Here is a 52,102-nt window from a genome sequence, read left to right on the forward strand (position 1 = left end):
GCAGGCTGCCGCGAAAATCCGACCTGGCAACCATCACCGACGAGCACCTGCAAACCATTGTCGCCCTCTACAACAACACCCCGCGAAAATGTCTCGACTTCCAAACCCCAAATGAGGTCTTCTCCAGTTTCTCTAACCGTGTTGCACTTCAAACGTGAGTCCACCTTCCCGCTTTTGCGGGAATGACGGCGTGGATGAATGGGGCGGGTCCTTCTCCCGTTTGGGGAGAAGGGAGAAGGTGGCGTGGGTTAGTGGTCCAGAGGACTTAGAATGACGCCTTGGCGCTGATGCTGAAGGCTAGCACGTTGCCGGTGTCCCAGGATTCGCCGCGGGCATTGCTGTCGGCGCTGATCAGGGAATAGGAGACACCGCCGGACAGTTCGAAATTGGCCGTGGGGCGGTAAGCCGCACCCAGTGACACGCCGTAGCGGTCGCTCTGGTTGCCCGCCATGAGGACGCCGTCGCTGTTGCGCTGCGAGGTGCCCTTGTCCCAGTTGAGCGACCCCAGCACGGTAAGCTCTTCGGTCAGGACGTGGGCGATCCCGGCCGATACCGACCAGCCATCCTCATAGGCGAGGGTGGTGCCGACCGGGCGTATCGAATTGTTGACGGTGAGCTCGTCGATGGCGGACCAATCGACCCATTTGACGCTGCCCAGTGCCAGCCAGCGCGGTGCAATGCCGGTTTGTGCCTTGACCTCGAAACTCTGTGGCATGGTCAGGTCGGCCGTTGCGCCAACCTTTGGCAGAACATTGCCGTACACCGTGCCTTCGAGTTCGTAGTCGATTGCCGCGTTGTAGATGGCGCTTACGCGCAGCGCGATTTCGGGAACTTCGTAGGCGGCGCCCAGCCGCCAGCCAAAGCCGGAACCATCCAGCGAGAGGTTTTCCATCCGGATGGGGCCGGGGAATGGCGGAGCCAGGCGCGCTTCGTAGTTAAGCTGCTGCGCCGATACGCCGCCGATGATGCTGGCAAGGCCCGGGCCGACATCGAAGCCAAAGGCGCAGGTCGCGCCGATGTCATTGGAGGTGAGGCGCTCGCGGACGACTTGTCCCGTGTCGCGCGCATAGGCAGGGTCGCGGTCAATCCCGGTGCCCCAGGGATTCTGCACCGAGATCAGGCACGAGGCGGTATCAAGGAAATCGGCCTTGAAGCCCATGTTGTAGTAGACGCGATTGGATGAGGTTGCCACGGTGCCGGGGCCGAAGCCGGAATTCTGGGTTTCGTGGTTGATGGTGACGTGGGTCAGCGTGCCCTTGCCGGCGTATGTTGCCGGATCGAAGAGAAGATCCCAATTGTAGCCGTTGGCCTCGAGGCCCCCGGCATGGGCTGAGCCGATTGCGGCGGGGACGGCCAAGGCCGCAAGCGCAAAAATATATAAGTGGCGGCGTGCCATGCATTTCTCCCCTGAAGCGGCGATCCTCCATCGCCGCTGCGAAACCGCCTGCATTCGCAGCACGGTTGACGTATGCGTCAACTTCAACCTAGTTCGCGCTGCCGGTCAATCGGACTTGATCGCATTTAGGCTAAATTGTGTCAGTGGGTGCAACGGCGCAACAGTCGCCTGTTGGCCTGGTAAATCAAACGACAAAGGCGGCACTGGGTGCCGCCTTTGCTTCAGAGTTGGATGTGGCGGATTATGCCATGGCCTTCTGCAGGTTCTGGTCGATAGCGTCGAGGAAGCCCAGGGTCGAGAGCCAAGGCTGATCGGGGCCGACGAGCAGGGACAGATCCTTGGTCATCTTGCCTTCTTCGATGGTGTCGACGGTGACCTTTTCGAGCGTCAGCGCGAACTTGGCCAGCGCCTCGTTGTCGTCGAGCTTGGCGCGGTGGGCGAGGCCACGGGTCCAGGCAAAGATCGAGGCGGTGGAGTTGGTCGAGGTTTCCTTGCCCTGCTGGTGCTGGCGGTAGTGACGGGTCACGGTGCCGTGGGCGGCTTCGGACTCGACGATCTTGCCATCGGGCGTGGCCAGAACCGAGGTCATCAGACCCAGCGAGCCGAAGCCCTGAGCCACGATGTCGGACTGCACGTCGCCGTCATAGTTCTTGCAGGCCCAGACGTAGCCGCCGGACCACTTGAGTGCCGAGGCGACCATGTCGTCGATCAGGCGGTGCTCGTACCAGATCTTCTTGGCTTCGAACTGTTCCTTGAACTCGGCGTCGTAGATTTCCTGGAAGATGTCCTTGAAGCGACCGTCATAGACCTTGAGGATGGTGTTCTTGGTCGACAGGTATACCGGCACGCCACGGGCGAGGCCGTAGTTGAAGCTCGAATAGGCAAAATCGCGGATCGAGTCGTCCTGGTTGTACATCGCCATGGCGACGCCTGCGCCGGGCGCCTGATAGACTTCGTGCTCGATGACCTGGCCGTCTTCGCCGGTGAACTTGATGGTCAACGTGCCCTTGCCGGGGAAGGTGAAGTCGGTGGCGCGGTACTGATCGCCGAAGGCGTGGCGGCCGACGATGATCGGCTGGGTCCAGCCCGGCACGAGGCGCGGCACGTTCTTGCAGATGATGGGCTCGCGGAAGATCACGCCGCCCAGGATGTTGCGGATGGTGCCGTTTGGCGACTTCCACATCTTCTTGAGCTTGAATTCTTCGACGCGCTGTTCATCGGGGGTGATGGTGGCGCATTTGATGCCGACGCCGTGCTTCTGGATGGCATGGGCAGCGTCGATGGTGATCTGGTCGTTGGTCGCGTCGCGGCTTTCAACGCTGAGGTCGTAATATTCGATCGGCAGATCGAGATAAGGATGGATGAGCTTGTCCTTGATCGCCTGCCAGATGATGCGGGTCATCTCATCGCCGTCGAGATCCACGACTGGATTGGCGACCTTGATTTTGCTCATCGGAAAATTCTCCCTGAAATCCGCGTATGGCCTTATGGCCGAGTTCGGCAGCCCCTATAGCATCGGCAGCCAAAAGCGCAAAGACCGCCTCGGCATGGGGGCTTGCCCAGCGGGCGCTACTTGGGCGGCAGGGTGCGCACGAAGGCGAGGGCGGCGCCGATCCAGTGCATGAGGATGTCCTCGTCTTCAAGCACATCGCCCGAAACTTCGAGAAAACCGGTCATGGTGCGGTCGCCCATCCGCATCAGGGTTGCGCCGGGTTCGGACAGGTATTGTTCCTGGTTCTCCTTGCCGACGCGAACCAGCAGGCTGCCTTCCTTCATCACGGCAACCAGCATGTTGCCGGCCAGCATGAAGGCGCGGCCGCCGAACATTTTCTGCTCGGTGATAGAAAGGCGAGGATCGAGCGTGTCGCGGATGCGGTCGGACAGTTCGTCGGAAGCAAAACTCATGGGCGGCTCGGTGGGGCGTGGCGGAGTTGAAGGCTTGCATGGCGTTTGTGCTGCCGCAAGAGCCGGTCTTGCGTTTGCGCCAGCCACTGCGCAAACTGCTTGAGGGGCAGGAGAATGCGATGGCGCTTTACCCGACATATCCGCTGCATACCGAGCGGCTGACCCTGCGCCCGTTCACTCGCGGTGACGTGGACGGTGTCTTTGCTTATCGCAGGCTGGATGAGGTAGCGCGCTATCTGTTCGACCATCCGCTCAGCCGGGAAGAGTGTGCGCTGGCGGTGCAACAGCGGATCACCCAGATCGGACTTGCGGAGGTGGACGACAAGATCATCCTTGCGGTGGAGCTGAGCGAAACCGGTGCGCTGATCGGTGAGGTTTCCCTGATCTGGCGCAGCGTAGAGGCGCGTCAGGGGGAGGTGGGCTGGATTTTCGATCCGGGATACCAAGGCAAGGGTTTTGCCACGGAAGCTGCCAATTTCATGCTGGACCTGGCGTTCGGCCCCGGAGACATGCACCGCGTGTCGGCACGATGCGATGTGCGCAATGAGGCATCCTGGCGGCTGATGGAGCGGCTCGGCATGCGGCGCGAAGCCCATTTTCGCGAACACGCCATATTCAAGAGCTCCTGGGACGAGGAATATATCTATGCAATCCTGTGGCAGGAGTGGCGCCGGCTGCGTCATCCGCAGGAAGAAATTTCTTGAGGAATGCCAGTAATTTGCATGAGGTAGTTTTTTCCTGCCCAGCGCAGGAACCTCCCCTTCCAGAGTGACGTTGAAGATGCTGGGTCACAACTATCGGCCAGGGAGCGGAAATTACCATGTCATCTTTGTCATTGCCTATTGAAACAGACCGTTTGGTGTTGCGGACTTTTGAGCGCAGCGACATTGATGATCTCTGCGCCTACCACATGCTCCCGACGATGCAGCGCTATGTTTTCAGCCGCACGCGGGACGAAGCGGAAGTGGCATGCGCCCTTGCCATCATGCGGAACCACGTGAGCCTGCAACGCCCGGGAGATACCCTGACGCTGGCAATGGTTCGCAAGGGCGACAAGATTCTGATCGGGCATGTGTCGCTCAACTGGTCGGATGCTACCGCCGGGCAGGGTGAAGTGCGGTTCTGCATTAACCCAAGTTATTCAGGGCAGGGCTTTGCGAAAGAGGCGCTCGGCGCTTTGCTCGATCTCGCCTTCGACCACTTCCGCATCCATCGGATTTTTGCGCGCTGCGACGGGCGCAGCCACCATTCGATCAAGCTGATGCAGCAGATGGGCATGCGGCTTGAGGCGCATTATCGTGAGCATGCCCTGTTCCAGGGCGAATGGGACGAAGAACTGCACTTTGCCATCCTCGATCGTGAGTGGCAGCGTTCTGCCAAGGTCAAGGAACTGCCCCTGCGCCATCGCGTCGCCTGATTTGATCTGGCACCCATAAATCGGCTATGTCGCCTGATCGTTTAGGTTGGGCAGCATGGCCGGTACGGATTCTTCCATTAAAATCGAGTTGCGGCCGACGCCGGCCGTTATCCTGTGCGAGCCACAGTTGGGCGAGAACATCGGCACGGCGGCCCGGGCCATGGCCAATTTCGGGCTGTGGGATTTGCGGCTGGTCCGCCCACGCGACGGCTGGCCCAATGAGCGCGCGGTAGCCGCAGCGTCCCGCGCCGATCACGTCATCAACAAGGTGCGCGTCTTCGAAACGCTGGAAGAGGCGATCGCCGATCTTAGCCTGGTTTATGCCACGACCGCCCGCTCGCGAGACCTGAAAAAACCGGTGCTCGGACCGGACGAGGCATCGGGCAATCTGCATGCTCACATCAGCAATGGCAGGGGAGCGGGCCTGCTGTTCGGCCGTGAGCGCTGGGGCCTGCTCAACGAGGAAGTTGCGCTCGCCGATGCAATCGTCACCTTGCCGGTCGAGGCGGCTTTCGCCTCGCTCAACATTGCCCAGGCCGTGCTGCTCATGGCCTATGAATATCGTCGGCACAGCGAACTCGGCACACAATTGCCGTTCAGCGAGACCATGGCCGAGGTTGCGCCGCGCGACGAACTGATCGGGCTATTCGGGCATCTGGAGTCCACGCTGGACGGCTCGGGCTTTTTCACCGCTCCCGACAAGCGGCCGACCGTGATCAACAATCTGCGCACCATGCTGGAGCGGGGCAAATTCACCAGCCAGGAGATCCGCACGCTGCGCGGCGTGATCTCTTCGATCGACCGGCGCCACCAGCGGCCAAACCCCAACCGGCAGAAGCCGCAACGGGACGAAAACGATTCTTGAGGCTTTTGGACGCTTCTTGTTCATTCCGGCTTTGACTGCGTCAAATCGCCGTGCGATTGGCTGAGGGATGAGCACGTCCCCAGCCGATGCGTCCCGTCGCGCCTTTAGTTATATCGGTTTCCGCTACTTCTGGATCACGACGCTCCTGGTGAGCTTTGCCGTCCAGATCATGTCGGTCTCCATTGCCTACCAGATCTATACGGTCACTCGTGAACCGTTGCTGGTTGGGATGGTCGGGCTCTGCCTGTTCCTGCCTGCCCTGGTGCTCATTCTGGTGACGGGGCTGGCCGCAGACCGCTTCAATCGCCGCAAGATCATGGCGATCTGTCTTGGGGTCGAATTGGCCTGTGCGCTCGGCTTCTTGCTGTTCGTCAATGCCGAAGCGCACGAAGTGGGGCCGCTGTTCGGTATTCTTGTGGTGCTCGGCACTGCGCGTGCATTCTGGGGACCGGCGGCGCAATCGCTGGCACCCAATCTGGTGCCGTCCGAGGCGCTGTCGAACGCCATTACCGTCAATGCGTCGGCCTGGCAGTTTGCCGCGATTGCAGGGCCTGCGTTGGGCGGCGTGCTTTATGCCTTTGGGCCTGTGGTGGCCTTCGGCACGGGCGCTGTGCTGCTGCTGTGCGCCATCGGCAGCGTTCTGATGATTCCCCAGCCGCCGCAGCGGGAATCGCATGCAGCCACCAGCATGGAAACGCTGCTCGGCGGTTTCCGCTATATCTTCAGCAACAAGGTGGTGCTCGGCGCCATTTCGCTCGACATGTTCGCGGTGCTGATGGGCGGGGCGGTGGCCATGCTGCCGATCTATGCCACCGATATCCTGCATGGCGGCTCGATTGCCAATGGGTTGCTGCGGGCCGCGCCGGGGCTGGGCGCAATCGTGATGGCGCTTTACCTGACGCGGTTTCCGATCCGCAATTTTGCGGGCCGGATCCTTTTCGTCTTCGTTGCGCTGTTCGGGGCGTTTACCGTGGTGTTCGGGTTTTCGACCTCGCTGTGGATTTCCATTCCGGCGCTGGCGCTGGTTGGCGCTTCCGACATGGTGAGCGTCACCATCCGCGAGACCATCATGCAGCTTTGGACGCCCGAGGAAGTGCGCGGGCGGGTCAATGCCGTCAATTCGGTGTTTATCGGCGCGTCCAATGAACTGGGCGAGTTCAGGGCCGGGACAGTGGCGCACTTTATCGGTCCGGTCGCGGCAGTGGTGATCGGCGGCTTTGGCGCCATCGCCGTGGCTGGTATTTGGAGCCAGATTTTCCCGGGCCTGCGCGAACAGAAAACGCTCGACCACAGAATGGTCGCCGACGGGATCGCCGAGCCCAGTGCTGCGCAGTAGGACAAACAAGGGCATGGCTTGACTTTGGGCCTTGCCGCTTATATCACGCGGCCACCTATACGGGCCACTGGCCTCTAGGCGCACCCGGGATCTCCTAAATTATTGGGGTCTGTCGGTCATCCCTCCGGGGGTGGCAGAGGAGGGCGCGATCCATTTTTTCGACTTTGAAAAGGATACGCGATGTCGAAGCGCATTTCTGCTAAGCACAAAATTGACCGCCGTCTTGGCGAAAACATCTGGGGCCGTCCCGGCTCCCCGCTCAACGCGCGCGCCTATGGCCCCGGCCAGCACGGCCAGCGCCGCAAGGGCAAGCTCTCGGACTACGGCCTGCAGCTCCGCGCCAAGCAGAAGCTCAAGGGCTATTACGGCTCGGTCACCGAGAAGGCCTTCAAGAAACTCTACACCGAAGCTGCCCGCGTCAAGGGCGACACCGGCGAGAACCTGATCGGCCTGCTCGAGTCGCGCCTGGACGCGATCATCTACCGCGCCAAGTTCGTGGCAACGCCGTTTGCCGCCCGCCAGTTCGTCAACCATGGCCACATCCTGGTCAATGGCAAGCGCGTGAACATCCCATCCTACCAGGTCAAGATCGGCGACAAGATCGAAGTGCGCGAGCGCTCCAAGCAGCTCGCCGTGCTGATCGAAGCCACCCAGCTGGCCGAACGCGACGTTCCGGATTACGTCGAAGTCGACCACAACAAGATGACCGCCACCTATGTGCGCGTGCCCGCCCTGTCGGACGTGCCATACCCGGTCCAGATGGAACCGAACCTGGTCGTCGAATTCTACTCGCGCTAAGCGCAGTCGAATTACTGAATTGGAAAGGGCCGCTCGCTGGAGCGGCCCTTTTTTGTTTTTGGGTGGTTGCCTCAGTAGACCTCATCCTGAGCTTGTCGAAGGACGAGGTCGTGGCACCGACGCTCCACTCGCTCGACCTCGTGGTTCGACAAGCTCACCATGAGGTCTTCCAACTTTCGTCACCTGAACCAGATCCGTGTGCCTTCAAAAAGGCCGCTCCGGAGAGCGGCCCAATAGCCTGGTTTATGGATTCCCCGGCCGGCTGGGGACGCCGACGTCGACGACCTCCTCGTGCGGGGGTGGATCATCGGGCAGGTCGGCATCCACTATCAAAGGAGCATCGGGCGGGAGGTGGCTCTCGAAGGCCCGAAGGCGCTTATGCACGGACAGCAATTCGACGATGGTCGGCCAGGACGTTACCAGGAACTGGAACGAGGCCGATACGCGGTTGAACGCCAGCACCACCTGCTGGTAGGTGCCCATGGTCATGGCGCCCGCCACGAGCGAGGGTGCCATCACCAGCATCGGCAGAATGCTGGCCACGTTGCCGTAGGAGAAGCGAGCAAGATTGAAGTAGGTGTAGTGCCAGTAGAGGCGGAAGTAGTTCTTTTGCACGCCGGCAAAGAGCTGGCGCACCGTCACCGGCTCGGCGCGTTCGCCGCTGTCTTCGCCATAGACCAGTTCCTTGCGGAAGGCCGCTTCGACGCGCTGGTTGTGGAACTCCAAGCCCGGAAGGCGATACCCCACGAGGGCCAGCAGCGCGGTACCGAATGCCGCCAGGATCAGCGCTACCCAGACCAGCGCACCATCGACTTCGCCGATAATCGGCACGGTGGTGATATTGGCCGAAAGCCCGTACAGCAGTGGCAGGAACACGACCAGCACCATCATGGAATCGAAGAAGGCGACCAGAAGTCCTTCAAGGATCTGCGCCAGGCGCATCGTATCTTCCTGCACGCGCTGGGACGCGCCTTCGATGTGCCGCAGCCGCTGCCACTGGCTCATGTAGTAGAACGTCATCGCTCGGCGCCAGCGGAACACGTAGTGCGAAGTGAAGAACGACAGGGCGACGATGAGGATGATATAAGGCGCCATTACCGCTGCATAGACATAGGTCTGCTCGGCGATCTGGTCGAAGGTCACGGTGCCGGGATTGGACGAGCCTCTCTGCAGGAGATCGAAGAAAATGCCATTCCAGCCATTCGACCAGGCGTCCCACTGCACTGTGAAATAGGTCGCTTCCAGGATGGTGACGGTGCCGACCACGGACCACCAGAACCAGTAGTGCCGCTTGTAGAAGTACCAGAACAGGCAAAAGGAATAGCCGATCATCAGCACGTATTGGTAGAGCCAGATCTTGTCGGGCGAGAGGAACGGATCAGGCACCGCTTCAGTGGGCGCCGTGCCCAGCCAGCGGCCAAGGCCGATGAAGCCGGCGAGTGCGTCTCCCGCCAGGAACCAGATGACCATAGCGGCTACGATCCAAAGGACAGCGGAGGGAAAGAAAATCTTGGGATCGGGAAAGAAGGAACGAAACACCGCAAAGCTCCGGGGCGTCATGAATGCGTCATCTAACGGCGCGACCTGGGTGAAAGCAAGAATGCCAAATTAAGCTTTGGTAAGGTTGCCTTGCGCCGGTTTTCCTTCCCCTCGGCGGCCGGGGGCGCTATCAGCAGGGCACGACATGAAAGAGAGTTTCGGCATGAGCCAGGTGATGGAAGCGGCGCCCGAAGGCACGCAGGAGGCAGAGGGCGGCGGACACCCCGTCTACGCCCATGCGCCGCGCACCGGCGAGTTCAACAAACTGCGCAAGCGGCTGATCCGAAACACCCGCGAGGCGCTGGAAAAATTCGGCATGGTGCGGCCGGGCGAGAAATGGCTGGTGGCGCTCTCGGGCGGCAAGGATAGCTATGGCATGCTGGCGCTGTTGCTCGATCTGCAATGGCGCGGGCTGCTGCCGGTCGAGCTGCTGGTGTGCAATCTCGATCAGGGGCAGCCCAATTTCCCCAAGCATATCCTGCCTAAATATCTGGGTGATCTGGGTGTGCCCCACCGCATCGAATACAAGGACACCTATTCCATCGTGACCGAAAAGCTGCCGGCGGGGGCGACCTATTGCTCGCTGTGCAGCCGGTTGCGCCGCGGCAATCTCTATCGCATCGCGCGCGAGGAGGGGTGCACGGCGCTGGTGCTGGGCCATCATCGCGACGACAGCCTCGAAACCTTTTTCATGAACCTCTTTCATGGCGGCAAGGTCGCTGCGATGCCGCCACGGCTGCTCAATGACGAGGGCGATGTCGAGGTGCTGCGGCCGCTGATCTATTGTGCCGAGGATGACCTGCAGCGCTTTTCCGATGCGATGGGTTTTCCCATAATTCCCTGCGATCTCTGCGGTTCGCAGGATGGGCTGGAGCGCAACGCCATGAAGGCCATGCTCGGCGATATCGAAAAGCGCATGCCCGGCCGCAAGGATGTGATGATCCGGGCGCTGGGGAACGTGAACGCCAGTCACATGCTTGACACCAAGCTGTTTGATTTCAATGCCTTGTTCAGCAAAAGGACTGCCTCGTGACCTTCGATGCCATGGCGCTTGCCAATATCCTGCGCGACGCTGCACGTGCCGAAGCCCTGCCGCGCTTTCGCCGGCTCGACGCCAGCATGGTGACCACCAAGACCGAAGCGATCGACCTAGTCACGGAGGCCGACGTTGCGACCGAGGAGGTGATCAAGGCGCGCCTTGCGCAATGGATGCCGCAGGCGCTGTTTGTCGGTGAGGAATCGGTGGCGGCGGACCCTGCATTGCTCGGGCGGCTCGCGGAGGCCGATCTGGCGGTGGTGGTGGACCCAATCGATGGGACGGCGAACTATGCCGCCGGGCTGCCGCTGTTCGCCTGCATGGCGGCGGTAGTGTCGGGCGGGGAAACCGTGGCCGGCATCATCTACGATCCGATGGGCGATGACTGGATCATGGCCGAGAAGGGCGCTGGCGCCTGGTTGCGGCGGCCCAATGGCGAGGCGGCGCGCCTGCAGGTTGCCGATCCGCTGCCGATCGAACAGATGGTGGGCACCGCGTCGGTTGCCTACATGCCGGCCGAGACGCGGCCGCAAATCCTGCAGAACACGGCCAAGGTGCGGCTGCTGTCGAACTTCCGCTGCGCTGGGCACGAGTATCGCATCTTCGCTTCGGGCCACACACAGTTTCTCAGCTACAACAAGCTCATGCCCTGGGATCACCTGGCGGGCGTGCTGATCAGCCAGGAGGCCGGCGGATACGCTGCGCGCATGGATGGCTCGCCCTATCAGCCGCATCACATCGGTGGCGGGCTGCTGCTCGCGGCGAACCGCGAGAGCTGGGAAGCGTTGCGGCGCGAAGTCTTTACCTTCTAGCGCAGAATGGCTGCGGCGGCGGCTTCAAGTGCGCCGGGCCCATGTGGAATGCCGAGCGCCTGCATGCCGGCTTCCATGGTGGCGAGGACGCCGAGCGTCATGTGGGCGTTGACGTGACCCATATGGGCGACCCTGAGGAAATCGGCATAGGAAGGTTCGGTCGGCTGGGCCATACCCAGGCCGATGCCGAGCGTCACGCCGGCTTCGGTTTCCAGCCATTTGCGAAGGGCGCCGGCGCCGCCATTGGGGATGGTGGCGGCGGTGACGGACCAGCCGCGGGCGCTTGGGTCAGGAATGTTGAGCGCGATGCCGGTGCCCTTGCCCCAGGCGTCGAAGGCCGCCCAGATGGCATTGGCCAGCCGCCGGTGCCGGTCCCAGGTGTTCTCGAGGCCCTCCTCGTCCAGGATCATCGTCAGGGCTTCGCGCAGGCCATAGAGATGGTGCGTGGGTGCGGTGCCGCCGAAATATTGCCAGAACTCGGCGCCGACCGCGCGCGGCTTCCAATCCCAATAAGGCGTTACAAGGCCCGATTGCTGAGACACTGCCAGCGCCTTGTCGGAAAACCAGATGAAGCCCAATCCCGGCGGGATCATCAGGCCTTTCTGGCTTGCGCCGATGATGACGTCGATGCCCCACTCATCCATCCGCAACTCGTCGCAGCCAAGCGAGGCAATGGCGTCGACCGCGAGCAGGGCCGGGTGGCCGGCCGAGTCGATTGCCGCGCGGATGGCAGCGATATCGTTGCGGGCGCTGGAGGCGGTATCGACATGGGTGACGAGGACCGCACGGATTTCGTGATCAGTATCGGCGCGTAATGCCTCGGCAATGCGGGCGGGATCGGCCGGGCCGCTCTTGCCGAAATCGAGGATATCGACCTCGATGCCCATCTTGCGGGCTGTCTCCGCCCAGCCGAAACCAAACCGACCGGTTGCCGCTAGCAGCGCGCGGTCGCCGCGCGAGAACATGTTGCAGATTGCCGCTTCCCAGGCGCCGTGACCATTGGCGATGTAGATCGCGACGTTTTGCCCGGTCAGCGCCACACGCTTGAGATCGGCTACGACTGTTCGGGTAACGTCAATGATCTCGCCTTCATAGATATTGGGCGCCGTGCGGTGCATGGCGTTGAGCACGCGATCGGGTGACACGGAAGGGCCAGGGATGGCGAGGTAGGAGCGGCCGGTGGCGAGAGGCATGGGATGGTCCGGGTGGAATTTGGAGGGCCGGGGTATCAGTCATGACTCGGGAGCCGGGGGCAAGCGGTCTGTGTGCATGGGGGATTCGCTTCATGGGGCCGGGTGCCACGGCCTCGTGGTTCGTCCTTCGACAAGCTCAGGAGGCTCACCATGAGGGCAATTGAGTGTGCTCACCAATGCCCTTGCCACGACGCATAAGTCTGTGCTTATGTGTTGGCATGAGTGATGTCGATATCTTCAAGGTTCTGGCAGATCCGACCCGGCGGGCGGTGCTTGAGCGTCTGGCATCGGCCGAGATGACCGGAAGCGAGTTGCGGGAAGGTTTTGCCATTTCGCAGCCGGCTATGTCCCAGCATCTGGCAGTGTTGCGGGCAGCGGGGTTGATCAGCGAGCGGCGCACGGGTCGCTATGTCAATTATCGCGTCGAGCCGGAAGGCATGGCGCCACTGCATGAGTGGCTCGCACGATATCGGGCATTCTGGCCCGAGCGAATCGGTGCCCTCAAGGATTTGCTCAAGGAGATGGATCAGTGACCGGACAGGACAACGAAATCGTCTTTGAATGCGCGCTCGATGCTCCGCCCGAGAAGGTCTGGCGGGCGCTGACCATTCCCGAATATCTGGCGCGCTGGCTAAAGCCCGATCAGCACATCGATTTGGCTGTGGTGACCGCCGAGGAGAACAAGAGCCTGACCTATCGGTGGCGCGAATCGGGGCAGGGCGCAATCGTCGGCGCAGAGGATAGTGTCGTCACGTTCGAATTGACCCCGATGCACGATGGGGGCACCTGGTTCAAGCTGACCCATGCGCCGCTCGCACTGCCGGTGGCGGCAAACAGCAATCAACGCGGCCCCATGATGCTGGCCGCCTAGCACTTCTCGATACAGTTTCCCAAAAGGAGTTCGCCTATGCGCGACATGATGCAACTCGTCCCTATGGTCGTTGAACAATCCAGCCGAGGGGAGAGGTCCTTCGATATCTACTCGCGCCTGCTGCGCGAGCGGATCATCTTTGTGAACGGCGAGATCGAAGACAACATGGCTTCGCTTGTTTGCGCGCAGCTGCTGTTTCTTGAGGCGGAGAATCCGAAAAAGGAGATAAGCCTTTATATCAACTCGCCCGGCGGCGTGGTGACCTCGGCCATGGCGATGTACGACACCATGCAGTTCATCAAGGCGCCGGTGGGGACGCTGTGCATGGGCATGGCCATGTCCGCGGGTTCATTCCTGCTGATGGCCGGCGCGCCCGGCAGCCGCATCTGCCTGCCCAACGCGTCGATCATGCTGCACCAGCCCAGCGGCGGTTTTCAGGGTAAGGTGACCGACATCATGCTCCATGCCGAGGAAAGCCAGCGCCTGAAGCGGCGCATGCACATGCTTTATAGCAAGCACTGCGGACGAACCTATGAGGAGGTGGAAGCCGCGCTGGAGCGGGACAACTTCATGACACCCGACCAGGCCCGGGCCTGGGGCCTGGTCGATCATGTCTATGCTGATCGCGGCGCGATCGAGGGGGCCGGTGGTCGTGAGGGAACAGACAACTAAGCGTTGCTGCCCGGTTCTTTCGCGCCATCGCCCTTGAGGGGGGAGGGGCGTAGCCTCACGGCAAGCACACCAATGCTGAACCTCTCATCCGGCCTGCGGGCCACCTTCTCCCCTCAGGGGAGAAGGGAAAGAGGCGACACCGCGAAGGGTTCGTATAGCCTAGTGCGCTGCCTGGTGGCTGAGGTCGCCGTGGCTGTGTTCCTCGCCGACGCCGAACAGCTTGCCGCGTTCGGCGATGAGGATGCAGATCAGTGCCAGCACACCCATGCTGAAATAGCCTACCGCCGTTGGGATGGTGGTGCCGTTGAAGAGCTGGCCGGTGTAGCTGCCGATCAGCGCGCCGCCCACGGTCTGGATAAAGCCGAACACGGCAGCGGCGGTGCCGGCGACGGCGCCAAGCGGCTCCATCGACAGCGAATTCATGTTCGAGGCGGCCCAGCCGAAGCTGAACATGATGATCGCCAGGAGCGAGAAGAACAGCCAGAGCGGCAGGAAGCCGATCAGGGCGAAGACCAGCCAGACGCCGGCAAAGCCGGTGAACGCCAGCATGGCGCCGTGCGACAGCCGCCGCATGCCGACGCGACGGACAATGCGGGAATTGGTGAACGAGGACACCCCCATCAGCCCGGCCATTGCAGCGAAAGCCACGGGAAAGTAGACGCCCAGGCCATAGATATCGACATAGATCTGCTGGCTGGAACTGATGAAACCGAACAGGGCGCCAAACAGGAACGTGCCTGCCATGCCGTAGGAAATCGCCACGCGATTGGTGAAAACGATGACGAAACCGTCGACCACGGCCTTGAAGCTCAGTGGACGGCGGTGTTCGACCGGCAGGGTTTCGGGCAGGCGGATATAGGTCCAGACCCAGAAAATTGCCGCCAGCACACCCATGAAGATGAAGATGTTGTGCCAGTCACCCATCAGCAGGATCACCTGGCCGATACCGGGCGCGATGATCGGGATGGCCATGAACACCATGAAGGTCAGCGACATGACTTCAGCCATTTCGCGGCCCGAGTAGCGGTCCCGCACCACGGCGGTGGCGATGACACGCACGCTGGCGGCACCCATTCCCTGGATGAAGCGCAATACGAGCAGAATGGTAAAGCTGGGTGCAAAGACTGCGACGATGGCGGCCAGGATATAGAGCGCCATGCCCAAAAGGAGTGGCGCGCGCCGGCCAAACCGGTCGGTCAAAGGACCGAATGCCAGCACCGCGATGCCCATGCCCAGCATGTAGGAGGATATGACGAACTGACGCTCGTTCTCGCTCGACACGCCAAGCGCTTCGCCCATGTAGGGGAGGGCCGGCAGCATGACGTCGATAGCCAGGGCATTCAGCGCCATCAGGGCTGCCATCAAGGCAATGAATTCGGGGCGCGAAAGGATGCGCGTGAAATGATCGGACATTGATGATCTCTGAAGTGGTGTCGCCGCAGAAAGGGGCGCCAGGGTTCGTGGCGCGGACCATGAACTCCATGTAGCGCTTTGGCAAGCTTTGATCGGCAAAAAACGATGGTTCCTGCCGACCGGTTCCGTCAAGCCGGTTTCAACGCAAAGCTGGATGCACTGCGTTCGTTGATCGGCAGATGCAGTGCGGCAGAGCCGAGCCCCAGGAGAATACCCATGTACCAAACCAGGCTATAGGAGCCGGTCTGGTCATAGACATAGCCGCCCAGCCAGACGCCGACGAACGAGCCGATCTGGTGGCTAAGGAACGCCATGCCATAAAGCATGCCCATGTAGCGCGCTCCGAAGAACAGCGACACGAGGCCTGCGGTCAGCGGCACGGTGGAAAGCCAGAGAAGGCCCATAGCGGCCGCAAAGGCGTAGGCGGTGACTTCGCTGACGGGAATCAAAAGGAACAGTCCGATGGCCACCGAGCGCAGGAAATAGATAGTCGCAAGCAGCATCTGCTTGGGCAGACGGCCGCCGAGATAGCCGGCCAGCAGTGAGCCGACAATATTGAACAGGCCGATTACCGCGATCGTCCAGCTGCCGACTTCGGGCGAGAGGCCGCATTGCACGAGATAGGCCGGCATGTGGACGTTGATGAAGGCGAGGTGGAAGCCGCAGACGAAAAAGCCGATCACCAGCAGGCGATAGGAGCCGTGGCCCCAGGCCTTCGACAACGCCTCCATGAACGGCAAATCCGCATGTCCGGTGGTGTTCTCGGTGCGGCCGCGGAGCGCGTAGCTGAGCGGAATGATCAGCAGCAGCGCCATGGCGAGATAGAGCAGGGCCGACTGCCAGCCGAAGGCATTGATGAAGCCCTGGCTGATCGGGGCGAAGGCGAACTGGCCGAACGATGAGGCAGCGGTGGCGACGCCAAAGATCAGGGAACGTTTTTCATTCGGAACGGAACGGCCGAATGCTGCCATCACGACGCTGAACGAGCAGATGGCGATACCGACGCCCGTGACAATGCCGGCGGTGATCGTGAGCAGCCCGGCGGTGGGCGAAAAGGCCATGCCAAGCACGCCCAGCGCGTAGATCGCGGCGCCCACGGCGATTGTGCGGCCGGTACCCACCCGGTCGGCGAAGGCGCCGGCGAAGGGTTGGGCTATGCCCCAGGCCAGGTTCTGGATGGCCATGGCCATGCCCCAGCCCTCGCGCGTCAGGCCCAGATCGCCCGTCATTGGCAGGGTGAACAGACCGAAACTGGTGCGCACGCCATTGCCGATCGCGGCAATGATGCAGCCCGCAATGATCAAGACGAGCAGGGGCACGGCGGGGCGAAGGGCGGACGAAGACATGAAGCGTGCTCCAGGTGGCGCTGCCACCTTTTACGCCTGCGCTACGATGTCGCAAAGCAACAAAGCTGAATGGGGGCCATCAACGTCTGTGATGGCTGGACGCTTGTTTGGGGGATGTTCTTGGTTTGCCGCGGCTTCTCGCGGGCTTGAGCCGCGGGTCCGGCGCGCGCGCAGAGAGGCCCTCGGGTTAGGCCCGAGGGAAGCAATGTGGGTTGGCTGCTATTGGGGCAGCCCTTGGCCGGTGCCTTAGGCGGTCTGCTTGACTGCGATGCCGGCGGCTTCGAGCTGGCTTTGGAGTTCGCCAGCCTGGAACATCTCGCGCACGATGTCGGCACCGCCGACGAACTCGCCCTTGACGTAAAGCTGAGGAATGGTCGGCCAGTTGGTGTAGGCCTTGACCCCGTCGCGCAGCTCGGCGCTTTCAAGCACGTTGGCGCTGCCGTATTCCACGCCAAGATAGTTCAGGATCTGCACGACCTGCCCGGAAAATCCGCACTGAGGGAAATCTGGCGATCCCTTCATGAACAGGAAGATGTCGTTGTTCTTCACCTTGTCGTCGATGAAGGCGTTGATGTCGCTCATGGGAGAAACCTTTCGTCGGGCTGTCGGAGCCAAGATGTGTTGGCACATAAATAGGTCATCGCCAAGGCGATGTCGAGGTCACCATCGGCGCTTCACGATGATGCGAAGCGGCTCATCGTTTGGGTTTGGCCATTGCGCCAAGCCCCGCAAGGACTTCGCTGGGAATCTCGAGTTCCTGAATCACATCGGTGTGCTTGCGGAAGCCGATCAACTCGCGCTGCACGAAGTATTCCCAGACGACGAGGCGTGCGGTCGAGAGCGCTGAGGCACGGTCGGCGTCGGCACTGGCCAGGGCGGCGACGGCATTGACGACCTTGCGCTCGGCTGCGCCCAGCGAGGACGCGCGTTCGGCGAGGATCTCGTGATCGATCGCCGCCGTCCCCGCCTCGGGGCGGACAGTGCGGATCAGGTCCAGCGAGTCGCGCAGGGACATCGCGCTACTCGGGGACGCCGGTTTGCAGCGCGAGTGCGTGCAGCGCTCCGCCCATGTCGCCCTGCAGGGCCGCATAGACGATCTGGTGCTGCTGGACGCGCGACTTGCCGCGGAACTGCTCGGAAATCACCGTGGCAGCCCAGTGATCGCCATCACCGGCAAGGTCGCGGATTTCGATCGTGGCATCGGGCAGCGCAGCCTGAATGCGGCGTTCGATTTCGTTGGCTTCCATGGGCATGGCTTAACTCCTGACAAGAGCCGGCTTGTGTGCCGACTCCTCCAAGATATGGCAGTGCCATGGTGGCTTCAAGGAGCCAGTGTCAGGCGGCCGCACCATCCATGTAAGCGGGGAACCAGCCTTCATGCGAAGCCTTCAGGTCGCTGACGGGAAGAGGCCGTGCCGCGCCGAGCACAAGGTCTGCGCCGCCGGTGGTGCCGATCCAGGGCGCGAAGATGCCGAGACGCTCGGCTTCGTTCCACAGGGCCATGATCTCCTCGCCCTGCGGGTCGAGCTTCACCGTCACCAGGTAGCGGCCCTGGTCCTCGCCGAAATATTGCAGGATCGGGTCTTGGTCGTTGAGATCGACAATGGTCGCGCCGATGCCCGAGGCGACGGACATTTCGGCTAGCGCGACCCCGAGGCCGCCATCGGAAAGATCGTGAACGGCGGTTGCGACACCGTCGCGGATCAGCTTGCGCACGAAATCGCCGGTGCGGCGCTCATGGGCGAGGTCGACATGGGGCGCGGAGCCGTCGCGGCGGCCGAACAGGTCGCGCAGGTAGATGGACTGACCTAGATGCGTGCCGCGGGTGGCTGGGGCGCCGACGAGGAGAATCATCTCGTTTTCGGCGGCAAAGCCGATCCGGGCCATCTTGGTCCAGTCGGGCAGGAGGCCAACGCCGCCAATGGTTGGGGTGGGCAGGATGCCCTGGCCATTGGTCTCGTTGTAGAGCGAGACATTGCCCGAAACGATGGGGAAATCGAGTGCGCGACAGGCTTCGCCGATGCCCTTGATGGCATGGACCAGCTGGCTCATGATTTCAGGGCGCTCGGGGTTGCCGAAATTCAGGTTATCGGTGGCTGCGAGCGGCTCGGCGCCGGTTGCTGTCAGATTGCGCCAGGCCTCCGCGACGGCCTGCTTGCCACCCTCATAGGGGTCGGCTTCACAATAGCGTGGGTTGACGTCGGAGGTGAACGCCAGGCCCTTCGTGGCGTGGCCTTCGACGCGGATGACGCCGGCATCACCGCCGGGGCGCTGCATGGAATTGCCCTGGATCAGTGTGTCGTATTGCTCGTAGACCCAGCGGCGGGACGCGATCTGGTGGCTGCCCATGAGCTTGAGCAGGGCTTCAGCGACGTCCACCTGCGGTATGTCATCGGCGGCCAACGCTGCGGCAGGAACCGAAGGCGTCCAGGGGCGGTCATATTCGGGAGCCTCGTCGCCGAGATCCTTGATGGGGAGGTTGGCGACTTCCTGGCCCTGCCAGAGCACGCGGAAGCGCAGGTCATCCGTGGTCTTGCCAACAGTAGCGAAATCGAGTTCCCACTTGACGAACACGGCGCGGGCTTCGGCTTCTTTTTCGGGGTGCAGCACCATGAGCATGCGCTCCTGGCTTTCGCTCAGCATCATCTCGTAGGGCGTCATGTGGGTTTCGCGCACCGGAACCTTGTCGAGATCGAGTTCGATCCCGAGGTCGCCCTTGGCGCCCATTTCAACGGCCGAGCAGGTGAGGCCCGCTGCGCCCATGTCCTGAATGGCAATCACGGCGCCGGTTGCCATCAGCTCAAGGCATGCCTCGAGCAGGCGCTTTTCAGTGAAGGGGTCGCCAACCTGCACGGTGGGGCGTTTTTCCTCGATATCGTCGCCGAACTCGGCAGACGCCATGGTCGCGCCACCGACGCCGTCGCGGCCGGTCTTGGCGCCGAGATAAACAACGGGAAGGCCGACGCCTTCGGCCTTGGAATAGAAGATCTTGTCGGTGTCAGCGAGACCAGCGGCGAAGGCATTGACCAGGATATTGCCGTTGTAGCGTTCGTCGAACTCGACTTCGCCGCCCACGGTCGGCACGCCGAAGGCGTTGCCATAGCCACCCACGCCAGCGACTACGCCGGAGACGAGATGGCGGGTTTTTTCATGGTCCGGCGCGCCAAAGCGCAGCGCGTTCATGGCCGCGACGGGGCGGGCGCCCATGGTGAAGACGTCTCGCAGAATGCCGCCCACGCCGGTCGCCGCGCCCTGATAGGGCTCGATGAAGCTTGGGTGATTGTGCGATTCCATCTTGAAGACAACCGCCTGCCCATCGCCGATATCGACGACACCGGCGTTTTCGCCCGGGCCCTGAATGACGCGCGGGCCGGTGGTAGGGAGGGTCTTGAGCCACTTCTTGGACGACTTGTAGGAGCAGTGCTCGTTCCACATCGCCGAGAAGATGCCCAGCTCCGTATAAGTCGGCTGGCGCCCGATCAGCGCAACGATCTTTTCGAACTCGTCAGGCTTGAGGCCATGGTCGGCAACGAGTTGGGGCGTGATGGCGATGTCGTTCTGGTAAGTCATCAAGAGTCTTTTCCGTAGGGAGGCTCTGGAAAATATTCCATGTAGGTTTGGGTGGTGCGTGCCGTGTCTTCGCCGAACAAGTGTCCGACAAGCCAGAGCGACATGTCTATTCCGGCTGAGACGCCGGCACTGGTGACGACGCTGCCGTCATGCACGTAGCGTTCATCGAGAATGTAGGTGTGCGGGGCGTGCGTACGCAGGAAGTCCAGCGCATGGCGATTGGTCGTGGCGCGGCGCCCTTCAAGGAAGCCTGCGCGCGCCAGGAGAGCCGCGCCGGTGCAAACCGAAGTCTGCCACGTTGCGGCGGCCAGATAGGTTCGGATCGCCGCGTTGAACTCATCGTTCTCGGCCAGCGGGCGCGTGCCCTTGCCGCCTGGGATCAGCACGATATCGGCATGCGGCGCTTGGGACAGGGTGTGATCGGCCGTGACTTTTAGGCCCTTGGCGCAGGTGATTTCCGTCGCGGGCCAGCCGACAGTGAAGGCGTCAAGCGGCGCGCCGATCTGGCGGGCCATAGTGAACACCTCCCAGGGGCCAACGAAATCGAGCTCCTCGACGCCGGGGAAGATGAGAATGGCGACGCTCAGGCGCTTGCTCTCATTCATGAACGAGGTTCCAGTTGCGCGTCAGAAAATGATCGAGAGCGATGACCAGGGCCGAGAGAGCCGCAAGACCGGCGGCCATGAACAGAGCCCCCAGCAGCACGGCGCCGATGCCCAATTCATCGATGTTCATGAACGGGTAGGGATAGCGGTGGAGCCACGCGCCGCGCAACATGACCGCGACGAAGTAGATCAATGTCGGCAGGAGCATAACGGGAAGATTGCCCCAGCGGAGTTGACCATGCGGTTGGCCGATTACCCACCACAACAGGTAGAGCAGCGGGGCTACGTAGTGCAGGAGCCTATCCGAGAGTTCGAGCAAGCCCGTCGGGGCGTAGAGGTGGCGCAGCACGAAGAAGACGTAAAGGCTTACCAGAGTGATGCAGGCGACCATGGAGCCGCGGGTGACCGGATGGCGGAAGATGGCGAGGCGTTGGGTCGGCAGCACTTCCGAGAGGTAGATCAGCACCAGCACGATGTTGGTCAGGATCGTATAGAACGCAAAGAAGCTGCCGAGGGCGCCGGGAATATCGCGGCCAGTGGCCAGCGAGATCTGCATCGAGAAAACGAACTCAATCAGCAACCCGGCGGTACCAGCCGCAAGGCCGAGTCCGGTCAACAGCTTTCGCGGATTGACCGGCGCTCTTCCCATCAGGCAGCCTGGCCGAGAAGCCCGGAGAACAATGCCCTGCCGTCGTCTCCGCCGTGTGCGGATTCGATCAGGTTTTCGGGATGCGGCATGAGGCCGAGCACGTTCTTGCGCTCGTTCAAGATGCCGGCGATGTTGTTGATCGAGCCGTTGGGATTGGTGCCATCGGCATAGCGGAAGGCCACGCGACCTTCGCCTTCGATGCGAGCGAGGGTGTCGCTGTCGGCGAAGTAGTTGCCGTCATGGTGCGCCACGGGGCAGCGGATGACCTGCCCGTTGGTGTAGCCGCGCGTGAAGGCCGTGTCGGCGTTGGTGACCTCGAGTTTGACCTCGCGGCAAACGAATTTGAGCGACTGGTTGCGCATCAGGGCACCCGGCAACAGGCCCGCTTCGAGCAGGATCTGGAAGCCGTTGCAGACGCCCAGCACGTTGACGCCGGCCGCGGCACGGTCGCGGACCCTGTCCATGATCGGTGAGCGGGCGGCAATGGCGCCGCAACGCAGATAATCGCCGTAGGAGAACCCCCCCGGTATGACGATCAGGTCGACATCAGGCAGGTCGTCGTCCTGGTGCCAGACGATGGCAGGGGCGGTGCCGGAAATCTTGGTGAGCGCCGCGATCATGTCGCGGTCGCGATTGAGCCCGGGGAAGACGATGACGGCGGATTTCATCGGCTAGTCCTCGCTATGTCAGGAGTTGCGAGGCTCTTTTGGTGGGTCTTGGCCGAAAAGGCAAGGGCTTTGCAGGTGGTTTCCTTTTCCTGTGATTGGCGGAGAAGGAAACGGCTTTCACTCGGCGGGAACGGCCACACTTGCCGGGCGCGAACCTTTGGTGCCGGGCAGTTGTGCCCAGGCGGGACGCTCGAACAGGAACCGGCCCCAGCCGGTGCGCAACACGAGCCAATAGAGGATCAGCGGCGAGACGATGGCGACGCTCATGGTGAGCAATGTCAGAAGGGTTGGCTCGATCAGCCCGAGCTTGATCAGGACCGTACGGGCGATGCTCATGGGCAAGACGAAGGCTACGTAGACGATCAGCGATTTGGAGCCCAGCCAGCGCAGCCAGTTCATCCATGGCAGGCGGGTGAGGAGCGCCGCGATGACGCAGAGGGCGGCAGTGCCGGCCAGCGCCAGGACCAGGTGGAGGCCGGGCAGACCGGCAAGACCCATCGCCGGGTGGACCGGGTGCATGGCGAAGCCAGGCGAAAAGACCAGTGCTGCGTTGATGGCGGCCCAGGCGAGGAGAGCGGCTAGGGCGGTGCCTGCATGTTCCTGGGCCCATGCAGCAAGGCGGAACAGGCGGGGGGCGAGGACGAAGCCAGCGTAGAAGAAGACGAAATAGGCGCAGAACTGGTCAACCAGATAGCTGCCGGTGTGCACGCTGGCCATCTGCAGGATCGCGCCGGCGCCGAATACCGCCCATACGGGTGCCTTGAGATCATGCAGGAGCTTGGTGGCGGCGCCGACCACGGCGAGCATATAGATGAACCACAGGACGCCATAGGGCTGGACTACGGCCCAGGCGATTTGTTCAAGTGCGCCGACAGGATTGGTCGACAGCAGACCGACCTTGAAGATGATGTGGATCAGCGCCCAGAGCACGTAGAAATAAAAATAGTGCACGATGCGCCGGTCGGCGAAGGCGCGCCAGGGGCGGTCGATGACCTGGGAGAGGAACAGACCCGAGATCAGGAAAAACTCGGGCATGCGGAAGGGGGTGGCGAAGGCGATGCCCCAGTGGAATGCGCCGACCCCACCCGTATCTTCGCCGACGCTCGAGGCCGCATACATCATGACGACGAGAAAGATGGAGAGGCCCTTGGCCATATCCACCCATTCGAGCCGCTGCTTGCTTTCCGCCATTGTCCGCACTCCCGCAATTCGTCCGGGAGTAATAGCGGCAAGTGATGGCGGGGGAGATAACGAGTTGACGGCAAGCTTAAGGCGAATGCTTAACTGGTAAGCTTTTCGCTAAATTGCGCAATCAACCTGTTGATGGCTCTAGCCGTGTCGCACGTACCGGCTCAAGCTTTTGGCGTATTGTTCAGACGGGTACCGACGCATAGGCTGCGAACAGCAGGCCGAGGGTCGCGAAGAACATTACGGACAGAGAAACGGTTTTAAGCATGGCAATATGGTCCTGCGCCTCTTCTTGACGCGAATTTAGTTATCGTCGTCAGACGTTAATTTGTGATTTCGATCGCGAAATTCTCGATCACAGTATTTGCCAGCAGCTTTTCGCACATGCTGGTGAGTTGTGAACGAGCGGATTCCTCGTCGGTTCCATCAATCACGAGGTCGAAGACCTTGCCTTGGCGGACGCTGGCGACCCCGGGAAAACCGAGGCCCTTCAACGACCCTTCGATGGCCTGACCTTGGGGATCAAGCACGCCAGCCTTGAGGGTGACGGTTACACGCGCCTTCATATCGCCACTCCGATGAACGCTTACTGAACGAGGCGCGGACCGGTGGTCAGCGCGTTTTCGGTCTCGACGAGAATGCCAAGGCGCTGCGCGACCTCGCGATAGTTCTCGATCAGGCCGCCCAGGTTTTCGCGGAAGCGATCCTTGTCCATCTTGGTGCGGGTTTTGACGTCCCAGAGGCGGCAGCTGTCGGGAGAGATTTCGTCGGCGAGGACGATGCGCATGAGATCGCCCTCGTAGAGGCGGCCGCATTCGATCTTGAAATCGACGAGCTGGATGCCGACACCCATGAAGAGGCCGGTCAGGAAATCATTGACCCGGATGGCGAGGCTCATGATGTCGTCGAGCTCGGCGGGAGTGGCCCAGCCGAAAGCGGTGATGTGCTCTTCGCTGACCATCGGGTCATGAAGGGCGTCATCCTTGTAGCAGAACTCGATGATCGAGCGGGGCAGTTGCGTGCCGGGCTCGAGACCGAGGCGCTTGACCAGCGAGCCGGCCGCGAAATTGCGCACGATGATCTCGAGCGGAATGATTTCCACTTCCTTGATCAGCTGCTCGCGCATGTTGATGCGGCGGATGAAGTGAGTCGGAATGCCCAGGCCGTTGAGCTTGGTGAAGACGAACTCGGAAATGCGGTTGTTGAGCACGCCCTTGCCGTCGATGATTTCATGACGGGCGCCGTCGCCGGCGGTGGTGTCGTCCTTGAAATATTGAACCAGAGTGCCCGGCTCAGGACCCTCGAACAGGATCTTGGCCTTGCCCTCATAAATTTTACGTCGACGGTTCATTGGGAATCCGGACTGATGGAGGGAGAATTTCGCCGCTTCATGCGCCAGAACGGCCATTGAAGGCAAGCTCTTTCGTGGAAAGAGGTGTTGCGCATCCACGAAGTCGCACCTGCGGGGCGGCCGTTGATTTGGCTGGCCGAACCGCCTATGTCGGTTGGCAAGCGCCGGAAAGCGCAGGCATTGCCAAGCGGGAGAGTTGCATGAGCCAGTTCGAAGATCGTCAGAAGGGCCAGGAGGCGAAGTACGCCTTTGACGCGGAAAAGAAGTTCAAGGCCGAGGCGCGCCGCAACAAGCTGGTCGGCATCTGGGCTGCCGAACTGATGAGCTTGACCGGCGACGAAGCCAAAGCGTATGCCGCCGAAGTGGTTGCCGCCGACTTCGAGGAAGCCGGCGACGAAGACGTGTTCCGCAAGGTGTCCGGTGATCTCAAGGCCAAGGGATTGAGCATCGGGGACGATGTGATTCGCCAAAAGATGCTGCAATTGGTGTTGGTGGCGAACGAGCAGATTGCCGCTGAAGGCTAAGGGCTTTTGGGGCTATGAATTTGAAGGGGCTGGTCTGCGGACCGGCTCCTTTTTTGTTGGGGATGTTGTGCCACGAGGGCGTGGCACTACCGCTAAATCCGCTGCATCAGCCTTGTGAACATCAACAGGCCTTCGGGCCAAGGGCCGTGGCCTGATTGGACGTTGATGTGGCCGGCGTCGCCGGCTTGGTGGAAATCGGAGCCCCAGCAGGTGGCTAATTCGACGGCCCGGTCGACGCTGCAGAGCGGATCGTTGGATGATGCCACGAGCATGGAGGGGAAGGGCAGCGGGTCCCGCGAGATGGGGCGGAAATTGTGCGTCTCTTCGGGCGCTGCGGGGCTGAGTTCGATATCGGGTGGCGCGACGAGGAAGGCGCCGCGCACGTTCGAGGGCAGGTGGGCGCCGGCCTGGGCCACGGCGATGACGGCGAGGGAGTGAGCGACAAGCACGACAGGGCGCGTGGTAAGTCGAGCGGCCTGGTCGATGGTGTCGACCCAGTCGCTGAGATCAGGCTCGTTCCAATCCGCCTGCTCGACGATGGCGGCATTGTTCATGCGCGCGGCCCAGCGCAGTTGCCAGTGCCCGGGCATGGTGCCGCCGAGCCCAGGCAGGATCAGGATGTCACATTCGGCAAGCTTCATGTGCGATGGGTCCTGTCCCGATAGAAAGCCGCATTGGTCTGTGTCAGGCCGATCTTTTGATAGAAGCCTTCCGCGCCCGGCAGCGACAACAGGGTGATGGCGACGCCCGGGCCGAGAATTTCAGCCGCCTTGTCCATTAGTGCCTGACCGATGCCCTGTCCCTGCTGCGCTTCTACCACCGCCAAGTCCGCACAATAGCAGACCCAGTTCCAGTCGGTGGTGCCGCGAAACACGCCAAGAAGAACACCGCCCTCGTTGCGGGCGCTGACGGTAAGGTTGGAGTTGTCGAGATAGGCTTGCACGCGCTCGGTATTGCTGAGTGGCCGGGTCGGGCCTAGTGCCGACTGGCCGACACAGGCGATGTATTCTTCGGCCGTGAGACCGGTTTCCTGGGCGTAGACGATGCTCATCCAAAAACCCGCTGGAAGATCGTATCGACATGCTTGAGGTGGTAGGCGTCGTCGAACATGGCGTCGATTTGTTGATCTGACAGAGTCACTTCGGGGTCGGCCTTGAGATTGGCGGCGAACTGGCCGGCGCGGTCGCCGCGCATTTCCCAAACCTTCATGGCGTTGCGCTGGACGGCGGCGTAACTGTCTTCGCGGCTGTAGCCGGCCTGGGTGAGGGCGAGCAGCACGCGCTGGGAATTGTGCAGGCCGCCGAGCAGGTCGAGATTCCGGCGCATGTTTTCGGGGTAGACGACGAGCTTGTCGATAACACCGGTGAGCCGCGCCAGCGCGAAATCGAGGGTGACGGTGGCGTCGGGGCCGATCATGCGCTCGACGGAGGAGTGCGAGATATCGCGCTCGTGCCAGAGGGCGACGTTTTCGAGCGCGGGGACCACCATGCCGCGTACGAGGCGTGCAAGGCCGGTGAGGTTTTCGGTCAGCACCGGATTGCGCTTGTGGGGCATGGCCGAGCTCCCCTTCTGGCCGGGGGAGAAGAACTCCTCGGCTTCCAGCACTTCGGTGCGCTGCAGATGGCGGATTTCAACGGCAACGCGCTCGATGGACGAGGCAACGACGCCAAGGGTGGCAAAGAACATGGCGTGGCGGTCGCGTGGAATGACCTGGGTCGAGACCGGCTCGATGCTTAGCCCAAGCTTTTCGGCGACGTATTCTTCCACCTGCGGATCGATATTGGCGAAGGAGCCGATGGCGCCGGAAATGGCGGCGGTGGCGATTTCGGTGCGGGCGGCGAGGAGGCGGGCGCGGTTGCGGGTGAATTCCGCATAGGCTTCGGCCAGCTTGACGCCGAAGGTGGTCGGCTCGGCATGGATGCCGTGCGAGCGGCCGATGGTGATGGTGTCCTTGTGCTCATAGGCACGGCGCTTGAGGGCGGCGAGCAGGGCGTCGACATCGGCGATGAGCAGGTCAGCGGCGCGGGCCATCTGGACCGAGAGCGTGGTGTCGAGGATGTCCGAGGAGGTCATGCCCTGATGCACGAAGCGGGCGTCGGGGCCGACGATTTCGCTGAGGTGAGTGAGGAAGGCGATGACGTCATGCTTGGTGGTGCGCTCGATCTCATCGATCCGCGCGACGTCGAAAGCGTAGTCGCCGTGCTCGGCCTTGCGCGCGTTCATCACGTCCCAGATGTTCTGGGCCGATTCCTTTGGGACCACGCCCAGTTCGGCGAGTTTGGTGGTGGCGTGGGCCTCGATTTCGAACCAGATGGCAAAGCGGGTCTCGGCCGACCAGATGGAGACCATTTCGGGGCGAGAATAGCGCGGGATCATGGGCTTAGGCTTTCGGGTTCAGAAATCGAATCAGGCGAGGCGAGTGCTCGCGGCGGTACGAATGGCGGAGATGCGGGGCTGGTACGTGGCGGGATCGTTGCCACCATAAATGGAAGAGCCGGCGACGAAGACGTTGCAGCCGGCGTCGGCTACGGCGCGGGCGTTATCGGCGGTGATCCCGCCGTCCACTTCCAAATCGATCGGGCGATTGCCGATCAACGCGTGGGCCTGGCGCAGCTTGGTCAGCGCCGCGGGGATGAAGCTCTGCCCGCCGAAGCCGGGGTTGACCGACATGACGAGGAGCAGGTCGATATCGTCGATGACGTTTTCGAGGGCGGAAACGGGCGTGGCTGGATTGATCGCGACGCCGGCTTTCTTGCCTTCGGCGCGGATTGCCTGGAGCGTGCGGTGCAAGTGCGGGCCGGCCTCCGCGTGGACGGTGATGATATCGGCGCCAGCCTTTGCGAAGGCGGCAATGTAGGGATCGACGGGGGCGATCATCAGGTGCACGTCGAAGGGCTTGGTCGTGAACTTGCGCACGGAGGCCATGACCAGCGGACCGAAGCTGATATTGGGCACGAAATGGCCGTCCATCACATCGACATGGATATAGTCGGCACCGGCAGCGTCGATTGCGGCGATCTCCTCGCCCAGGCGGGAGAAATCGGCGGAGAGAATCGAGGGGGCGATGCGGATGGGTCGGGTGGTCATCAGAACCTCGGGAACGGCTGGTTCATGCCTTAACTCTGTGGGGGAGTGGAGACAAGGGCGGGGTGTGCTGCTGGACGCGAGAGATTGGCGAACTGGCACCCTCGCGAGAACGGGCACTCGTAGTTTGGGAGAGATGGTGAGTATGCGTAGACCGGTCACAAACGGCTGATGCGACAGGGTGCGCATTGCTTTGTTTGGGGCGCACGCTAGAACAGCGGGCAAAAGGAGCGTCGGCCTCTTGGAATTTTCGTTGCCATTGGTGTTCGGGGCAGGGGTGTTGAGCTTTCTCTCGCCCTGCGTGCTGCCGTTGGTGCCGCCCTATCTCACCTATATGAGCGGCGCGAGCTTCGATCAGCTGCGCGAGGAGGGGACGACGGCCGGCGCATTGCAGCGGCGGGTGGCGTTTACGTCGCTGTTCTTCATCCTGGGATTCGCCGTTGTTTTCGTGACGCTGGGCGCCACGGCGACGGCGTTCGGACAGGCATTCCGGCAGGCGCTGCCGATCCTGACGCCGGTTGCGGGCGTGCTGATCATTGCCATGGGGCTGCACTTTATTGGGGTTTACCGGATCGGGTTGCTGGACCGGCAGATTCGCCATCAAGGGCCGGGTGTGGCGAGTGGGCCGCTGGGCGGCTTCCTGCTGGGACTGGCGTTCGCGATTGGCTGGACGCCGTGTATCGGGCCGGTGCTGGCGGCTGTGTTGTCCGTGGCGGCGAGCAAGAATACCGCGCTTGAGGGTGCGTCGTTGCTGGGGCTCTATTCGCTGGGACTGGGCGTGCCGTTTTTCCTCGCGGGGATTGCTGTGGGGCCGTTTCTGGCGTTTTTTCAGGGATTCAAGCGGCATTTGCACACGGTGGAGCGCGTGATGGGCGTGCTGCTGGTGGTGACTGGCGTGCTGTTTTTGACCGGGAACTTTACGCGGTTGTCGTATTGGTTTCTGGAGACGTTTCCAGTTTTGGCGAATTTTGGCTAGGTGAGCCGCCTAGAACAGCTTCAGGCTGCGCAGGGAGGCGTGGCCGGATTTGCCGACGATCAGGTGATCGTGGAGGGTGATGCCGAGGGGCTTGGCCGTGTCGGCGATTTCGCGGGTCATGCGGACGTCGGCGGATGAGGGGGATGGGTCGCCGGAGGGATGGTTGTGCACCAGGATCAGCGCGGTGGCGCTCAGTTCCAGGGCCCGTTTGATGACCTCGCGCGGATAGACCGGCGTGTGATCGACGGTGCCGGTTTGTTGCACCTCGTCGGCTATCAGGCGGTTCTTCTTGTCAAGAAACAGGATGCGGAACTGCTCGATGGATTCGTAGGCCATCTGGGCGCGGCAGTAATCGATCAACTGGGTCCAGGACGAGAGAATCGGTTTGTCGTGGTCGATGCCGTCGCGAGCGAAACGGGCGGCGGTGGCCTGGATGATCTTGAGCGAGGTGACGGTTTTGGGGCCCAGGCCCTTGATGGATTCAAGGCGGGCCTGGCTGGCGGAAAATACGCCGGAGAATGAGCCGAACTCGCGCAGCAGGGCCTTGGCGAGGGGCTTAGTGTCCTTTTGCGGGATGACGATGTGCAGCAGCATTTCGAGGAGTTCGTAATCCTCGAAGGCTTCGCCGCCGACCTTGAGGAAGCGCTCGCGCACGCGTTCACGGTGGCCGGCGTGTTCGGGTTTCACCGCGGACGGTTTGTCCGGAGCTTCGTAGACGATCGGGGATTGCTCGATCGCGCTGGGAAGTGTTCCGAGCAGGAACGGGGCCTCGTCGAACTCCTTACCGCCGGCCATCAGGCGGCACGGGCCGCGAGCGGATTGAACAGATTGTCCGGCGATAGCGTGAAAATCTCGCAGCCGGTTTCGGTGATGCCAATGGAGTGCTCGCACTGGGAAGAGAGGGTGCGGTCGCGGGTAACGGCGGTCCAGCCATCGGAGAGGATTTTGACGTGCGGGCGGCCCAGATTGATCATCGGTTCGATGGTGAAGATCATGCCGGGCTTGAGCGGCACGCCGGTGCCCGGGGTGCCGAAATGGAGGATGTTGGGCTCGTCGTGGAAGAGCTTGCCGACGCCATGGCCAACGAAATCGCGCACTACGCTCATGCGTTCGGCTTCGGCATAGGCCTGGATGGCGGCGCCGATGTCGCCTGTCGTGTTGCCAGGCTTGGCGGCGGCGAGGCCCAGTTCAAGGCTCTGGTAGGTCACTTCGATCAGCCGCTCGGCTTTGCGGGAGATTTCGCCCACCGGATACATGCGGCTCGAATCGCCGTGCCAGCCATCGACCACCAGCGTCAGGTCGATATTGACGATGTCGCCTTCGCGCAGGGGGCGCGCGTCGGGGATGCCGTGGCAGACGACGTGGTTGATGGAGGTGCAGAGGGAGTGCCGGTAGCCCTTGTAGAAAATGGTGGCCGGGACGGCGCCGTTGTCGCGCGCGAACTCATAGGCGATCTTGTCCAGCGTTGCCGTGGGCACGCCGGGCTCGACGAATTCGGTGAGGATATCGAGCGCGCGGGCCGTCAGCGCGCCTGCCTTGCGCATGCCCTCGAAGCCTTCCTCGCCATGCAGCGGAATGACCCCGGCCGTGCGGCGGGGTTTTACGGGGGCATCGACAAAGGTGATCATCACGAACTCCAGATATTGCACTGAAAATAGTCGCTCGGCAGCGATATGGGAAGGCCAACACCGCCGCTTGACGGCAGTATCTCGCGGGGGCATTGCTGAGGCACAGCAAGCCCCACGGAACCTGCCCATGTCCAGCGCCGAAAGCGTAACCGCCGCCCTGATCGTCATTGGCGATGAAATCCTCTCCGGCCGCACCAAGGACGTCAATATCGGCGCGACGGCCGATTTCTGCACCGATCTGGGGATCGAGCTGCGGGAAGTGCGGGTGGTGAGCGACGAGACGGACGACATCGTGGCTGCCGTCAACGCGCTGCGCGAGCGCTATACCTATGTGTTCACCACCGGCGGCATTGGGCCGACGCATGACGATATTACCGCCGATGCAGTGGCCAAGGCGTTCGGCGTGGCGCTGCCGATCAATCCGCAGGCGCGGGCGATGCTCGAAGCGCGGTGGAAGGAAACGGGCACCGAGGTCAACGAAGCGCGATTGCGCATGGCGCGCATTCCCGAGGGGGCTGATCTGATCGTCAATTCGGTGAGCGCTGCGCCGGGGTTCCGGATCGGCAATGTGCATGTGATGGCGGGCGTGCCGATCATCATGCGGGCAATGCTGGAGGCGCTGACGCCGACGCTCAGGGGCGGCAAGAAGGTTCAGTCGGTGACGGTGAAGGCAGCCGTGGGCGAGGGGACGGTGGGCGGGCCGCTGGCGGAACTGCAGGCGCAGTACCCGGACGTCAAGATGGGCAGCTACCCGCAGATGGGCAAGGATCGGGTGATGACCGAACTGGTGCTGCGTTCGTCCGATCCGGCGCGGCTGGAGGAAGCGGCGGGCAAGGTGCGCGCGATGGTTGCGGCGGCCCATGCCAAGGCGGGTGTGCAAGCTCCACAAGAATGATTGGCGCGGGGGCCCGGCTTTGCTAAGCAGGCCCCTTGCGGTTTCAACCCGGCGTAGCGAGCCGCCGGTTCCAGGAGATATGATTTGAGCAACCCGAACGAGAAGTCGTTTCCCGTCAGCTGGGACCAATTCCACCGCGACAGCCGGGCGCTGGCCTGGCGGCTGGCGAGCCTTGGTCCGTTCGACGCGGTAGTGGCCATTGCCCGCGGCGGGCTGGTGCCGGCGGCAATCGTGGCGCGGGAGCTCAATATTCGTACCGTCGAAACGGTGTCGGTGAAAAGCTACGATCACCAGAACAAGGGCGGCATCAAGGTTCTCAAGGAAATCAGCCAGCCGATTCTGGATCTGGCGCGCAACGGCGCCAAGGTGCTGATCGTGGACGATCTGGTGGACACCGGCTCGACCGCTCGCGTAGTGCGCGAAATGCTGCCCGGCGCGCATTTCGCCACGGTTTACGCCAAGCCCAAGGGGCGCGAGATGGTGGATACGTTCATCACCGAAGTCAGCCAGGACACCTGGATTTTCTTTCCTTGGGATCTGGACGTGGCGTATGCGGCGCCGATCTCCGGCGGCACGGACTGATCAGTTTCGCGGGCGTGGTGGAATGGTAGACACACCGGACTTAAAATCCGGAGGGAGTATTCCCGTGCGGGTTCGAGTCCCGCCGCCCGCACCAAGACTTGGATAGGCAGATGATCGAGAAGATCGATGTTGGCATGGCGCCGTCCAATGCGCCGGTGAGTGATTGCGTTAAGGCGGGCCAGCAGGTGTGGCTTGTGGCGATCGCCGAGGACCCGGCGACGGGCGAGATCGTGCAGGGTGATATCGGGGTGCAGACGCGGCGGACGCTGGAGAACCTCAAGCGGGCGATCACGGCGGCTGGCGGCACCATGGCCGACATTACGCAGGTGCAGATTTTCCTGACCGACAAGGCCGATGCTGCCGGAATGAACGCGGTTTATCGCGAGTATTTCACGGAGCCATATCCGGTTCGCGCCACGGTAATCGCCGGGCTGTTGGCCGAGGGGCTGAAGGTGGAAATGCTGGCGACCGGAGTGATCGGCTGATGTTGCTGAAGCGGGATTTGCTGGAGCAGATCAAGGCTGGCGAGGTCGACCTGATCTTCCGGCGCTGGAGCAAGCCCACGGTGAAGGCCGGCGGGACGCTGAAGACCAAGGTGGGCATTCTCGCCATCAAGGCGATTGACAACATGAGCCCCGATGATGTGACCGAGGCGGAAGCGCGGCGGGCGGGGTTTGAGGATGTCGCGGCGTTCCGGCGCTGGCTGGATACGATGAAGCCTGGGCATTTGTTTCAACGTATCGAGGTTGGGTATCTGGGCGAGGGATAGGGTGGGAAACGGAGGTTCCCGCTTTCGCGGGAATGACGCGGTGGGTGGGGCCGTGATCCATGAGGTCTACTGGGAAAGCCCCAGTTGTAGGCCTAGAACGGCGTCGGCGCCACGAACACCTGGAACTCGCCAGTCGTGGGGTGGGTGAAGCCCAATTCAGCGGCGTGGAGTTGTAGCCGGTCGGCGGCGGCGAGGGCTTGGGGGTCGGCATAAAACACATCGCCTAGAATCACATGGCCGATTGCTTTCATGTGAACTCTTAGCTGATGCGTGCGGCCGGTGAGGGGATGCAGGCGCACCCGGGTGGCGTCGGCTTCGCGTTCCAGCACAGTCCATTCGGTTTGCGAGGGGCGGCCGTTTTCATGATCGACGCGCTGGCGCGGCTTGTTTTCCCAATCGGTGGCGAGGGGCAGGTCGACGAGGCCGGTATCCTGCTCCAAGATCCCAGCAACGCGTGCGATATAGGCTTTGGTGGTCTTGCGGTGCTCGAATTGTGAGCCGATACGGCCATGGGCGCGCTTGTTGAGCGCCATCACCAGAACGCCGGATGTATCCTTGTCGAGCCGATGGCACATGCCGGCGGTGGGCCATTGCTTGCGTGCGCGGTATTCGAGGCAATCCCAAAGCGACGGGTCCTTGCCGGGCACGCTGAGCAGGCCGCTGGGCTTGTCGAGAACGAGGATATCGTCATCGACATGGAGCACGGTCAGATAGGGGTCGAGCGGAGGGTAATAGTTGACGAGGGTGGGCATGGGGCCGGGCATGGCGCGGTCCTAGCAGAGAGCGGGCGGTTTGAACAACCTCCACGGCGGCGAAGTGACGGGGGCGTGATCCAGCGCCTTGGAACGCATGGTCTGCCCACCCGTTGTATTTCCAACGTCAACAAGGAGTTATCTGATGCATAAAGATGAAGCCGCAGGCTTGGGTAAACAGGCCAAGGGTGCCGTGAAGGATGCAGCAGGTGGCCTCACTGGCAACGAAAAGCTGCAGGCCGAAGGCAAGCTGGACAAGGCCGAAGGCAAGCTTCAGCAGAAGGTCGGCGAGGTCAAGGACGATGCGCGCGACGCGCTGAAGCGCTAAATTCACCGAGGAATTTGTGAGGGCCGTCCGCTAGGGCGGCCCTTTCGCATGTTCAGTCGAACCGATAGTGCAGACGCGCGCATGACGGATGCAGCATCTTGGCCGAGATCAATTTTGGCGACGCCTTGAGGCCGGTGGCCGGAAAAAGCGGGGTGCCGCTACCGATGATTTCGGAAATGACGAAGATTTCGATCTCGTCGAGTGCACCGCGTTCCATGAACGCCATCTGCAATCTGCCGCCGCCGAGCATCCACACATTGCCGTCCTCAAGGGCGCGAAGCTCGCCGATCAGGTTGTCGATGTCGCTGCGGGTTTCCAGCGGACCCTTGGGATTGTCGATGGGTCGGGAGGTGACGACGATGACGCGCTTGCCTTCATATTCCCAGGCGCCCGGATAGCGTTCGATCCAGTCGTAAGTGGCCCGTCCCATGACCACGGTGTCGATGGTCTTGAGGAAGTGGTGGTAGTCATGTTCGCCCAGATTGAGGTCAGGCTGCTTGGTGAGCCAATCCAGATTGTCATCGGGCGCGGCGATGAAGCCGTCGAGACTAGCTGCGATATATCCCAAAATCCTGGCCATGAGGTGCTCCATTGCTCGTTGCAGGAGGTGGGTGTGCGTTGGACTAGCGACAGGTTTTGTCAGCAGCCAAGGGCATGCTCTGGTTTGTGACAGAACAGCATTCTAAGGTCGGTCTCATGGAAACGATGACATTCGATACGGCGCTCGGGGAGTTCGGCATCGGCTGGACCGCCCAGGGGATTGCGCGACTGCAGCTGCCGGGGCTGGAGCATGATGCCCTAGCCGAGCGGATCAATCGCGATGGCGCTGGGGCGGGCGAGCCGACCCGGGCCGTCGCAGCGGTCATCGATAAGATCGAAGACTATGCCGAGGGAGAGCCGGTCGACTTCTCGGACGTAAAATTGGATATGGCTGATTTGCCGGAGTTTCACCGGCGTGCCTATGAGGCGCTTCTGAAGATCAAATGGGGCGCCACGACCACTTATGGCGCGCTGGCGCGGGAGCTTGGCGATGCCGGGCTGTCGCGGGCGGTGGGGCAGGCGATGGGAGCCAATCCCATTCCGCTGATTATCCCCTGTCATCGCGTGCTCGCGAGCAATGGGCGAGCCGGCGGCTTCTCGGCGCCGGGTGGAGCCAATGCCAAGGCACGCATGCTGGCGCTGGAAGGGGTGGTGATCGGGACGCCGCCGGGTCAGCTGGTCTTGGGATTTTAGCGCATGAGTTTCGCCTTCACGCATCGGAGGAATGTCGAAGCGCAAGTGCGCGCCATGGCACTGGAACAGATCGAGAAGGGCCTGGAGGAGGCATCGCAGCCGAACGACGAACCCAGCAAAATCGTGCATGGGCTGCGCCGGCGCTGCAAGAAATTGCGCGGGCTGGTGCGGCTGGTTGGCTCCAATTTCAAGCGTGCCGACAAGGAGAACAAGGCGTTTCGAGATGCGGCCTCGTCGCTGTCGCAATCGCGCGATGCCGTGGTCCTGGTCGAAACCTTTGCCGGTTTGCTGGAGTTCGATCGAGAGGGCGGGAGCCCGAAGATTGGCGAGATTGAAGCCAGCCGCATCAGGCAAGAATTGGAGAACGGGGCCGAGCCGGCTGAAGCCTGGAACAAGGACCGCTTTGCTGAATTCCGCACCATATTCAAGGCTGCAAAGAAGCGGGCCGCGAATTGGTCGGTGGATGGCCGTGGTTTCGATGCTCTGTCCGATGGTCTTATTGGGAATTACCGGCAGTTTCGCCAGCGCCTGGCGGCGGCCGAGGATGATCCGGTGGCGGAGCATCTGCATGAATGGCGCAAGTTCGCCAAATATCACGGTCACCATCTGGGCCTGTTACGGCGGAGTGCACCGGACCTGCTGAAGAATCGCCAAACCGCGATTGGCCAGCTGGGGGACCTGCTGGGCGATCATCATAATCTGGCGGTGCTTGAACAGAAATTGGCCCGGCTCGATGTTGCTGGTTCCGTGCCCGAGGTGATCGCAGCGCGGCAGCAGGAATTGGCGGGATCGGCGTTTTTCATGGGCCGGCAGCTTGGGGCCGAAAAGCCAGCAGCGCTGCGGCGGCGTCTCGAAAAATACTGGCTGCTGCTGCCGGAGAAGTCCTGACATGGCGATAGAGATCGAGCGGAAATTCCTGGTGACGGGTGAGGGCTGGCGGCGATTGGCGACCAAGAGCACGCAGATTCGGCAGGGCTACCTATCCTCCAACGCCAAGGCGACTGTGCGGGTGCGCAGCAAGGATGATCGGGAGGCGCTCATCACGCTCAAGGGCGCGGTGAGAGGCATGACGCGCGCGGAGTATGAGTACGAAATTCCGATCTCTGACGCGCGGGAATTGCTGGTCATGGCCGAACCGCATGTGATCGAGAAGGTGCGGCATCTGGTTCCGTTTGGCGGGCTGGTCTGGGAAGTTGACGAGTTCGCGGTGCGGCACGAAGGGCTGGTGATCGCGGAGGTCGAGCTTGAGAGCGAGGGGCAGGAGGTGGAGTTGCCGGAGTGGGTCGGTCGCGAAGTGACGGAGGATGATCGGTATTATAATGCGAGCCTGTCCCGGGCGGAGGGGCGGCCGGAGGAGTGAGCCTCCTGAGCTTGTCCAAGGGCGAACCAAAAGGTTGTGGCACAAACTTCACCCAGACCTTGCAGTCGTCTCCCTCCCACTTGCGGGGAGGGATCAAGGGTGGGGAGCGGTTGGCCCCGATAGTGATCGCAAAACCTCCCCACCTACGATGTCTCCCCGGTCTTGAGCCGGGATCCATCTCGAGGTTTCGGTATAGGCTCCTGGCCGGGAGGGAGTGCTCAGAGCTTCCACATCCGGGCCAAACATCCCCCACCCTTGATCCCTCCCCGCTAGGGGGAGGGAGACGAGAGAGCCGAGAAACTGGTGCTAGCGCCTTCATCGCCTCGATCGAGGTGGGAGCGAGCTTACTGCCAGCGCTTGAAGCTTTTCAGGTGATCGAGGGCTTTCACTGCCGTGACGGTGATCTTCTCGACGCTATCCGTGACCGGCACGATGAGCGCGTTCTCGCTAGCCGGGTCGGGAACCTCCAACGTCGCAAACTGGGAATCGAGCAGGCTTGCGGGCATGTATTCGTGCTTGCGGCGGGCGATGCGCTCGCCGATCACTTCGCGATTGCCTTGGAGATAGACGAAAAGGATGGGCTCGCCCGCTTTTTCGACAAGGTAGTCGCGATAGGCACGCCGCAGGGCAGAGCAGGCGCCGACGGCGGCGTTCTTGCGGTCGGCGGCCTCATGCAATGCGGTAGCGAGGCTTTCCAGCCAAGGCCACCGGTCTTCATCCACAAGTGGAATGCCGGAGCGCATTTTTTCCACATTGGCGGGCGGATGATAGCCATCGCCGTCGAGGAACGGCACATGCAGGCGCCGGGCGATGGATTGGCCGACGGTGGATTTGCCGGAGGAGCTGACGCCCATGACGATGATGATTCTTGCCGGTACCAGGGTCATGGTCAAACCACCGCAGTGAAGCCGCCGTCCACATATAGGACGTGGCCATTGATGAAGTTGGCGGCGGGCGATGCAAGGAAAACTGCTGCGCCGCCGAGTTCCTCGATTTCGCCCCAGCGGCGCTGCGGGGTGCGCTGCTCGACCCAGTCGTTGAACTTGGGGTCTGCCATCAGGGTCTTGTTAAGGTCGGTCTTGAAGTAGCCGGGTGCAATGGCGTTGATGTTGAGCCCCTTGGGCGCCCAATCAGCCGCCATGCCGCGGGTGAGATTGGCGACGGCTGCCTTGGCGGCGCCATAGGGGGCGGCGGTGGGGCGGGCAACGGAGGTCAGCACCGAGCAGATATTGATGATCTTGCCATGGCCGCGCGCGATCATGCCCTTGGCGACGGCCTTGCTGACGGCGAAGGTGGCGACGACGTGGGTGGAGAGCATCAGCTCGAACTTGTCGATGGCATAGTCTTCTAGGGGGCCGCGAATCTGGATGCCGGCATTGTTGACCAGGATGTCGATGGCGCCGATCTGGCTTTCGCAATGGGCGATTGCGTCGGTGACGCTGTCTTCGCTGGTGACGTCGAACGCCAGCGCATGCACTTCGGCGCCGGCGGCGGCGAGGTCGGCTGCCGTGGCGCCGAGCGCCACTTCATCGCGCGCGTTGAGCACGACGGAGGCACCGGCGCTGGCGAGTGCCGTGGCCATGGCGAGGCCAAGACCGCGACTCGAACCGGTAATCAAGGCCCGCTTGCCCGTGAGATCGAAACCAGACGCCATTTCCACTCCTTGCCGCAAAGTGCGCGGACGGTAGGGGGAGCCATGCACAAGGGCAATAGATTCTTCCATACCAGAGTGGATAATTGGACCGATTATGCGCGAATCCGCCTTCCGTGTTGCGGCTAATTGTGGTCAGTTCGCGCCGCGCCGCATGCGTTGCGCGCATGGATTGACGGAAGACCTTGGAAGGATTTTTGCGATGTCGAGTGCGGATATCGGGCTGATTGGCCTCGCGGTGATGGGATCGAACCTGGCCCTCAACATTGCGGAAAAGGGCTACACCATTGCAGTCCACAACCGCTCGTCGGGCCGCATCGACGAATTCGTCGCCGAAGCCAAGGCGCAGGGGCTCGATGGCAAGACGGTTCCCAAGTACGACCTGGCCGAGTTCGTACAGGCGGTGAAGCGCCCGCGTTCGATCATCATCATGGTCAAGGCCGGCGCGCCGGTGGACGACATGATCGAGCAATTGCTGCCACACCTGGAACAGGGCGACGCGATCATCGAATGCGGTAATTCGCTGTTCACCGATACGCAGCGCCGCTTTGATTACCTTACGCCCAAGGGCATCGGCTATCTTGGCGTTGGCGTTTCAGGCGGCGAAGAAGGTGCGCGCCATGGTCCATCGATCATGGTCGGCGGCTCCAAGGAGCAGTGGCACAATGCGGAAGCGGTGCTGACCGCCATTGCTGCCAAGTTCAACGGCGAAAGCTGCTGTGCGTATCTGGGCGAAGGTGGCGCGGGCCATTTCGTCAAGACCATCCACAACGGCATCGAGTATGGCGACATGCAGATGATCGCCGAGGTCTATGGCGTGATGCGTGACGGGCTGGGCATGAGCCCCGGCGAATGCGCGGACGTGTTCAAGGAATGGAATAAGGGTCCGCTCAATTCCTACCTGATCGAGATCACCGGCCACGTACTGGCGGCAACCGACGACCAGACCGGCAAGCCGCTGGTGGAACTGATCCTCGACAAGGCCGGACAAAAGGGCACCGGCGTTTGGTCTGCTATTGTCGCGCAGCAGATGGGTGTGCCGGCGACGGCCATCGAGGGTGCTGTGGCGGCCCGTTCGATCTCCTCACGCAAGGATGAGCGCGTTGCGGCCGAAGGCATCTACGGCAAGCCGAACCGCGCCAAGACTGATGTGACGCTGGCGGACCTCGAAAAGGCGCTGCTGGCGGGCAAGATCGTCTCCTATGCGCAGGGCTTTGCGGTGATCGCCAAGGCTTCGGAAGAAAATGGCTGGGCACTGCCGCTGGCGACCATCGCCAAGATCTGGCGCGCTGGCTGCATCATCCGCTCGCGGTTCCTCGACCAGATGTCGGCGGCTTACGAGAAGGGCGGCAACGTCAATCTGCTGGTCGTTCCGGACTTCGTCGAACTGATGAAGGACGCGCATCCGAGCCTGCGCAAGGTGGTTGCCGCAGCTGCAATCGGGGAATTCCCGATGATCTGCCTTTCGGCAGCGCTGAGCTATTTCGACAGCTATCGCCAGGCGCAGGGCACGGCCAATCTGATCCAGGGGCAGCGCGACTTCTTCGGTGCGCATGGCTTCGAGATCGTGGGCCGCGGCAGCGACCTGCACGGCACCTGGCCATCGACGCTGGGCAAATAAGCGCCAGCCTCCAATCAGAAAGCCCCGCGTTTGCGGGGCTTTTCTTATGGAGCGGTTTTCTCTCCGTCGTCCTCAGTGTGTTCCGCCTCGCCTGCTTCCGGTTTGGCGACATAGGGCACGCGGGCAACCACGACGCGGCCTTCATCCTCGATCTCGAATACGCCTTCGGTGGGCTCGTCGGCCAGCGCGGCAGCGGCCTGGGCGGCGAAGCTGGCTTCTTCTATGGCGTTGTTGAGCGAATGCAGCTTGAGGCCGTCAATGTCGATCTCGCGGTCGCCAGACTTGGTGGTGTGATTGAAGAAAAAGCGGGGCATGGTTCTGGCTCCTGATGGTAGTTGAACCAGCCAGGAGTCGGTTTGTTCCGTTGCCCCCGATCACAACAGCGAGGGCGCAAAGCGCTAGAGATCGCGGAACATCACATAGGCATCGACATAGCCCTGTGTGGGGTGGTTGAACGCTTGGGGCAGGGTGCCAACTATCGCGAAGCCGAGTTTCTGCCAGAGCGCCACTGCGCGTTCATTGGTGGACACGACGTGGTTGAACTGCATGGCCCGGAAGCCACGCTCGCGGGCGCGGGCCAGTGAATGCTCGCCCATGGCGCGGGCCACGCCCTTGCCCTGGGCCGCAGCGGCGGTGATGTAGCCGCAATTGGCGACGTGGGCGCCGCCGCCCTGCCGATTGGCCACAAGATAATAGGTGCCGAGGATGGCGCCGTCTTCTTCGGCAACAAAGACTTCGTGGCTCGGGCTGAACCAGTAGGCGAGCACGGCTTCGGCATCGAGATCGCGCGCCACGGCGTAGGTTTCGCCAGCGGCGAGGACGGGTGCGATGATGGCGAGAACCGCCTGCCAATCGGCTTTACCGGCGGCGCGGATCTGCATCGTCGTCTTCCTCGATGGGGGGTACGCGAACCTGCCCCGGTGGCGGCATGTCGGGCCGGTGCGGATGGTCGGCGACGCTGGGGCGATGGCTCAGCTCGAAGCGGAAGGCGGCCATGCCAAAGACGATCAGGGCAATCACCACGGCGATTCCGCAGGCGATGAACGGCGCGCCGGGGAAATAGTGTCCGGAGGTCGAGGAGCTGGTGTAATAGGAGAAAATCTGTGTTGCGGCGAGCGGTCCAACGATAGTGGCCAAGGAACTGGCGGCGTTCACCGCGCCCTGCAGTTCGCCCTGAGAGTTGTCAGGCACTTGCCGCGAGAGAACGCCGTTGATCGCTGGTGGCGCGAGGCCGCTGACAGTGCCCAGCGCAATAAATAGGTAGAGCTGATAAACATCGGCCGAAAAGGCAATGCCGGCAAAGGCCGTGGCTGCGGCGAGAAGACCGACAATCCCCACGGCCGGTTCCCCAATGCCCTTGGACAGGGGCGCCGCCAATACGGCCTGGCTGAAGGCGAAGCCGATGCCAAAGGCGCCCAGCGTGCGGCCGATTGAGGAGGAGGTGAAGTTGAACACCTCCACGGTGAAATAGGGAAAGACCTGCGGCAGGGCTTGCGTTGCCAATTGCAGGAAGAACAGCACGACAAGCAGCCAGAGCACCGCCGGATATTTGCGCAGGGCGAGGACGGCGCCGAAGGGATTGGCGCGTCTGATGTCGAACTTGCGGCGCATCGGTTTGGGCAGGCTTTCGGGCAGCACCAGCAAGCCAAACAGGAAATTGGCGAAGGCAAGAGCCGCGGCAGCATAGAAGGGCACCCGGGGGCCGAATTCGCCCAGCTCGCCCCCGATCACCGGGCCGATGATGAAGCCCAGACCGAACGCAGCCCCGATCAGGCCGAAACGATGGGTGCGCTTATGGGGCGGGGTGATGTCGGCCATATAGGCAGTAGCGGTGGCCAGCGCCGCGCCTGCAATGCCGGCAATGACGCGGCCGATGAAGAGATACCAGACCACCGGCGCGATCGACATCATCAGGTAGTCGAATGTGAGGCCCAGCAGCGAGCATAGCAGGATCGGGCGGCGGCCGAAGCGGTCGGAGAGATTGCCGAGCACCGGCGAGAACACGAACTGCATGAAGGCGTAGGTAAAAACCAGATAGCCGCCGATCACCGCCGCATTGGCGACGCTGCCGCCGGTCAGGTCCTCGAGCAATTCGGGCAGCACCGGCACGATGATGCCGACACCGATCATATCAAGCAGGATCGTCACCAGGATGCAGGTGAGAGTCAGGCGTGAGCGGGTCGCAGCTTGCATGCTTGGGCGCTAACCTTGGTGAGTCCGATGGCGTCTGGGATGTGCCGCGCAGTTGACACAGGCAGGACTGTCAAAGCAAGGCCGAACGGCGGCGCAAGGTTCCAGTCCTTGTGGCTCTGGTGGAAGATAACTGAGTCAATACGAGGGCTTAAGCGAGGCTTTGTTGATCTGGAATCAGGCCAGCGTCATGACTGTAGAGCCAGGCGAGCCGATTGACATGGCCGCGCGGTCCCTGCGCCGCGATGACAAGGTTCCGCGCGAGGTTGAACGGCCATCCCATGTGGAAGATTCGTCCATTGGTCTGCGAAATGCGAGCGACGCGGCTGACGCGCTCGCGCCTTATGGTTTCATATTGAATGAAGGCGGACTCCGCGTTGTCGTGACGCACCAGCAATGGCGCCAGCACCGCAGCATCCTCTATGCCCATGGCGGCGCCCTGCGCCTGGAAGGGCACCATGGCATGAGCCGCGTCGCCGGCCAGTCCGATATTGCCCTTGTGCCAAACCGGGGTTGAAACGGTGTACAGGGGCCAGAGTGTCCAGGTGTCTGCCGCAGCGGCAAGAAGCGCGCTGAGGCGTGCGCTGCGCTGAACCGATTTGGGAAGGGTCGGCCGGCGCGCGGCATCGTCCGGCATGCCCTTGGCGAACAATGCCACATTGACCTGCTGCCGGTGCGGCAGCGGGTAGCAGACTGCGTGAAAACCCGGAGCGAACAGCACCGAGACGCGATCAAGCGCAAGCTGGCCGGTCACCGCCTCAAAGGGCAGCAATGTGCGCCATGCGGTGCGGCCGCCTGAAACGGCATCGGCGCCGGCGAGCAAATTGCGGCGGGTAAAGGAATGCACGCCATCGGCGCCGATCAGGCCGTGGGCACGAACCTTGCGCGACTGCCCATTGGCGTCCTCCATCGATATGGTCACGCCCTGCTCGTGCGACTCAGCGTTCCAGCTGCGCACGCCGAAGATGATGTCGATATTGGCGAAGGGGCGCGTTGCCTTGTAGAGCGCCTCGGCAAGATCGGCGCGGTGCATGACCGCATAGGGTGAGCCGAACCGCTCGCGCATGAGCGCGCCCAATTGCAGGGTGATCAGCGGCGCCGGGCGACGGAAAGGATAAATGTCGATGCCGGCCGGCTCAAGGCTTTGGCTGGCCAGCGCATGGTCAAGCCCAAGCCGATCCAGCAGCAGGCGGGCGTTGGGGCTGATCTGAAGGCCGGCCCCGAATTCGGTCAGGGTGGGACTGCGTTCGAGGACGACGACATTGGCGCCGAACTTGGCCAGGGCCAAGGCGAGGGTGAGGCCGGTGATTCCGGCGCCCGCGATATAGAATGTCTTGCCGGTGCCCGGCATCAGGGGAAACTAGGCTGCGTCGGCGTGGAACACAGCGGACGCAGGGTTGGAAGCGCCGGCCGGCAGGCGCGAGCTAAAGACATAGTGCGTCGAGCAATAGGGGCAAACGACCTCGTTGTCCTTGCCCATGTCGATGTAAATATGGGGGTGATCGAACGGGGGCAGGGCGCCGACGCACTGGAATTCCTTGGAGCCGACTTCGATCTGGCGAAGACCTTCGGTGTTGTGGAAATGAGGCGTGGAATTGTTTGCCATCGCGATAACCTGATGCCGTGACTTGAGTTGGCCGGACCATAGTGGATGGGTCGGGTTAAGGGAAGTGGGCGAAAGGGGAAGATCGGGGCTACGGATCGGGTTCGCGCCCCTGAGGGGAAAATGCCTAATTCGGGCTCCTCGGCTCCTGTCCATCCACCGCGTCATTCCCGCGAAAGCGGGAACCTCCGTTTTAAAACAGGGCTTCCAGCTTTCGCGGGGATGACGCGGTGACAACTAGAAGCCCGTACGTAGCCACGGTGTCTGTCAGTAGACCTCATCCTGAGCTTGTCGAAGGACGAGGTCGTGGCATAAGGAGCCTGCCAAGACAGGAGCCGCGCATGCCCACATTCCAATCCGATGGCCTTAACCTCGCCTATGAAGTGTTCGGGCAGGGCAAGCCGGTTTTGTGCATTCATGGCTTTGCCTCGAGCGGCAAGGTGAACTGGATCGACACCGGCTGGGTCGAGACGCTGACGGATGCAGGGTATCAGGCGATCGTGCTGGACAACCGCGGGCATGGGCTGTCGGACAAGCCACATGATCCCGACGCATATTACCCCAGCGACATGGCGCGGGATGCCGTGGCGCTGCTCGATCACCTGGGCATCGAGCGCGCGGCAGTTCTGGGTTATTCGATGGGCGCGCGGATCGCCGCGTTCATGGCGTTCGAGCACGAAGAGCGCGTGGCTTGCGTGATTTTTGGCGGCATGGGGATGAACCTCATCAATGGGCTCAGTGATGGCAATGACATCATTGCGGGCTTGCGAGCGCCCTCGCTGGAAGAGTTGACGCATCCGACGGCGCGGCAGTTCCGCATTTTCGCCGATCACACCAAATCTGACCGCGAAGCACTGGCGGCCTGCATGGAAACCTCGCGCCAGCCGATGGCACGGGCCGATGTGCGGCGGATCAATGTGCCGCTGCTAGTGGCCGTGGGCGAAGCCGACGAGATGGCCGGATCGCCCGAGCCGCTGGCGGAGCTGATTCCCGGAGCAATAGCCTATGTCATCCCCAAGCGGGACCATATGCGCGCGACTGGCGACAAGGCATTCAAGGCCGCCGCGCTGGATTTTTTGGGCAAGGCATTGCCCTGACACAGGCAATCGTGAACCAAAAGTGCGCTTGGGCTTTGTATCTGAGCATCTGATGGCTTATATCGGTGAGCCACGATGAAGCGGAGTCCCGCCATGAGCCACGCCAAGCATTCTGCCGCGATTAAATCCGTCGATCCGGTCTGGCAAGCCGTGCGCAGCGGCGCGCGCCAGATCGTTGCCGACGAGCCATCGCTGGCGAACATGGCGATTTCTTCGATTCTCAACCACGACAGTTTCGAGCAGGCGCTGGCGCATCGGCTTGCTGCGCGGCTCGACCATGACGATGTATCTGCGGATATCATCCGGCAGGCTTTTGCCGAGACGCTGATCGACGCGCCCGAGATTGGGCACAATGCGCGGGTGGACCTCGCGGCAACGCTGGAGCGCGATCCGGCATGCCATCGGGCGCTGGAGCCGCTGCTATATTTCAAGGGTTATCAGGCAATCCAGACGCACCGCTTTGCTCATGCCATGATGAAGGCGGGGCGGCGCGACTTTGCGCTTTATCTGCAGAGCCGCGCCAGCCAGGTGTTCCAGGTCGATATCAACCCGGCCGTCGTCATGGGCAAGGGCATCATGCTCGATCATGGCACGGGTCTGGTGATCGGGGAGACCGCGGTGGTGGGGGACAATGTCTCGATGCTGCAGAACGTGACGCTGGGCGGCACGGGCAAGTCGGACCAGGACCGCCATCCCAAGATCGGTAATGGCGTGCTGATCGGGGCGGGCGCCAAGGTACTCGGCAATATCAGGATCGGTGAATGCTCGCGGATCGGGGCCGGCTCGGTCGTGCTCAAGGAAGTGCCGCCGCGGATGACAGTCGCGGGCGTTCCGGCCAAGGTGATCGGGGAAGCGGGTTGTGCGCAGCCGGCGCTGGTGATGGACCAGGTTGTTCTGGTGCATGACCTGAACAATTGATTGCCAAGGGCCGGCAAGCCTTTGTCACCGTTAAAATGCGACCCTTTGGGGTTGAATGCGTTTTATGGCTGACTAGATTGCCGCCTCAACGCCAACAGCAGGACAAATCCAGTGAACCATCCCGAAATCATCAAGCTGCAAAAGTTCCTGCAGATGAAATTCAACAACCAGAACATCGACGTGCGTCCGCGCAACAAGCTCAACGACTCGGTTGAAGTGTTTATCGGCGACGAGTCGATCGGGCTGATCCATGCCGACGACGAAGATGGAGACAAGTCCTACATCTTCAACATGTCGATCCTCGATATCGATCTGGACGAAGTGAGCTAAGCCACTTTACCAGGCGCCGATTTTTGTGAGCCAGCGCTCCATTTCGGCATCGAACTGGCGCCACGACTGCAGGGCCGTGGCGTCGAAAGCGTAGGTCGCGGCAATGCCGCTCGACAGATAAACCGTCCGCACGCATTGCGAGGACGCGCCGGTAGCGACCGGCTCCACACATTTGGCCACGAACGGATTAGGCGAGAGGGCGTCGTACCAGACGGTTTCTCCTTGGTAGCCGTTGCTCTCGCCCATGGGCTTGCCAACGAGGCCTGGTACGCCCTGCACCATCTCATCACCGAATTGATGCAGGTAAACAGTGTCCAGGAGGACGGCGCTGGTGCGGGCGCGGCTGCGCGGGACGAGCGCAACATCCACCGGCAGCGGAGCGCTTTCAGGCTCGGGCTGGAACATCACCCGCAGGTCGATCTGGTTGGTGAAGCCGGGTTTGATCTGCTCGCCATGGCGGAACCAAGCGGTGGGAATAGAGAGTTCCTGGCCCGAGATGGTCTGGCTGATGGTGTTTCCGTCTGCGAGGCTGGGCGGGGTTACCCGCGCGCCGCGGCCCAGACTGTCGACCAGGTAAGCCGCACCGACCGCACCCAGCAAGACCAGCGCCGCGATACCCGCAAGGTTGAAGCCCAGCGAGTGTGATGAAGCGCGCTCGGGTGCGGTTTGCAAACTCATCGCCGGCATTAACCAGTTTCGCGGAGGGAAGGTGACAGGGCATTGGACGATCAATATGCTTAATGAAGAGTTAACAATTGCGCCCGGCATGCAACAAATGCCGGGGAGTGGAGAGCACCGGCATGACCAAGGAATTGCTTCTGGCGGCCTTTCTGATCGGGGTCGGGTTGTGCCTTTCGGGGGCAGGGACGCATCTCTATCAGATGCTCTCCAAGCAACAGGCGATGCTGCGCTATGACGGCAAGACCTTCGTCGGCTCGCTCGGCAATCTGGCCATGAGCTTTATCTGCGGGCCCTACATCATGCTGCAGCTGGGCTGGCGCCATGAGGAGAACGGCACGCTGTCGATGACTTCGGCGCTGGTTTCAGCCGTCGTCGCCTTTGGCTGGTCCTTTATTACCGGCCTGATGTTCATGGGTATCTACGTCGCCATCCGCTACGGCTAATTCGGCGTATTCGCCGGCGGACGTCACCCGCCGGCATTCAAAGCGCCAAGACAATGAGGCCAGCTTCGGAAAACCGAGGCTGGCCTCATTCATCAGACCCCTATCAGGGCGGGGTCCGGAAAGCGGTTAGTTGACGGCAGCGGTTGCCACCACGATCTCGCGGCTATCGATCATGTCGACCCACTGGCCGGCGTCGGCCTGGGACTGGCGCTTGATGAACTTGTAGGGGGTGGCGCTCCACAGATCGATGGTGCCGACCTGGTTATCGAGCACCAGGTCGCCGCGGTCGGTGCGGACCAGCAGCACGGCGTGGCCTTCGCCATCGGCCTGCTTGACCACCGACATCAGCAGCACGCTCTCGGGCCAGCCGGCATTGATCAGGTCGCGGCGCTTGGCGAGGGCAAAGTCTTCGCAATCGCCGTAGCCGTTGGGATAGGTCCAGAATTCGTTGACCTGGTAGAGGTCCTGGTCGGTCACCGAAACGACGGTCTGGTTGTAGTGCGAATTGACGGCCTGCAGCTGCTGCCACAGTGCCTCGGTCAGTGGCATGGCCGCGATGGGATTGCTGTTGGCGGTGCATTCTGCGGGGCGAGCCGCGCAGAATTCGGCGTGGCCGACGGGGATGCTGGTGGTGTTTGCCGAGGTCTGGACAAAGGCGACATTGGTGGTGTCGAAGGCCTGGGCGGGCGCCGCGATGGCCAGCAGCGCGAACATCGCGCCGAGCAGTGCTCCCATTCCCTTTTTGTGTGCAAACATCGTGTGATCTCCCTGATGGAGACCAATCTACGGAGGCCGGATTAGGCCGATCGAAAAACTACCACGCAGTTTTTATGCGTGTTTTATCGATTGAATTTGCGGCTGATTAACCATGGTGCAGAGGCACTTGCGCCGATTTGCTCAGTGGGCGATTCCGGCCAGCACATGGGCATAGACATCAGCGTCGTCCGCAGCACCATCGCGGCACTGCTTGGAGCCGATGTGAATGGTGCGGGCGGTCTCCAGCGCCAGCGCGCTATAGGAGAAGCTCTGCTCGATCACCTCGCCCGAACCGATATCCCAGTTCTGGTGATGGGCGACCAAATCCGTGCCGCTCGCATCCACGATCAGGGCGGTGACGCACACATAGTCGCGGTCCCCCGGATCGTTGTTGGTCAGCCGCTGGGTAATGGCCACGGTGTTCGAGGAAGGGTCGAACGCCAGGGCAATGTCCACCCACTGGTTGCGCTTCCAGTCCCATTTCTGGTGGTAGGGCGGACAGGCAAGGCCGGTCCCATTGGCCCTGCAGGCGCTGACTTCGATCTTCTGCCAGGCATAACCCGACCAATCGCCCCGGCCATCGGCGAAGCTGCCCTGCGGTGCGCCAAAGGACAGGAAAGTGGCCGCGATGGTAGCAAGTGAAGACGCGCGCAGTCGGTTTGTCATCGGATCGTCATAACGCAGGACCAGACCATATCGCCACCGTTTTTGCCGGTGGGCCGATCAGTTCATGCGCAAATTTTGTTGCACGACGTTCAGCATTTCCTGGGACGAGACGAACTCCACGGCAACGCCGTTCTGGAAATGGCGGATGACCCGCGCACGCATGCGGCCCAGGGTCACCGGCGTTCCCATTGCGGGGCGCACGTCGAGTTCGATTGCCGCGCCAGACAGGGAAATGTCGATGATCTTGCAATTGTAGCGGCGGCCATCGTCGAGCACGACCGTGGAATGGCGGATGTCCGGCACCACGCGCTCATGGCGGCGGTCTTCCGGCAGGTTCAGGATATCCTTGTTGGCCAGCCAGGTGAGCTGCGCCGCCATCTTGTCGCGCTTGCGCGAGGAGGCCGAAATATCCATGACGAAGCCGCCGTCAATCTGGGCAGTGATCACGCCCTCGATGCGGCCCAGGTGATCGATATAGGCGATGACCTTTTCACCGACCAGGCCCGCAACGGGCGCCACGACCATGGCGTCGCCCGGCGACATTTCCAGGACCTGGCAGGGGAACTCGCGGCGGTCGGCCAGCATGTAGCGGCCGAGCACCGAAATCTTCACGCGTTGGAACCTGGTCGCCTCAGCGCGCGTACGGATGGGGGCGATGAACCGCGGGGAGGGGAGATCGTCGCTGAGCATTCGCCAGACCGCCAAACATGAGGTTTGCCTGACAAGCTAGCGCGTCTTGGTTAATGCAACATGAGCGCGGGGCGGTCTTTGTGCAGCAGGAATCCGGTAAACGCCGGGTGCTCCTGCTGCGGGACGCCTATTGCCGGCCGCCGTCGATAACGGCCAGATGGGCATAGCGGCGGGCGCTGCGGCCATAGACGGTGGCGGGCATGCTCGTGGGAGCGGCGGCGTTGCCGTACTCAACGTCATTAACCACCTTGGTGGCAACTTCGCGCTCGCTGTCCTGATATTCCATGTCATCCGGCCAGATCAGCCGCAGGCCGGTGATCCGCTGTTCCATGATGGGCTGCACGCCGAGCCAGTAGGGCTCTTCGATGGCCGTCATGGCGCCCAGCAGGCGGGTATGGGTCGACCCATTGTGACGCAGCGGCATCAGGATGGTCTCGAAGGAAACCTTGGTGTGAATGGCCGTCGTACCCTGGAAGGTGATGAGCGCTACCGCATGGTCTTCGGTGACGGCCCGGACCAGGGTGTCCATCGCATCGACATCGCGCTCGTGCCAGAGGCCAGAGAAGGAGCGGCCCTTGAGTTCGCGGCAATAGCTGGTGCAAAGATGCGATCCGGCAAGGCGGAAGGAGAAGCCTTCGCGCTCGTCGAGTTCGAGGATGAAGGTATTGGCGAGGGCTTCGCGAATCTTGGTTGGGTCGATGTCCTTGCGTTCGGGCGCGCTGCGCGAGCCGCGAATCGTGTTCCAGTACTCGTAAAGTGTCCTGGTGCTGGTCTTTTGCATCTTCTGTGATCCGCTAAGCGCTTCGGGCGTTCCCCGCATGGAGCGCCTCATTCGGAAGACGACTTTCGCAAATGGCAGCGGCAAAAGCGCTCTTAAAGGATAGTTAAGGTTAACGCGGGTGTCCCATTGTGGAAAAGAATGGCGTGAGCCGCAGGTTGCCAGTGAGTACGGAGCGAAATGATGAGTGAACAAGACCTGCAGCCGCAAAAGCCCGGCCGCGCCGCGCGTGAGCCGGTTTTCCTTCTGCCGGCGGCGGTTACCGCGGTCATTGGCGTGCTGGTGGCGATTCACCTGGCATCAACCCTTGTGCTTAACGAACAGGGAAAACTGATGCTGGTATTTTATGGAGCGTTCCAGCCGCTGCGAATCCCGGCAGCGTTCGATGATATTTCGCTCGGCGTGCCGCTGATCTGGACACCGTTCACCCATGCCTTGCTGCATGGCGGATGGGACCATCTGTTCGTCAACGTCGCGTGGTTCGGCATCTTCGGCACACCCGTCGCACGGCGCTACGGGGCAGGGCCCATGCTGGCGATCTTCTTCTTGTCCGCGGCGGCCGGCGCGGCGCTCTTTGCGGCGACATCGCTTTATACCGGCTCCTACCTGATCGGCGCCTCGGGCGGCGTGGCAGGACTGACCGGCGCCGCAACCCGGTTCATCTTCCAGCCGGTAATCGTTGCCAAGCATCCGGAAACCGGGGAACGCGTCATGTTGGGGCGCAAGCTCGCAAGCTTCGCCGATTTGATGCGCGACTCGCGGGCACGGTTCTTCATCCTAATCTGGGTAGTGCTGAACGCCGCCGTGCCGCTGTTCCCGCTGATAACGGGAACGCCGATCTCGATCGCCTGGCAGGCCCACCTGGGTGGGTTCTTTGCGGGGATATTGATGGTGGGACTGTTTGAGCGACGGGGTAGCTGAGTTTCAAAGTTGCGTGGTTTAACCAACCCGCAGCGCCCCCAACCCTCAAGAGGCAGGGAGTAAAGTAGCCCGCTGAAACCTCAGTCGACACCCTCCCCCTTGCGGGGAGGGATCAAGGGTGGGGGGCGGTTGGCCCCGATACTTCCCCAAAACCCTCCCCACCCACAATGTCATCCCGGCCTTGAGCCGGGATCCATCTCCAGATTTCAGAATGGGTTCCGGCCTAACGCCGGAAGGGAGTGCTGAGAGCTCTCACATCTGGGCTAAACATCCCCCACCCTTGATCCCTCCCCGCAAGGGGGATGGAGACGAAGGAGCCGGGAAACTGGTGCTGGCGCCTCCATCTCCCCAGTTGGCCGTATCGAGGGTGAGGCGACTGGTTGAGCAATGCGGCCTCAGTCGACACCCTCCCCCTTGCGGGGAGGGATCAAGGGTGGGGGGCGGTTGGCCCCGATACTTCCCCCAAAACCCTCCCCACCCACAATGTCATCCCGGCCTTGAGCCGGGATCCATCTCGAGATTTCAGAATGGGTTCCGGCCTAACGCCGGAAGGGAGTGCTGAGAGCTCTCACATCTGGGCTAAACATCCCCCACCCTTGATCCCTCCCCGCAAGGGGGATGGAGACGAAGGAGCCGGGAAACTGGTGCTGGCGCCTCCATCTCCCCAGTTGGCCGTATCGAGGGTGAGGCGACTGGTTGAGCAATGCGGCCTCAGTCGACACCCTCCCCCTTGCGGGGAGGGATCAAGGGTGGGGGACGGCTGGCCCCATACCCCGTGCAACCTGCCCCAAGCCCAAACCCCTACCCATAAACCTCGCCCGGATCGAACAACTTCGCCAACCCCGTATCCTCCAGCCTCACCACCCCATCATGCACCACCGCCCGACGATAAAAGCATGACTTCCGGCCGGTGTGACACGCGGCGCCGCGGCCGGTCTGGTTCACGCTTAAAACGATGGCGTCCTGGTCGCAGTCGGTGCGCATCTCCACCACTTC

Annotated in this window: 64 protein-coding genes and 1 tRNA gene (1 of these 65 cut by a window edge); 27 read left to right on the top strand and 38 right to left on the bottom strand. The window is 62.1% G+C overall.

Annotation, left to right across the window (positions count from 1 at the left end):
• Positions 1 to 265: 265 nt before the first annotated feature.
• The 3 genes from C8264_RS00010 to C8264_RS00020 form a co-directional block, all read right to left on the bottom strand.
• Positions 266 to 1,396, bottom strand: a complete 1,131-nt coding sequence (locus tag C8264_RS00010) for an OmpP1/FadL family transporter (RefSeq protein ID WP_162783379.1) — start codon at positions 1,394 to 1,396, stop codon at positions 266 to 268.
• Between the two features lie 241 nt (positions 1,397 to 1,637).
• Positions 1,638 to 2,849 carry an NADP-dependent isocitrate dehydrogenase gene (locus C8264_RS00015; RefSeq protein WP_108458916.1) on the bottom strand — a complete coding sequence of 404 codons (1,212 nt, stop codon included), beginning with the start codon at positions 2,847 to 2,849 and terminating at the stop codon, positions 1,638 to 1,640.
• A gap of 116 nt (positions 2,850 to 2,965) precedes the next feature.
• Entirely contained in the window at positions 2,966 to 3,301 is a 336-nt protein-coding gene (locus C8264_RS00020) for a TfoX/Sxy family protein (RefSeq protein WP_162783380.1), read from the bottom strand.
• 38 nt (positions 3,302 to 3,339) lie between these two features.
• On the opposite strand from C8264_RS00020, the gene C8264_RS00025 reads away from it, so the two are divergent.
• From C8264_RS00025 to rpsD, 5 genes are all read left to right on the top strand, one after another.
• The gene (locus tag C8264_RS00025) at positions 3,340 to 4,005 is read left to right on the top strand and encodes a GNAT family N-acetyltransferase (RefSeq protein ID WP_245892870.1); all 666 of its coding nucleotides are present in this window, start codon (positions 3,340 to 3,342) and stop codon (positions 4,003 to 4,005) included.
• A gap of 116 nt (positions 4,006 to 4,121) precedes the next feature.
• Entirely contained in the window at positions 4,122 to 4,718 is a 597-nt protein-coding gene (locus C8264_RS00030) for a GNAT family N-acetyltransferase (RefSeq protein WP_108458917.1), read from the top strand.
• A 55-nt stretch (positions 4,719 to 4,773) separates the two neighbouring features.
• Positions 4,774 to 5,583 carry an RNA methyltransferase gene (locus tag C8264_RS00035; RefSeq protein ID WP_108459460.1) on the top strand — a complete coding sequence of 270 codons (810 nt, stop codon included), beginning with the start codon at positions 4,774 to 4,776 and terminating at the stop codon, positions 5,581 to 5,583.
• 67 nt (positions 5,584 to 5,650) lie between these two features.
• On the top strand, positions 5,651 to 6,919 hold the full coding sequence (locus C8264_RS00040) for an MFS transporter (protein ID WP_108458918.1): 1,269 nt from the start codon (positions 5,651 to 5,653) through the stop codon (positions 6,917 to 6,919).
• A 180-nt stretch (positions 6,920 to 7,099) separates the two neighbouring features.
• Positions 7,100 to 7,717, top strand: a complete 618-nt coding sequence (rpsD, locus tag C8264_RS00045; RefSeq protein ID WP_108458919.1) for a 30S ribosomal protein S4 — start codon at positions 7,100 to 7,102, stop codon at positions 7,715 to 7,717.
• Positions 7,718 to 7,960: 243 nt separating this feature from the next.
• Here rpsD and sbmA read toward each other — a convergent pair whose 3' ends face one another.
• The gene (gene sbmA, locus C8264_RS00050; RefSeq protein ID WP_108458920.1) at positions 7,961 to 9,256 is read right to left on the bottom strand and encodes a peptide antibiotic transporter SbmA; all 1,296 of its coding nucleotides are present in this window, start codon (positions 9,254 to 9,256) and stop codon (positions 7,961 to 7,963) included.
• 175 nt (positions 9,257 to 9,431) lie between these two features.
• On the opposite strand from sbmA, the gene ttcA reads away from it, so the two are divergent.
• Complete coding sequence (gene ttcA / locus C8264_RS00055; RefSeq protein ID WP_425430658.1) at positions 9,432 to 10,289, top strand: tRNA 2-thiocytidine(32) synthetase TtcA; 858 nt, start codon at positions 9,432 to 9,434, stop codon at positions 10,287 to 10,289.
• 11 nt (positions 10,290 to 10,300) lie between these two features.
• Positions 10,301 to 11,104, top strand: coding sequence for an inositol monophosphatase family protein (locus C8264_RS00060; protein ID WP_108459462.1), 804 nt, complete (start codon positions 10,301 to 10,303; stop codon positions 11,102 to 11,104).
• Here C8264_RS00060 and C8264_RS00065 read toward each other — a convergent pair.
• Positions 11,101 to 12,297, bottom strand: coding sequence for a pyridoxal-phosphate-dependent aminotransferase family protein (locus C8264_RS00065; protein WP_108458921.1), 1,197 nt, complete (start codon positions 12,295 to 12,297; stop codon positions 11,101 to 11,103). The genes C8264_RS00060 and C8264_RS00065 overlap by 4 nt on opposite strands.
• A gap of 200 nt (positions 12,298 to 12,497) precedes the next feature.
• On the opposite strand from C8264_RS00065, the gene C8264_RS00070 reads away from it, so the two are divergent.
• Genes C8264_RS00070 through C8264_RS00080 form a run of 3 tightly spaced genes read left to right on the top strand, consistent with a single transcriptional unit; the run spans position 12,498 to position 13,840 of the window.
• Positions 12,498 to 12,830: an ArsR/SmtB family transcription factor gene (locus tag C8264_RS00070; protein WP_108459463.1), complete on the top strand. Its 333-nt coding sequence runs from the start codon at positions 12,498 to 12,500 to the stop codon at positions 12,828 to 12,830.
• Complete coding sequence (locus C8264_RS00075) at positions 12,827 to 13,168, top strand: SRPBCC family protein (RefSeq protein WP_108458922.1); 342 nt, start codon at positions 12,827 to 12,829, stop codon at positions 13,166 to 13,168. Before C8264_RS00070 ends, C8264_RS00075 begins: the two co-directional genes overlap by 4 nt.
• Before the next feature lie 36 nt (positions 13,169 to 13,204).
• On the top strand, positions 13,205 to 13,840 hold the full coding sequence (locus tag C8264_RS00080) for an ATP-dependent Clp protease proteolytic subunit (protein ID WP_108458923.1): 636 nt from the start codon (positions 13,205 to 13,207) through the stop codon (positions 13,838 to 13,840).
• Positions 13,841 to 13,999: 159 nt separating this feature from the next.
• Here C8264_RS00080 and C8264_RS00085 read toward each other — a convergent pair whose 3' ends face one another.
• From C8264_RS00085 to purC, 12 genes are all read right to left on the bottom strand, one after another.
• The gene (locus tag C8264_RS00085) at positions 14,000 to 15,253 is read right to left on the bottom strand and encodes a multidrug effflux MFS transporter (RefSeq protein ID WP_108458924.1); all 1,254 of its coding nucleotides are present in this window, start codon (positions 15,251 to 15,253) and stop codon (positions 14,000 to 14,002) included.
• 128 nt (positions 15,254 to 15,381) lie between these two features.
• A complete protein-coding gene (locus C8264_RS00090) occupies positions 15,382 to 16,599 on the bottom strand; it encodes an MFS transporter (protein WP_108458925.1) in 1,218 nt (405 codons plus the stop codon).
• Between the two features lie 246 nt (positions 16,600 to 16,845).
• The gene (gene grxD / locus C8264_RS00095; RefSeq protein WP_108458926.1) at positions 16,846 to 17,181 is read right to left on the bottom strand and encodes a Grx4 family monothiol glutaredoxin; all 336 of its coding nucleotides are present in this window, start codon (positions 17,179 to 17,181) and stop codon (positions 16,846 to 16,848) included.
• A 112-nt stretch (positions 17,182 to 17,293) separates the two neighbouring features.
• The gene (locus tag C8264_RS00100; RefSeq protein WP_108458927.1) at positions 17,294 to 17,614 is read right to left on the bottom strand and encodes a DUF6665 family protein; all 321 of its coding nucleotides are present in this window, start codon (positions 17,612 to 17,614) and stop codon (positions 17,294 to 17,296) included.
• Positions 17,615 to 17,618: 4 nt separating this feature from the next.
• On the bottom strand, positions 17,619 to 17,852 hold the full coding sequence (locus C8264_RS00105; protein WP_108396423.1) for a BolA family protein: 234 nt from the start codon (positions 17,850 to 17,852) through the stop codon (positions 17,619 to 17,621).
• Between the two features lie 82 nt (positions 17,853 to 17,934).
• Positions 17,935 to 20,169, bottom strand: coding sequence for a phosphoribosylformylglycinamidine synthase subunit PurL (purL, locus tag C8264_RS00110; RefSeq protein WP_108458928.1), 2,235 nt, complete (start codon positions 20,167 to 20,169; stop codon positions 17,935 to 17,937).
• Positions 20,169 to 20,774 (bottom strand): DJ-1/PfpI family protein, encoded by a 606-nt coding sequence (locus C8264_RS00115; RefSeq protein WP_205245588.1) that lies wholly within the window; start codon positions 20,772 to 20,774, stop codon positions 20,169 to 20,171. The genes purL and C8264_RS00115 overlap by 1 nt, the downstream gene beginning before the upstream one ends.
• On the bottom strand, positions 20,767 to 21,423 hold the full coding sequence (locus C8264_RS00120) for a Pr6Pr family membrane protein (RefSeq protein WP_108458929.1): 657 nt from the start codon (positions 21,421 to 21,423) through the stop codon (positions 20,767 to 20,769). The genes C8264_RS00115 and C8264_RS00120 overlap by 8 nt, the downstream gene beginning before the upstream one ends.
• Entirely contained in the window at positions 21,423 to 22,091 is a 669-nt protein-coding gene (gene purQ, locus C8264_RS00125; RefSeq protein ID WP_108458930.1) for a phosphoribosylformylglycinamidine synthase subunit PurQ, read from the bottom strand. The genes C8264_RS00120 and purQ overlap by 1 nt, the downstream gene beginning before the upstream one ends.
• Positions 22,092 to 22,208: 117 nt before the next feature.
• Positions 22,209 to 23,282 carry an acyltransferase family protein gene (locus C8264_RS00130; protein WP_108458931.1) on the bottom strand — a complete coding sequence of 358 codons (1,074 nt, stop codon included), beginning with the start codon at positions 23,280 to 23,282 and terminating at the stop codon, positions 22,209 to 22,211.
• Positions 23,283 to 23,602: 320 nt separating this feature from the next.
• Positions 23,603 to 23,845 (bottom strand): phosphoribosylformylglycinamidine synthase subunit PurS, encoded by a 243-nt coding sequence (gene purS, locus C8264_RS00135; protein ID WP_108458932.1) that lies wholly within the window; start codon positions 23,843 to 23,845, stop codon positions 23,603 to 23,605.
• Between the two features lie 20 nt (positions 23,846 to 23,865).
• A complete protein-coding gene (gene purC, locus C8264_RS00140) occupies positions 23,866 to 24,630 on the bottom strand; it encodes a phosphoribosylaminoimidazolesuccinocarboxamide synthase (RefSeq protein WP_108458933.1) in 765 nt (254 codons plus the stop codon).
• Between the two features lie 200 nt (positions 24,631 to 24,830).
• On the opposite strand from purC, the gene C8264_RS00145 reads away from it, so the two are divergent.
• Positions 24,831 to 25,154 carry a DUF1476 domain-containing protein gene (locus C8264_RS00145; protein ID WP_108458934.1) on the top strand — a complete coding sequence of 108 codons (324 nt, stop codon included), beginning with the start codon at positions 24,831 to 24,833 and terminating at the stop codon, positions 25,152 to 25,154.
• A gap of 92 nt (positions 25,155 to 25,246) precedes the next feature.
• Here the strand turns inward: C8264_RS00145 and C8264_RS00150 are convergent, their stop codons facing one another.
• Genes C8264_RS00150 through rpe form a run of 4 tightly spaced genes read right to left on the bottom strand, consistent with a single transcriptional unit; the run spans position 25,247 to position 28,241 of the window.
• Positions 25,247 to 25,795: an RBBP9/YdeN family alpha/beta hydrolase gene (locus C8264_RS00150; protein WP_108458935.1), complete on the bottom strand. Its 549-nt coding sequence runs from the start codon at positions 25,793 to 25,795 to the stop codon at positions 25,247 to 25,249.
• The gene (locus tag C8264_RS00155; protein WP_108458936.1) at positions 25,792 to 26,205 is read right to left on the bottom strand and encodes a GNAT family N-acetyltransferase; all 414 of its coding nucleotides are present in this window, start codon (positions 26,203 to 26,205) and stop codon (positions 25,792 to 25,794) included. Before C8264_RS00155 ends, C8264_RS00150 begins: the two co-directional genes overlap by 4 nt.
• Positions 26,202 to 27,530: an adenylosuccinate lyase gene (gene purB, locus C8264_RS00160; RefSeq protein ID WP_108458937.1), complete on the bottom strand. Its 1,329-nt coding sequence runs from the start codon at positions 27,528 to 27,530 to the stop codon at positions 26,202 to 26,204. The genes C8264_RS00155 and purB overlap by 4 nt, the downstream gene beginning before the upstream one ends.
• A 30-nt stretch (positions 27,531 to 27,560) precedes the next feature.
• Positions 27,561 to 28,241 (bottom strand): ribulose-phosphate 3-epimerase, encoded by a 681-nt coding sequence (rpe, locus tag C8264_RS00165; RefSeq protein ID WP_108458938.1) that lies wholly within the window; start codon positions 28,239 to 28,241, stop codon positions 27,561 to 27,563.
• A gap of 238 nt (positions 28,242 to 28,479) precedes the next feature.
• On the opposite strand from rpe, the gene C8264_RS00170 reads away from it, so the two are divergent.
• Positions 28,480 to 29,214 carry a cytochrome c biogenesis CcdA family protein gene (locus C8264_RS00170; RefSeq protein ID WP_108458939.1) on the top strand — a complete coding sequence of 245 codons (735 nt, stop codon included), beginning with the start codon at positions 28,480 to 28,482 and terminating at the stop codon, positions 29,212 to 29,214.
• A 9-nt stretch (positions 29,215 to 29,223) separates the two neighbouring features.
• Here C8264_RS00170 and radC read toward each other — a convergent pair whose 3' ends face one another.
• Positions 29,224 to 30,009: a RadC family protein gene (radC, locus tag C8264_RS00175; protein ID WP_108458940.1), complete on the bottom strand. Its 786-nt coding sequence runs from the start codon at positions 30,007 to 30,009 to the stop codon at positions 29,224 to 29,226.
• On the bottom strand, positions 30,009 to 30,842 hold the full coding sequence (gene map, locus C8264_RS00180; RefSeq protein ID WP_108458941.1) for a type I methionyl aminopeptidase: 834 nt from the start codon (positions 30,840 to 30,842) through the stop codon (positions 30,009 to 30,011). The genes radC and map overlap by 1 nt, the downstream gene beginning before the upstream one ends.
• 127 nt (positions 30,843 to 30,969) lie before the next feature.
• Between map and C8264_RS00185 the strand changes: the two genes are divergently transcribed.
• From C8264_RS00185 to C8264_RS00205, 5 genes are all read left to right on the top strand, one after another.
• Entirely contained in the window at positions 30,970 to 31,737 is a 768-nt protein-coding gene (locus tag C8264_RS00185; RefSeq protein WP_108458942.1) for a competence/damage-inducible protein A, read from the top strand.
• 84 nt (positions 31,738 to 31,821) lie between these two features.
• The gene (gpt, locus tag C8264_RS00190; RefSeq protein WP_108458943.1) at positions 31,822 to 32,319 is read left to right on the top strand and encodes a xanthine phosphoribosyltransferase; all 498 of its coding nucleotides are present in this window, start codon (positions 31,822 to 31,824) and stop codon (positions 32,317 to 32,319) included.
• Positions 32,320 to 32,327: 8 nt separating this feature from the next.
• Positions 32,328 to 32,413 (top strand) — tRNA-Leu (locus C8264_RS00195).
• Positions 32,414 to 32,429: 16 nt separating this feature from the next.
• A complete protein-coding gene (locus C8264_RS00200; RefSeq protein WP_108458944.1) occupies positions 32,430 to 32,804 on the top strand; it encodes a RidA family protein in 375 nt (124 codons plus the stop codon).
• Complete coding sequence (locus C8264_RS00205; RefSeq protein ID WP_108458945.1) at positions 32,804 to 33,088, top strand: ASCH domain-containing protein; 285 nt, start codon at positions 32,804 to 32,806, stop codon at positions 33,086 to 33,088. Before C8264_RS00200 ends, C8264_RS00205 begins: the two co-directional genes overlap by 1 nt.
• A gap of 92 nt (positions 33,089 to 33,180) precedes the next feature.
• Here the strand turns inward: C8264_RS00205 and C8264_RS00210 are convergent, their stop codons facing one another.
• On the bottom strand, positions 33,181 to 33,852 hold the full coding sequence (locus tag C8264_RS00210) for an RluA family pseudouridine synthase (RefSeq protein WP_108458946.1): 672 nt from the start codon (positions 33,850 to 33,852) through the stop codon (positions 33,181 to 33,183).
• 133 nt (positions 33,853 to 33,985) lie between these two features.
• On the opposite strand from C8264_RS00210, the gene C8264_RS00215 reads away from it, so the two are divergent.
• Positions 33,986 to 34,168: a CsbD family protein gene (locus C8264_RS00215; protein WP_108458947.1), complete on the top strand. Its 183-nt coding sequence runs from the start codon at positions 33,986 to 33,988 to the stop codon at positions 34,166 to 34,168.
• 52 nt (positions 34,169 to 34,220) lie between these two features.
• Here C8264_RS00215 and C8264_RS00220 read toward each other — a convergent pair whose 3' ends face one another.
• Positions 34,221 to 34,748, bottom strand: a complete 528-nt coding sequence (locus C8264_RS00220; protein ID WP_108458948.1) for a dihydrofolate reductase family protein — start codon at positions 34,746 to 34,748, stop codon at positions 34,221 to 34,223.
• Between the two features lie 116 nt (positions 34,749 to 34,864).
• On the opposite strand from C8264_RS00220, the gene C8264_RS00225 reads away from it, so the two are divergent.
• Genes C8264_RS00225 through C8264_RS00235 form a run of 3 tightly spaced genes read left to right on the top strand, consistent with a single transcriptional unit; the run spans position 34,865 to position 36,761 of the window.
• A complete protein-coding gene (locus C8264_RS00225; protein ID WP_108459465.1) occupies positions 34,865 to 35,401 on the top strand; it encodes a methylated-DNA--[protein]-cysteine S-methyltransferase in 537 nt (178 codons plus the stop codon).
• A 3-nt stretch (positions 35,402 to 35,404) separates the two neighbouring features.
• On the top strand, positions 35,405 to 36,289 hold the full coding sequence (locus C8264_RS00230; protein ID WP_108458949.1) for a CHAD domain-containing protein: 885 nt from the start codon (positions 35,405 to 35,407) through the stop codon (positions 36,287 to 36,289).
• A 1-nt stretch (position 36,290) separates the two neighbouring features.
• Positions 36,291 to 36,761, top strand: a complete 471-nt coding sequence (locus tag C8264_RS00235) for a CYTH domain-containing protein (protein WP_108458950.1) — start codon at positions 36,291 to 36,293, stop codon at positions 36,759 to 36,761.
• A 344-nt stretch (positions 36,762 to 37,105) separates the two neighbouring features.
• Here C8264_RS00235 and C8264_RS00240 read toward each other — a convergent pair whose 3' ends face one another.
• Together C8264_RS00240 and C8264_RS00245 are read right to left on the bottom strand one after the other, a co-directional pair.
• On the bottom strand, positions 37,106 to 37,648 hold the full coding sequence (locus C8264_RS00240; protein WP_108458951.1) for a gluconokinase: 543 nt from the start codon (positions 37,646 to 37,648) through the stop codon (positions 37,106 to 37,108).
• Between the two features lie 2 nt (positions 37,649 to 37,650).
• On the bottom strand, positions 37,651 to 38,415 hold the full coding sequence (locus C8264_RS00245) for an SDR family oxidoreductase (RefSeq protein ID WP_108458952.1): 765 nt from the start codon (positions 38,413 to 38,415) through the stop codon (positions 37,651 to 37,653).
• A gap of 199 nt (positions 38,416 to 38,614) precedes the next feature.
• Here C8264_RS00245 and gndA point away from each other — a divergent pair, with 199 nt between their 5' ends.
• Positions 38,615 to 40,033 carry an NADP-dependent phosphogluconate dehydrogenase gene (gndA, locus tag C8264_RS00250; RefSeq protein WP_108458953.1) on the top strand — a complete coding sequence of 473 codons (1,419 nt, stop codon included), beginning with the start codon at positions 38,615 to 38,617 and terminating at the stop codon, positions 40,031 to 40,033.
• Between the two features lie 44 nt (positions 40,034 to 40,077).
• On the opposite strand, the gene C8264_RS00255 is transcribed toward gndA, so the two are convergent.
• From C8264_RS00255 to C8264_RS00275, 5 genes are all read right to left on the bottom strand, one after another.
• Positions 40,078 to 40,347, bottom strand: a complete 270-nt coding sequence (locus C8264_RS00255; protein WP_108458954.1) for a DUF6894 family protein — start codon at positions 40,345 to 40,347, stop codon at positions 40,078 to 40,080.
• Positions 40,348 to 40,431: 84 nt separating this feature from the next.
• Positions 40,432 to 40,914: a GNAT family N-acetyltransferase gene (locus C8264_RS00260; RefSeq protein ID WP_108458955.1), complete on the bottom strand. Its 483-nt coding sequence runs from the start codon at positions 40,912 to 40,914 to the stop codon at positions 40,432 to 40,434.
• Complete coding sequence (locus C8264_RS00265) at positions 40,892 to 42,226, bottom strand: MFS transporter (protein WP_108458956.1); 1,335 nt, start codon at positions 42,224 to 42,226, stop codon at positions 40,892 to 40,894. Before C8264_RS00265 ends, C8264_RS00260 begins: the two co-directional genes overlap by 23 nt.
• Before the next feature lie 148 nt (positions 42,227 to 42,374).
• On the bottom strand, positions 42,375 to 43,574 hold the full coding sequence (locus tag C8264_RS00270; RefSeq protein WP_108458957.1) for an FAD-dependent monooxygenase: 1,200 nt from the start codon (positions 43,572 to 43,574) through the stop codon (positions 42,375 to 42,377).
• Positions 43,575 to 43,583: 9 nt separating this feature from the next.
• Complete coding sequence (locus C8264_RS00275) at positions 43,584 to 43,829, bottom strand: zinc-finger domain-containing protein (RefSeq protein ID WP_108458958.1); 246 nt, start codon at positions 43,827 to 43,829, stop codon at positions 43,584 to 43,586.
• A gap of 338 nt (positions 43,830 to 44,167) precedes the next feature.
• Here C8264_RS00275 and C8264_RS00280 point away from each other — a divergent pair, with 338 nt between their 5' ends.
• The 3 genes from C8264_RS00280 to C8264_RS00290 all read left to right on the top strand — a co-directional run bounded on the left by C8264_RS00280 (position 44,168) and on the right by C8264_RS00290 (position 46,171).
• Positions 44,168 to 44,923, top strand: coding sequence for an alpha/beta fold hydrolase (locus C8264_RS00280; protein ID WP_108458959.1), 756 nt, complete (start codon positions 44,168 to 44,170; stop codon positions 44,921 to 44,923).
• Positions 44,924 to 45,016: 93 nt separating this feature from the next.
• Positions 45,017 to 45,841, top strand: a complete 825-nt coding sequence (gene cysE / locus C8264_RS00285; RefSeq protein ID WP_108458960.1) for a serine O-acetyltransferase — start codon at positions 45,017 to 45,019, stop codon at positions 45,839 to 45,841.
• Between the two features lie 111 nt (positions 45,842 to 45,952).
• A complete protein-coding gene (locus C8264_RS00290; RefSeq protein ID WP_108458961.1) occupies positions 45,953 to 46,171 on the top strand; it encodes a DUF3126 family protein in 219 nt (72 codons plus the stop codon).
• Positions 46,172 to 46,177: 6 nt separating this feature from the next.
• Here the strand turns inward: C8264_RS00290 and C8264_RS00295 are convergent, their stop codons facing one another.
• A complete protein-coding gene (locus C8264_RS00295) occupies positions 46,178 to 46,849 on the bottom strand; it encodes a hypothetical protein (RefSeq protein WP_162783381.1) in 672 nt (223 codons plus the stop codon).
• Between the two features lie 122 nt (positions 46,850 to 46,971).
• Between C8264_RS00295 and C8264_RS00300 the strand changes: the two genes are divergently transcribed.
• A complete protein-coding gene (locus C8264_RS00300; RefSeq protein WP_108458963.1) occupies positions 46,972 to 47,295 on the top strand; it encodes a DUF6949 family protein in 324 nt (107 codons plus the stop codon).
• A 126-nt stretch (positions 47,296 to 47,421) separates the two neighbouring features.
• On the opposite strand, the gene C8264_RS00305 is transcribed toward C8264_RS00300, so the two are convergent.
• The 4 genes from C8264_RS00305 to C8264_RS00320 all read right to left on the bottom strand — a co-directional run bounded on the left by C8264_RS00305 (position 47,422) and on the right by C8264_RS00320 (position 50,188).
• The gene (locus C8264_RS00305; protein WP_245892871.1) at positions 47,422 to 48,051 is read right to left on the bottom strand and encodes a transglutaminase-like cysteine peptidase; all 630 of its coding nucleotides are present in this window, start codon (positions 48,049 to 48,051) and stop codon (positions 47,422 to 47,424) included.
• Between the two features lie 141 nt (positions 48,052 to 48,192).
• Positions 48,193 to 48,717: a hypothetical protein gene (locus C8264_RS00310; RefSeq protein WP_108458964.1), complete on the bottom strand. Its 525-nt coding sequence runs from the start codon at positions 48,715 to 48,717 to the stop codon at positions 48,193 to 48,195.
• Positions 48,718 to 48,774: 57 nt separating this feature from the next.
• The gene (locus C8264_RS00315; RefSeq protein WP_108458965.1) at positions 48,775 to 49,407 is read right to left on the bottom strand and encodes a PilZ domain-containing protein; all 633 of its coding nucleotides are present in this window, start codon (positions 49,405 to 49,407) and stop codon (positions 48,775 to 48,777) included.
• A 127-nt stretch (positions 49,408 to 49,534) separates the two neighbouring features.
• Positions 49,535 to 50,188 (bottom strand): PAS domain-containing protein, encoded by a 654-nt coding sequence (locus C8264_RS00320; RefSeq protein ID WP_162783382.1) that lies wholly within the window; start codon positions 50,186 to 50,188, stop codon positions 49,535 to 49,537.
• A gap of 180 nt (positions 50,189 to 50,368) precedes the next feature.
• On the opposite strand from C8264_RS00320, the gene C8264_RS00325 reads away from it, so the two are divergent.
• On the top strand, positions 50,369 to 51,106 hold the full coding sequence (locus tag C8264_RS00325) for a rhomboid family intramembrane serine protease (protein ID WP_162783383.1): 738 nt from the start codon (positions 50,369 to 50,371) through the stop codon (positions 51,104 to 51,106).
• Between the two features lie 801 nt (positions 51,107 to 51,907).
• Here the strand turns inward: C8264_RS00325 and hisI are convergent.
• Positions 51,908 to 52,102: the 3' end of a phosphoribosyl-AMP cyclohydrolase gene (gene hisI, locus C8264_RS00330; RefSeq protein ID WP_108458968.1), read on the bottom strand. The gene runs 255 nt beyond the window's last position; only the last 195 of its 450 coding nucleotides appear in the window; its start codon lies off the right edge, out of view; it ends in the stop codon at positions 51,908 to 51,910.

This window comes from Devosia naphthalenivorans (assembly GCF_003056355.1).
In the GTDB taxonomy this organism is placed as follows: Bacteria; Pseudomonadota; Alphaproteobacteria; order Rhizobiales; family Devosiaceae; genus Devosia; species Devosia naphthalenivorans.

What these genes read in the sequence shown, in the direction of transcription:
- C8264_RS00010 (WP_162783379.1), bottom strand. Translation starts at nt 1,396, where the DNA reads ATGGCACGCCGCCACTTATATATTTTTGCGCTTGCGGCCTTGGCCGTC.
- C8264_RS00235 (WP_108458950.1), top strand. Translation starts at nt 36,291, where the DNA reads ATGGCGATAGAGATCGAGCGGAAATTCCTGGTGACGGGTGAGGGCTGG.
- C8264_RS00065 (WP_108458921.1), bottom strand. Translation starts at nt 12,297, where the DNA reads ATGCCTCTCGCCACCGGCCGCTCCTACCTCGCCATCCCTGGCCCTTCC.
- C8264_RS00280 (WP_108458959.1), top strand. Translation starts at nt 44,168, where the DNA reads ATGCCCACATTCCAATCCGATGGCCTTAACCTCGCCTATGAAGTGTTC.
- C8264_RS00225 (WP_108459465.1), top strand. Translation starts at nt 34,865, where the DNA reads ATGGAAACGATGACATTCGATACGGCGCTCGGGGAGTTCGGCATCGGC.
- map (WP_108458941.1), bottom strand. Translation starts at nt 30,842, where the DNA reads ATGATCACCTTTGTCGATGCCCCCGTAAAACCCCGCCGCACGGCCGGG.
- C8264_RS00120 (WP_108458929.1), bottom strand. Translation starts at nt 21,423, where the DNA reads ATGGGAAGAGCGCCGGTCAATCCGCGAAAGCTGTTGACCGGACTCGGC.
- C8264_RS00115 (WP_205245588.1), bottom strand. Translation starts at nt 20,774, where the DNA reads ATGAATGAGAGCAAGCGCCTGAGCGTCGCCATTCTCATCTTCCCCGGC.
- C8264_RS00325 (WP_162783383.1), top strand. Translation starts at nt 50,369, where the DNA reads ATGAGTGAACAAGACCTGCAGCCGCAAAAGCCCGGCCGCGCCGCGCGT.
- C8264_RS00130 (WP_108458931.1), bottom strand. Translation starts at nt 23,282, where the DNA reads ATGGCGGAAAGCAAGCAGCGGCTCGAATGGGTGGATATGGCCAAGGGC.
- C8264_RS00100 (WP_108458927.1), bottom strand. Translation starts at nt 17,614, where the DNA reads ATGTCCCTGCGCGACTCGCTGGACCTGATCCGCACTGTCCGCCCCGAG.
- C8264_RS00105 (WP_108396423.1), bottom strand. Translation starts at nt 17,852, where the DNA reads ATGCCCATGGAAGCCAACGAAATCGAACGCCGCATTCAGGCTGCGCTG.
- C8264_RS00305 (WP_245892871.1), bottom strand. Translation starts at nt 48,051, where the DNA reads ATGTTTGCACACAAAAAGGGAATGGGAGCACTGCTCGGCGCGATGTTC.
- C8264_RS00185 (WP_108458942.1), top strand. Translation starts at nt 30,970, where the DNA reads ATGTCCAGCGCCGAAAGCGTAACCGCCGCCCTGATCGTCATTGGCGAT.
- C8264_RS00020 (WP_162783380.1), bottom strand. Translation starts at nt 3,301, where the DNA reads ATGAGTTTTGCTTCCGACGAACTGTCCGACCGCATCCGCGACACGCTC.
- ttcA (WP_425430658.1), top strand. Translation starts at nt 9,432, where the DNA reads ATGGAAGCGGCGCCCGAAGGCACGCAGGAGGCAGAGGGCGGCGGACAC.
- rpe (WP_108458938.1), bottom strand. Translation starts at nt 28,241, where the DNA reads ATGACCACCCGACCCATCCGCATCGCCCCCTCGATTCTCTCCGCCGAT.
- C8264_RS00245 (WP_108458952.1), bottom strand. Translation starts at nt 38,415, where the DNA reads ATGGCGTCTGGTTTCGATCTCACGGGCAAGCGGGCCTTGATTACCGGT.
- cysE (WP_108458960.1), top strand. Translation starts at nt 45,017, where the DNA reads ATGAGCCACGCCAAGCATTCTGCCGCGATTAAATCCGTCGATCCGGTC.
- C8264_RS00315 (WP_108458965.1), bottom strand. Translation starts at nt 49,407, where the DNA reads ATGCTCAGCGACGATCTCCCCTCCCCGCGGTTCATCGCCCCCATCCGT.
- C8264_RS00220 (WP_108458948.1), bottom strand. Translation starts at nt 34,748, where the DNA reads ATGGCCAGGATTTTGGGATATATCGCAGCTAGTCTCGACGGCTTCATC.
- C8264_RS00030 (WP_108458917.1), top strand. Translation starts at nt 4,122, where the DNA reads ATGTCATCTTTGTCATTGCCTATTGAAACAGACCGTTTGGTGTTGCGG.
- C8264_RS00210 (WP_108458946.1), bottom strand. Translation starts at nt 33,852, where the DNA reads ATGCCCGGCCCCATGCCCACCCTCGTCAACTATTACCCTCCGCTCGAC.
- grxD (WP_108458926.1), bottom strand. Translation starts at nt 17,181, where the DNA reads ATGAGCGACATCAACGCCTTCATCGACGACAAGGTGAAGAACAACGAC.
- C8264_RS00080 (WP_108458923.1), top strand. Translation starts at nt 13,205, where the DNA reads ATGCGCGACATGATGCAACTCGTCCCTATGGTCGTTGAACAATCCAGC.
- C8264_RS00145 (WP_108458934.1), top strand. Translation starts at nt 24,831, where the DNA reads ATGAGCCAGTTCGAAGATCGTCAGAAGGGCCAGGAGGCGAAGTACGCC.
- rpsD (WP_108458919.1), top strand. Translation starts at nt 7,100, where the DNA reads ATGTCGAAGCGCATTTCTGCTAAGCACAAAATTGACCGCCGTCTTGGC.
- purQ (WP_108458930.1), bottom strand. Translation starts at nt 22,091, where the DNA reads ATGAAATCCGCCGTCATCGTCTTCCCCGGGCTCAATCGCGACCGCGAC.
- C8264_RS00270 (WP_108458957.1), bottom strand. Translation starts at nt 43,574, where the DNA reads ATGCCGGGCACCGGCAAGACATTCTATATCGCGGGCGCCGGAATCACC.
- radC (WP_108458940.1), bottom strand. Translation starts at nt 30,009, where the DNA reads ATGGCCGGCGGTAAGGAGTTCGACGAGGCCCCGTTCCTGCTCGGAACA.
- C8264_RS00015 (WP_108458916.1), bottom strand. Translation starts at nt 2,849, where the DNA reads ATGAGCAAAATCAAGGTCGCCAATCCAGTCGTGGATCTCGACGGCGAT.
- C8264_RS00300 (WP_108458963.1), top strand. Translation starts at nt 46,972, where the DNA reads ATGACCAAGGAATTGCTTCTGGCGGCCTTTCTGATCGGGGTCGGGTTG.
- gndA (WP_108458953.1), top strand. Translation starts at nt 38,615, where the DNA reads ATGTCGAGTGCGGATATCGGGCTGATTGGCCTCGCGGTGATGGGATCG.
- C8264_RS00295 (WP_162783381.1), bottom strand. Translation starts at nt 46,849, where the DNA reads ATGAGTTTGCAAACCGCACCCGAGCGCGCTTCATCACACTCGCTGGGC.
- C8264_RS00200 (WP_108458944.1), top strand. Translation starts at nt 32,430, where the DNA reads ATGATCGAGAAGATCGATGTTGGCATGGCGCCGTCCAATGCGCCGGTG.
- C8264_RS00040 (WP_108458918.1), top strand. Translation starts at nt 5,651, where the DNA reads ATGAGCACGTCCCCAGCCGATGCGTCCCGTCGCGCCTTTAGTTATATC.
- C8264_RS00215 (WP_108458947.1), top strand. Translation starts at nt 33,986, where the DNA reads ATGCATAAAGATGAAGCCGCAGGCTTGGGTAAACAGGCCAAGGGTGCC.
- C8264_RS00150 (WP_108458935.1), bottom strand. Translation starts at nt 25,795, where the DNA reads ATGAAGCTTGCCGAATGTGACATCCTGATCCTGCCTGGGCTCGGCGGC.
- C8264_RS00035 (WP_108459460.1), top strand. Translation starts at nt 4,774, where the DNA reads ATGGCCGGTACGGATTCTTCCATTAAAATCGAGTTGCGGCCGACGCCG.
- C8264_RS00240 (WP_108458951.1), bottom strand. Translation starts at nt 37,648, where the DNA reads ATGACCCTGGTACCGGCAAGAATCATCATCGTCATGGGCGTCAGCTCC.
- C8264_RS00090 (WP_108458925.1), bottom strand. Translation starts at nt 16,599, where the DNA reads ATGTCTTCGTCCGCCCTTCGCCCCGCCGTGCCCCTGCTCGTCTTGATC.
- purS (WP_108458932.1), bottom strand. Translation starts at nt 23,845, where the DNA reads ATGAAGGCGCGTGTAACCGTCACCCTCAAGGCTGGCGTGCTTGATCCC.
- purB (WP_108458937.1), bottom strand. Translation starts at nt 27,530, where the DNA reads ATGATCCCGCGCTATTCTCGCCCCGAAATGGTCTCCATCTGGTCGGCC.
- C8264_RS00060 (WP_108459462.1), top strand. Translation starts at nt 10,301, where the DNA reads ATGGCGCTTGCCAATATCCTGCGCGACGCTGCACGTGCCGAAGCCCTG.
- C8264_RS00265 (WP_108458956.1), bottom strand. Translation starts at nt 42,226, where the DNA reads ATGCAAGCTGCGACCCGCTCACGCCTGACTCTCACCTGCATCCTGGTG.
- C8264_RS00320 (WP_162783382.1), bottom strand. Translation starts at nt 50,188, where the DNA reads ATGCAAAAGACCAGCACCAGGACACTTTACGAGTACTGGAACACGATT.
- C8264_RS00085 (WP_108458924.1), bottom strand. Translation starts at nt 15,253, where the DNA reads ATGTCCGATCATTTCACGCGCATCCTTTCGCGCCCCGAATTCATTGCC.
- C8264_RS00310 (WP_108458964.1), bottom strand. Translation starts at nt 48,717, where the DNA reads ATGACAAACCGACTGCGCGCGTCTTCACTTGCTACCATCGCGGCCACT.
- C8264_RS00255 (WP_108458954.1), bottom strand. Translation starts at nt 40,347, where the DNA reads ATGCCCCGCTTTTTCTTCAATCACACCACCAAGTCTGGCGACCGCGAG.
- C8264_RS00260 (WP_108458955.1), bottom strand. Translation starts at nt 40,914, where the DNA reads ATGCAGATCCGCGCCGCCGGTAAAGCCGATTGGCAGGCGGTTCTCGCC.
- C8264_RS00025 (WP_245892870.1), top strand. Translation starts at nt 3,340, where the DNA reads ATGGCGTTTGTGCTGCCGCAAGAGCCGGTCTTGCGTTTGCGCCAGCCA.
- purL (WP_108458928.1), bottom strand. Translation starts at nt 20,169, where the DNA reads ATGACTTACCAGAACGACATCGCCATCACGCCCCAACTCGTTGCCGAC.
- C8264_RS00205 (WP_108458945.1), top strand. Translation starts at nt 32,804, where the DNA reads ATGTTGCTGAAGCGGGATTTGCTGGAGCAGATCAAGGCTGGCGAGGTC.
- C8264_RS00230 (WP_108458949.1), top strand. Translation starts at nt 35,405, where the DNA reads ATGAGTTTCGCCTTCACGCATCGGAGGAATGTCGAAGCGCAAGTGCGC.
- C8264_RS00275 (WP_108458958.1), bottom strand. Translation starts at nt 43,829, where the DNA reads ATGGCAAACAATTCCACGCCTCATTTCCACAACACCGAAGGTCTTCGC.
- C8264_RS00155 (WP_108458936.1), bottom strand. Translation starts at nt 26,205, where the DNA reads ATGAGCATCGTCTACGCCCAGGAAACCGGTCTCACGGCCGAAGAATAC.
- purC (WP_108458933.1), bottom strand. Translation starts at nt 24,630, where the DNA reads ATGAACCGTCGACGTAAAATTTATGAGGGCAAGGCCAAGATCCTGTTC.